The 55,805-nt window shown below is 69.5% G+C and carries 58 protein-coding genes (1 of these 58 running past the window's edge); 26 read left to right on the top strand and 32 right to left on the bottom strand.

What is annotated here, in order from left to right:
* Positions 1 to 343: 343 nt before the first annotated feature.
* Genes ACWF7A_RS32620 through ACWF7A_RS32630 form a run of 3 tightly spaced genes read right to left on the bottom strand, consistent with a single transcriptional unit; the run spans position 344 to position 2,639 of the window.
* A complete protein-coding gene (locus ACWF7A_RS32620; protein WP_452254350.1) occupies positions 344 to 1,471 on the bottom strand; it encodes a sensor histidine kinase in 1,128 nt (375 codons plus the stop codon).
* Between the two features lie 3 nt (positions 1,472 to 1,474).
* Positions 1,475 to 2,158, bottom strand: coding sequence for a response regulator transcription factor (locus ACWF7A_RS32625; RefSeq protein ID WP_319984458.1), 684 nt, complete (start codon positions 2,156 to 2,158; stop codon positions 1,475 to 1,477).
* 46 nt (positions 2,159 to 2,204) lie between these two features.
* Positions 2,205 to 2,639 (bottom strand): MarR family winged helix-turn-helix transcriptional regulator, encoded by a 435-nt coding sequence (locus ACWF7A_RS32630; RefSeq protein ID WP_452254351.1) that lies wholly within the window; start codon positions 2,637 to 2,639, stop codon positions 2,205 to 2,207.
* 67 nt (positions 2,640 to 2,706) lie between these two features.
* Here ACWF7A_RS32630 and ACWF7A_RS32635 point away from each other — a divergent pair, with 67 nt between their 5' ends.
* The gene (locus ACWF7A_RS32635) at positions 2,707 to 3,666 is read left to right on the top strand and encodes a cytochrome P450 (RefSeq protein WP_452254352.1); all 960 of its coding nucleotides are present in this window, start codon (positions 2,707 to 2,709) and stop codon (positions 3,664 to 3,666) included.
* Here the strand turns inward: ACWF7A_RS32635 and ACWF7A_RS32640 are convergent.
* From ACWF7A_RS32640 to ACWF7A_RS32655, 4 genes are all read right to left on the bottom strand, one after another.
* Positions 3,653 to 4,291, bottom strand: a complete 639-nt coding sequence (locus ACWF7A_RS32640) for a slipin family protein (protein WP_452254353.1) — start codon at positions 4,289 to 4,291, stop codon at positions 3,653 to 3,655. The genes ACWF7A_RS32635 and ACWF7A_RS32640 overlap by 14 nt on opposite strands.
* Before the next feature lie 226 nt (positions 4,292 to 4,517).
* Positions 4,518 to 6,422, bottom strand: coding sequence for a 1-deoxy-D-xylulose-5-phosphate synthase (dxs, locus tag ACWF7A_RS32645; RefSeq protein ID WP_452254354.1), 1,905 nt, complete (start codon positions 6,420 to 6,422; stop codon positions 4,518 to 4,520).
* A 62-nt stretch (positions 6,423 to 6,484) separates the two neighbouring features.
* On the bottom strand, positions 6,485 to 7,690 hold the full coding sequence (locus ACWF7A_RS32650) for a class I SAM-dependent RNA methyltransferase (RefSeq protein WP_452254355.1): 1,206 nt from the start codon (positions 7,688 to 7,690) through the stop codon (positions 6,485 to 6,487).
* Positions 7,687 to 9,672: an APC family permease gene (locus tag ACWF7A_RS32655; protein ID WP_452254356.1), complete on the bottom strand. Its 1,986-nt coding sequence runs from the start codon at positions 9,670 to 9,672 to the stop codon at positions 7,687 to 7,689. Before ACWF7A_RS32655 ends, ACWF7A_RS32650 begins: the two co-directional genes overlap by 4 nt.
* Positions 9,673 to 9,754: 82 nt before the next feature.
* Between ACWF7A_RS32655 and ACWF7A_RS32660 the strand changes: the two genes are divergently transcribed.
* The gene (locus tag ACWF7A_RS32660; protein WP_452254357.1) at positions 9,755 to 10,417 is read left to right on the top strand and encodes a potassium channel family protein; all 663 of its coding nucleotides are present in this window, start codon (positions 9,755 to 9,757) and stop codon (positions 10,415 to 10,417) included.
* Positions 10,417 to 11,073, top strand: coding sequence for a potassium channel family protein (locus ACWF7A_RS32665; RefSeq protein ID WP_452254358.1), 657 nt, complete (start codon positions 10,417 to 10,419; stop codon positions 11,071 to 11,073). The genes ACWF7A_RS32660 and ACWF7A_RS32665 overlap by 1 nt, the downstream gene beginning before the upstream one ends.
* On the opposite strand, the gene ACWF7A_RS32670 is transcribed toward ACWF7A_RS32665, so the two are convergent.
* The gene (locus ACWF7A_RS32670; protein WP_452254359.1) at positions 11,070 to 11,564 is read right to left on the bottom strand and encodes an RICIN domain-containing protein; all 495 of its coding nucleotides are present in this window, start codon (positions 11,562 to 11,564) and stop codon (positions 11,070 to 11,072) included. The genes ACWF7A_RS32665 and ACWF7A_RS32670 overlap by 4 nt on opposite strands.
* A 323-nt stretch (positions 11,565 to 11,887) precedes the next feature.
* Between ACWF7A_RS32670 and ACWF7A_RS32675 the strand changes: the two genes are divergently transcribed.
* The gene (locus ACWF7A_RS32675; RefSeq protein ID WP_452254360.1) at positions 11,888 to 12,082 is read left to right on the top strand and encodes a hypothetical protein; all 195 of its coding nucleotides are present in this window, start codon (positions 11,888 to 11,890) and stop codon (positions 12,080 to 12,082) included.
* A 99-nt stretch (positions 12,083 to 12,181) separates the two neighbouring features.
* On the top strand, positions 12,182 to 14,722 hold the full coding sequence (locus ACWF7A_RS32680) for a LuxR C-terminal-related transcriptional regulator (protein ID WP_452254361.1): 2,541 nt from the start codon (positions 12,182 to 12,184) through the stop codon (positions 14,720 to 14,722).
* 77 nt (positions 14,723 to 14,799) lie between these two features.
* On the opposite strand, the gene ACWF7A_RS32685 is transcribed toward ACWF7A_RS32680, so the two are convergent.
* A complete protein-coding gene (locus ACWF7A_RS32685) occupies positions 14,800 to 15,570 on the bottom strand; it encodes a DUF3159 domain-containing protein (protein WP_452254362.1) in 771 nt (256 codons plus the stop codon).
* Positions 15,567 to 15,947, bottom strand: coding sequence for an OB-fold nucleic acid binding domain-containing protein (locus tag ACWF7A_RS32690; protein ID WP_030464824.1), 381 nt, complete (start codon positions 15,945 to 15,947; stop codon positions 15,567 to 15,569). Before ACWF7A_RS32690 ends, ACWF7A_RS32685 begins: the two co-directional genes overlap by 4 nt.
* A 69-nt stretch (positions 15,948 to 16,016) precedes the next feature.
* Between ACWF7A_RS32690 and ACWF7A_RS32695 the strand changes: the two genes are divergently transcribed.
* Positions 16,017 to 16,673, top strand: a complete 657-nt coding sequence (locus ACWF7A_RS32695) for an alpha/beta fold hydrolase (protein ID WP_452254363.1) — start codon at positions 16,017 to 16,019, stop codon at positions 16,671 to 16,673.
* Here ACWF7A_RS32695 and ACWF7A_RS32700 read toward each other — a convergent pair.
* Positions 16,670 to 17,284, bottom strand: coding sequence for a DUF3710 domain-containing protein (locus ACWF7A_RS32700; protein WP_452254364.1), 615 nt, complete (start codon positions 17,282 to 17,284; stop codon positions 16,670 to 16,672). The two genes, ACWF7A_RS32695 and ACWF7A_RS32700, sit on opposite strands and share 4 nt — an antisense overlap.
* A 4-nt stretch (positions 17,285 to 17,288) precedes the next feature.
* Positions 17,289 to 17,762 carry a dUTP diphosphatase gene (gene dut, locus ACWF7A_RS32705; RefSeq protein WP_452254365.1) on the bottom strand — a complete coding sequence of 158 codons (474 nt, stop codon included), beginning with the start codon at positions 17,760 to 17,762 and terminating at the stop codon, positions 17,289 to 17,291.
* Between the two features lie 24 nt (positions 17,763 to 17,786).
* On the opposite strand from dut, the gene ACWF7A_RS32710 reads away from it, so the two are divergent.
* Positions 17,787 to 18,248 (top strand): DUF3093 domain-containing protein, encoded by a 462-nt coding sequence (locus ACWF7A_RS32710; protein WP_452254366.1) that lies wholly within the window; start codon positions 17,787 to 17,789, stop codon positions 18,246 to 18,248.
* 71 nt (positions 18,249 to 18,319) lie between these two features.
* Here the strand turns inward: ACWF7A_RS32710 and ACWF7A_RS32715 are convergent, their stop codons facing one another.
* Positions 18,320 to 18,619 (bottom strand): DUF4193 domain-containing protein, encoded by a 300-nt coding sequence (locus ACWF7A_RS32715; protein WP_030474775.1) that lies wholly within the window; start codon positions 18,617 to 18,619, stop codon positions 18,320 to 18,322.
* Positions 18,620 to 19,040: 421 nt separating this feature from the next.
* Here ACWF7A_RS32715 and cei point away from each other — a divergent pair, with 421 nt between their 5' ends.
* Positions 19,041 to 19,757, top strand: a complete 717-nt coding sequence (cei, locus tag ACWF7A_RS32720) for an envelope integrity protein Cei (RefSeq protein ID WP_452254367.1) — start codon at positions 19,041 to 19,043, stop codon at positions 19,755 to 19,757.
* Between the two features lie 25 nt (positions 19,758 to 19,782).
* Complete coding sequence (locus ACWF7A_RS32725; protein ID WP_452254368.1) at positions 19,783 to 20,316, top strand: hypothetical protein; 534 nt, start codon at positions 19,783 to 19,785, stop codon at positions 20,314 to 20,316.
* A gap of 119 nt (positions 20,317 to 20,435) precedes the next feature.
* Here ACWF7A_RS32725 and ACWF7A_RS32730 read toward each other — a convergent pair whose 3' ends face one another.
* A complete protein-coding gene (locus ACWF7A_RS32730; protein WP_452254369.1) occupies positions 20,436 to 21,242 on the bottom strand; it encodes an inositol monophosphatase family protein in 807 nt (268 codons plus the stop codon).
* Positions 21,243 to 21,357: 115 nt separating this feature from the next.
* Between ACWF7A_RS32730 and ppgK the strand changes: the two genes are divergently transcribed.
* The 4 genes from ppgK (at position 21,358) to ACWF7A_RS32750 (ending at position 24,897) form a co-directional block, all read left to right on the top strand.
* Entirely contained in the window at positions 21,358 to 22,119 is a 762-nt protein-coding gene (gene ppgK / locus ACWF7A_RS32735; RefSeq protein ID WP_452254370.1) for a polyphosphate--glucose phosphotransferase, read from the top strand.
* Between the two features lie 219 nt (positions 22,120 to 22,338).
* Positions 22,339 to 23,649, top strand: coding sequence for an RNA polymerase sigma factor (locus tag ACWF7A_RS32740; protein ID WP_452254371.1), 1,311 nt, complete (start codon positions 22,339 to 22,341; stop codon positions 23,647 to 23,649).
* 142 nt (positions 23,650 to 23,791) lie between these two features.
* Entirely contained in the window at positions 23,792 to 24,334 is a 543-nt protein-coding gene (locus ACWF7A_RS32745) for a helix-turn-helix domain-containing protein (protein WP_452254372.1), read from the top strand.
* Positions 24,335 to 24,717: 383 nt separating this feature from the next.
* The gene (locus ACWF7A_RS32750) at positions 24,718 to 24,897 is read left to right on the top strand and encodes a DUF7455 domain-containing protein (protein WP_231642793.1); all 180 of its coding nucleotides are present in this window, start codon (positions 24,718 to 24,720) and stop codon (positions 24,895 to 24,897) included.
* A 72-nt stretch (positions 24,898 to 24,969) separates the two neighbouring features.
* Here the strand turns inward: ACWF7A_RS32750 and ACWF7A_RS32755 are convergent, their stop codons facing one another.
* The 4 genes from ACWF7A_RS32755 to ACWF7A_RS32770 form a co-directional block, all read right to left on the bottom strand.
* Positions 24,970 to 26,124, bottom strand: a complete 1,155-nt coding sequence (locus tag ACWF7A_RS32755; protein WP_452254373.1) for an ROK family protein — start codon at positions 26,122 to 26,124, stop codon at positions 24,970 to 24,972.
* Positions 26,125 to 26,128: 4 nt separating this feature from the next.
* A complete protein-coding gene (locus ACWF7A_RS32760; protein WP_452254374.1) occupies positions 26,129 to 27,559 on the bottom strand; it encodes a sugar ABC transporter permease in 1,431 nt (476 codons plus the stop codon).
* Between the two features lie 20 nt (positions 27,560 to 27,579).
* A complete protein-coding gene (locus ACWF7A_RS32765; RefSeq protein WP_452254375.1) occupies positions 27,580 to 28,353 on the bottom strand; it encodes an ATP-binding cassette domain-containing protein in 774 nt (257 codons plus the stop codon).
* A 78-nt stretch (positions 28,354 to 28,431) separates the two neighbouring features.
* The gene (locus ACWF7A_RS32770) at positions 28,432 to 29,556 is read right to left on the bottom strand and encodes a substrate-binding domain-containing protein (protein WP_452254376.1); all 1,125 of its coding nucleotides are present in this window, start codon (positions 29,554 to 29,556) and stop codon (positions 28,432 to 28,434) included.
* Between the two features lie 246 nt (positions 29,557 to 29,802).
* On the opposite strand from ACWF7A_RS32770, the gene ACWF7A_RS32775 reads away from it, so the two are divergent.
* Positions 29,803 to 30,591 carry a class I SAM-dependent methyltransferase gene (locus tag ACWF7A_RS32775; RefSeq protein ID WP_452254377.1) on the top strand — a complete coding sequence of 263 codons (789 nt, stop codon included), beginning with the start codon at positions 29,803 to 29,805 and terminating at the stop codon, positions 30,589 to 30,591.
* Positions 30,592 to 30,599: 8 nt separating this feature from the next.
* Here the strand turns inward: ACWF7A_RS32775 and ACWF7A_RS32780 are convergent, their stop codons facing one another.
* A complete protein-coding gene (locus ACWF7A_RS32780) occupies positions 30,600 to 32,285 on the bottom strand; it encodes a DEAD/DEAH box helicase (RefSeq protein ID WP_452254378.1) in 1,686 nt (561 codons plus the stop codon).
* 153 nt (positions 32,286 to 32,438) lie between these two features.
* Here ACWF7A_RS32780 and ACWF7A_RS32785 point away from each other — a divergent pair, with 153 nt between their 5' ends.
* Positions 32,439 to 33,545 (top strand): YihY/virulence factor BrkB family protein, encoded by a 1,107-nt coding sequence (locus ACWF7A_RS32785; RefSeq protein ID WP_452254379.1) that lies wholly within the window; start codon positions 32,439 to 32,441, stop codon positions 33,543 to 33,545.
* 72 nt (positions 33,546 to 33,617) lie between these two features.
* Here ACWF7A_RS32785 and ACWF7A_RS32790 read toward each other — a convergent pair whose 3' ends face one another.
* On the bottom strand, positions 33,618 to 33,866 hold the full coding sequence (locus ACWF7A_RS32790) for a DUF3039 domain-containing protein (RefSeq protein ID WP_189159462.1): 249 nt from the start codon (positions 33,864 to 33,866) through the stop codon (positions 33,618 to 33,620).
* 31 nt (positions 33,867 to 33,897) lie between these two features.
* Between ACWF7A_RS32790 and ACWF7A_RS32795 the strand changes: the two genes are divergently transcribed.
* Both ACWF7A_RS32795 and ACWF7A_RS32800 read left to right on the top strand, forming a co-directional pair.
* Positions 33,898 to 34,800: a pseudouridine-5'-phosphate glycosidase gene (locus ACWF7A_RS32795; RefSeq protein WP_452254380.1), complete on the top strand. Its 903-nt coding sequence runs from the start codon at positions 33,898 to 33,900 to the stop codon at positions 34,798 to 34,800.
* Complete coding sequence (locus ACWF7A_RS32800) at positions 34,797 to 35,675, top strand: carbohydrate kinase family protein (RefSeq protein WP_452254381.1); 879 nt, start codon at positions 34,797 to 34,799, stop codon at positions 35,673 to 35,675. The genes ACWF7A_RS32795 and ACWF7A_RS32800 overlap by 4 nt, the downstream gene beginning before the upstream one ends.
* 267 nt (positions 35,676 to 35,942) lie before the next feature.
* Here the strand turns inward: ACWF7A_RS32800 and ACWF7A_RS32805 are convergent, their stop codons facing one another.
* Positions 35,943 to 36,257, bottom strand: coding sequence for a DUF3099 domain-containing protein (locus tag ACWF7A_RS32805; protein ID WP_452254382.1), 315 nt, complete (start codon positions 36,255 to 36,257; stop codon positions 35,943 to 35,945).
* A 77-nt stretch (positions 36,258 to 36,334) separates the two neighbouring features.
* Between ACWF7A_RS32805 and ACWF7A_RS32810 the strand changes: the two genes are divergently transcribed.
* The 5 genes from ACWF7A_RS32810 (at position 36,335) to ACWF7A_RS32830 (ending at position 42,897) form a co-directional block, all read left to right on the top strand.
* Entirely contained in the window at positions 36,335 to 37,819 is a 1,485-nt protein-coding gene (locus ACWF7A_RS32810; RefSeq protein WP_452254383.1) for a PucR family transcriptional regulator, read from the top strand.
* Between the two features lie 28 nt (positions 37,820 to 37,847).
* Positions 37,848 to 39,317, top strand: a complete 1,470-nt coding sequence (locus ACWF7A_RS32815; protein ID WP_452254384.1) for a DUF7782 domain-containing protein — start codon at positions 37,848 to 37,850, stop codon at positions 39,315 to 39,317.
* Positions 39,314 to 39,739, top strand: a complete 426-nt coding sequence (gene dtd / locus ACWF7A_RS32820; protein WP_452254385.1) for a D-aminoacyl-tRNA deacylase — start codon at positions 39,314 to 39,316, stop codon at positions 39,737 to 39,739. The genes ACWF7A_RS32815 and dtd overlap by 4 nt, the downstream gene beginning before the upstream one ends.
* Positions 39,740 to 39,989: 250 nt before the next feature.
* Complete coding sequence (locus ACWF7A_RS32825) at positions 39,990 to 40,979, top strand: sigma-70 family RNA polymerase sigma factor (protein ID WP_452254386.1); 990 nt, start codon at positions 39,990 to 39,992, stop codon at positions 40,977 to 40,979.
* A 253-nt stretch (positions 40,980 to 41,232) separates the two neighbouring features.
* The gene (locus ACWF7A_RS32830; protein WP_452254387.1) at positions 41,233 to 42,897 is read left to right on the top strand and encodes a fumarate hydratase; all 1,665 of its coding nucleotides are present in this window, start codon (positions 41,233 to 41,235) and stop codon (positions 42,895 to 42,897) included.
* A gap of 21 nt (positions 42,898 to 42,918) precedes the next feature.
* Here the strand turns inward: ACWF7A_RS32830 and ACWF7A_RS32835 are convergent, their stop codons facing one another.
* The 9 genes from ACWF7A_RS32835 to ACWF7A_RS32875 form a co-directional block, all read right to left on the bottom strand.
* Positions 42,919 to 43,350, bottom strand: a complete 432-nt coding sequence (locus tag ACWF7A_RS32835; RefSeq protein ID WP_452254388.1) for a hypothetical protein — start codon at positions 43,348 to 43,350, stop codon at positions 42,919 to 42,921.
* Between the two features lie 182 nt (positions 43,351 to 43,532).
* Positions 43,533 to 44,063 carry a hypothetical protein gene (locus ACWF7A_RS32840; protein ID WP_452254389.1) on the bottom strand — a complete coding sequence of 177 codons (531 nt, stop codon included), beginning with the start codon at positions 44,061 to 44,063 and terminating at the stop codon, positions 43,533 to 43,535.
* A gap of 148 nt (positions 44,064 to 44,211) precedes the next feature.
* Positions 44,212 to 44,694, bottom strand: a complete 483-nt coding sequence (locus ACWF7A_RS32845; RefSeq protein ID WP_452254390.1) for a hypothetical protein — start codon at positions 44,692 to 44,694, stop codon at positions 44,212 to 44,214.
* Between the two features lie 63 nt (positions 44,695 to 44,757).
* Positions 44,758 to 45,885, bottom strand: coding sequence for a hypothetical protein (locus ACWF7A_RS32850; protein ID WP_452254391.1), 1,128 nt, complete (start codon positions 45,883 to 45,885; stop codon positions 44,758 to 44,760).
* The gene (locus ACWF7A_RS32855; RefSeq protein ID WP_452254392.1) at positions 45,882 to 47,141 is read right to left on the bottom strand and encodes a glucarate dehydratase family protein; all 1,260 of its coding nucleotides are present in this window, start codon (positions 47,139 to 47,141) and stop codon (positions 45,882 to 45,884) included. Before ACWF7A_RS32855 ends, ACWF7A_RS32850 begins: the two co-directional genes overlap by 4 nt.
* 13 nt (positions 47,142 to 47,154) lie before the next feature.
* Positions 47,155 to 48,057: a 5-dehydro-4-deoxyglucarate dehydratase gene (locus ACWF7A_RS32860; protein ID WP_452254393.1), complete on the bottom strand. Its 903-nt coding sequence runs from the start codon at positions 48,055 to 48,057 to the stop codon at positions 47,155 to 47,157.
* Positions 48,058 to 48,065: 8 nt separating this feature from the next.
* The gene (locus ACWF7A_RS32865) at positions 48,066 to 48,947 is read right to left on the bottom strand and encodes a carbohydrate ABC transporter permease (protein WP_452254394.1); all 882 of its coding nucleotides are present in this window, start codon (positions 48,945 to 48,947) and stop codon (positions 48,066 to 48,068) included.
* On the bottom strand, positions 48,944 to 49,834 hold the full coding sequence (locus tag ACWF7A_RS32870; protein WP_452254395.1) for a carbohydrate ABC transporter permease: 891 nt from the start codon (positions 49,832 to 49,834) through the stop codon (positions 48,944 to 48,946). The genes ACWF7A_RS32865 and ACWF7A_RS32870 overlap by 4 nt, the downstream gene beginning before the upstream one ends.
* A gap of 77 nt (positions 49,835 to 49,911) precedes the next feature.
* A complete protein-coding gene (locus ACWF7A_RS32875) occupies positions 49,912 to 51,231 on the bottom strand; it encodes a sugar ABC transporter substrate-binding protein (protein ID WP_452254396.1) in 1,320 nt (439 codons plus the stop codon).
* Positions 51,232 to 51,355: 124 nt separating this feature from the next.
* Between ACWF7A_RS32875 and ACWF7A_RS32880 the strand changes: the two genes are divergently transcribed.
* The 4 genes from ACWF7A_RS32880 (at position 51,356) to ACWF7A_RS32895 (ending at position 55,175) form a co-directional block, all read left to right on the top strand.
* A complete protein-coding gene (locus ACWF7A_RS32880; RefSeq protein ID WP_452254397.1) occupies positions 51,356 to 52,144 on the top strand; it encodes an IclR family transcriptional regulator in 789 nt (262 codons plus the stop codon).
* A 41-nt stretch (positions 52,145 to 52,185) separates the two neighbouring features.
* On the top strand, positions 52,186 to 53,010 hold the full coding sequence (locus ACWF7A_RS32885; RefSeq protein ID WP_452254398.1) for an NAD-dependent epimerase/dehydratase family protein: 825 nt from the start codon (positions 52,186 to 52,188) through the stop codon (positions 53,008 to 53,010).
* Entirely contained in the window at positions 53,007 to 54,509 is a 1,503-nt protein-coding gene (locus ACWF7A_RS32890; RefSeq protein WP_452254399.1) for an aldehyde dehydrogenase (NADP(+)), read from the top strand. Before ACWF7A_RS32885 ends, ACWF7A_RS32890 begins: the two co-directional genes overlap by 4 nt.
* 69 nt (positions 54,510 to 54,578) lie before the next feature.
* Positions 54,579 to 55,175 carry a class I SAM-dependent methyltransferase gene (locus ACWF7A_RS32895; protein WP_452254400.1) on the top strand — a complete coding sequence of 199 codons (597 nt, stop codon included), beginning with the start codon at positions 54,579 to 54,581 and terminating at the stop codon, positions 55,173 to 55,175.
* Here the strand turns inward: ACWF7A_RS32895 and cpt are convergent.
* Together cpt and ACWF7A_RS32905 are read right to left on the bottom strand one after the other, a co-directional pair.
* Entirely contained in the window at positions 55,172 to 55,720 is a 549-nt protein-coding gene (cpt, locus tag ACWF7A_RS32900) for a chloramphenicol phosphotransferase CPT (protein ID WP_452254401.1), read from the bottom strand. The two genes, ACWF7A_RS32895 and cpt, sit on opposite strands and share 4 nt — an antisense overlap.
* Positions 55,710 to 55,805: the 3' portion of an NAD(P)-binding domain-containing protein gene (locus tag ACWF7A_RS32905; protein WP_452254402.1), read on the bottom strand. Its footprint extends 1,233 nt past the window's final position; the window shows 96 of its 1,329 coding nt (coding positions 1,234–1,329); the start codon falls outside the window, past its right edge; its stop codon occupies positions 55,710 to 55,712. Before ACWF7A_RS32905 ends, cpt begins: the two co-directional genes overlap by 11 nt.

A 55,805-nucleotide genomic window follows, 5' to 3' on the forward strand; every position in this document is an offset into this window, starting at 1 on the left:
CTCAAAGGAACTACCTCGACGAGGAGGTAATTCATATATTACTGGCTGTGTTTCGGCACGCTGTTGAGTTCTCAAAGAACACGCGCACACCGCAGCTACCCTCCGAGGAGGTTCACTTCCGGGGCTGTGTCAGGCTTAGAAGTCTTGTGTCGCACTCCGTTCCGGCTGTGTTTCCCGGCCCGTTCCGTGCTGACATGGAGAAATTTACACGGGCCCTGTACGAGATCCAAATCGGGGGTCACTAACGGCTAAACCCCAGGTCAGACGCCGCGTCGACGGCCCAAACATGCCAAGATCGACGAAGAGTGTGACCGGGGCCACGCCGACAATCTTGTATCCAGCGTCAGCGCGGTGCGCTGGGCAGGTGCACGGCCACCGACAGACCCCCTGTCGGCACGGCCACTGCCTGCGCAAACCCGCCGTGGGCGGCGACCGCGGCCCGCACGATGGAGAGCCCCAGGCCCGTGCCGGACTGGCTGGTCCGGTCCTTCCCGCCACGGCGGAACGGCTCGAACAGCTCCTCGACGCGGTCCGGCGGGATCAGCTGACCGGACGACGACACCCGCAGAACGGACCACTGCGGCCCCGGCTCGACCACGGTCTCGATCCACCCGCCGACGTGGTTGTGGCGGATGGCGTTCTCCAGCAGGTTGCCGGCGATGCGCTCCAGCAGCGCGGGATCCCCGACCGCGAACGCCGGCGCGCACCGGAACACCGTGCGCAGGTCGCGCGCCTCGGCCTCGGCACGCGTGGCCTTCCACGCGGACTCGACCACCGCGGACAGGTCGACCGGCTCACGCACGGCGAGCCCGATCCCGTCCGTGCGCGCGAGCAGCAGCAGCGCGGACACCAACTGTTCGGCGCGCTCCCCTGCGGAACGCACGACACCGGCCATGCGCCGCAGCTCTTCGACGTCGGCGTCCGGATCGGAGAGAGTCACGTCCAGTTCCGTGCGCACCACCGAGAGAGGAGTGCGCAGTTCGTGCGATGCGTTCGCCACGAACCGGCGTTGCGAGTCGAAGGCGGCTTCCAGCCGGTCGAGCATCGAGTCGAACGTGTCCGCGAGCTCGGCGACCTCGTCACGCGGACCCTCCAGCCGCAGCCGCGACCCCAGCGACTCCGCCGACAACCGGCGAGCGGCCCCCGTCACGTCGTGCAGCGGCTTCAGGACTCGACCGGTGAAAGTCCACGTGAGCACGGCGGCGGCCACGATCATGCACGCGAACGCGATCAGGCCGGCGCGCAGCAGGTCATCGCGTGCGGCGGCGGTCAGCGCGTCGGTCAGCACCTTCACGGTGACGGTGACGCCGTCCACGGTGACCTGGCTGTCGGAGGGGAACGACGGCGACGAGTCGAACACCCGCCCGACGAGCGTCCACCCGAGGAACAGCAGGACAGCGCTCACCACCGCGACGAGCGCGGTGGTGAGGAGCGTGATCCGAAGGCGAAGCCCTGGTCCGCGCCTTCGCATAGGTCAGTCCTCAGCAGATCCGTTCGAAGCACTCGGCACCCGGTACCCGGAGCCCACGACGGTGTCGATGATGCCCGGTTCGCCCAGCTTCTTGCGCAACGTCATCACGGTCACCCGCACGGTCGTGGTGAACGGGTCGGCGTTCTCGTCCCACACGCGCTCGAGCAGTTCCTCGCTGCTGACGACCGATCCCTTGGCCGCGAGCAGCACTTCGAGGACGCCGAACTCCTTGCGCGTCAGCTCGATGGGCTGCCCACCGCGCGAGACGGTGCGTCGCGCGGGATCCAGCTCCACGTCCTGAGCGGCGAGCAGGGGCGGTGTCGCCGGAGTCGCGCGCCGGGCCAACGCCCGCACGCGCGCGACCAGTTCGGGGAACGCGAACGGCTTCGCGAGGTAGTCGTCCGCGCCGAGCGACAGGCCGGACACCCGGTCCTCGATGGACCCGCTGGCCGTCAGCATCATGACCCTGGTGAGCGCGCCGGAGCTGAGGATCTCCTTGCACAGCTCGTCACCGGACATCCCCGGTAGGTCGCGGTCGAGCACAACCACGTCGTACCGCGTGACGGTCGACTTCTCGTGCCCGGTCTCGCCGTCGTAGGCGACGTCCACGGCCATACCTTCGCGCCTCAGGCCGCGAGCGATCGCATCGGCCAGTGGCGCCTCGTCCTCGACTACCAGAATCCGCACGCCTCAAAGGTGCCACACACACCTGAGAAAGCACTTAACGACACCTTCACGTGCGCTGTCGGATCTCTTCTTCGGTCCGATCCGCGGCGGCATTCAGAAAACGCAGGATCACGGCCTGTTCGGCCTCGTCGAAGTCGGCCAGGTCGGTGCGGTGGCGTTCGTTCAGGGAGTCGTAGAGGCCACCCACATGGCGCACCGCGTCCTGGTCCGGCTCGATGACGACCTTGCGGCGGTCGTGGGGGTCGGGCACACGGCGCACGAACCCGGCCCGTACGAGGCGTTCGATCATCCGGGAGGCCGAGCCGCTGGTCAGGTTGACGCGGCGCGCCAGTTCGCCGGGCGACGCGGGCCCGGAGTTCGCGAGCACGTACAGCGCCTGCAGATCGGTCCACGTCATCCCGAGCTGTTCGGCGAGCATGCCGTTGAACTGGATGACCGGGATCTGCCACCGGGCGATGGCTCGCAGGACCTCGTCCGTCATGGCACGGCAGCCTACTTGCACCACACAGTCGCTGCGTCACGCAGTAATCTTATGCTAGATTCACTGCGTGATGCAGCAAACTTCGATGTACGACCACCCTGTCTGGGTGGTCACGGACGCCGATCTGGCCCGCTCCGTCCTGTCGGACGGCCGTTTCGCCAAAGACCCGGCTCTCGCTCCGGCGCACTGGGACGCCCACACCGCGGGTCTCGAACCCACCGCGGCCGAGCAGATGTCGGTCACCACGCTCGACGGCGACCCGCACGCGCGGCTGCGCAAGGCCTTCGCGCCGCTCTTCAGCGCGGCTCGCGTGCGCGCCTACTTCCCGCGCATGCGGGTCATCGCCGAGGAGCTGCTCAGGGCGCTGCCGGACGAGGTCGACCTGGTCGAGGACTTCACGACCCGCTATCCGCTGGCCGTCCTCTGCGAGCTGCTCGGCATCCCGGCGAACGAGGTCGATCTCGCGATGGACGCGTGCCGCCTGATGCACGTCGACTACCCGGCCCACGTCCCCGCGGCCATGGGGAGCTTCGCCCGGCTGGCCTCGCAGGCGACCGCCGAGCTGCGCATGCCGGACGGCAGCACGGAGCAGGACCTGCACTACCAGATCTTCACGATCCTTTTCGCGGGCCAGCTCACCACCGACCTGGCCGCGGGCTTCCTGCTCGCGCGGCTGATCGGCAGCGACGGCACACCGGCCAACCTGGTGCGCGAGACGTTGCGCGAGCATCCCCCGGCGCCGTTCACGTTGTGGCGCTTCACGACCACCGCGGTGGAGCTCGCGGGCTCCGAACTGCCCGCGGGCTCTCCCGTGCTCGTCGACCTGACCCGCGTGCCGGACCTCGTGTTCGGCCACGGCCCGCACTTCTGCATCGGTGCGCAGCTCGCCCGGCTCGAACTCGAAGCCCTGGCCGAGGCGTTCCAGGCGGTGTGGCCCCGCGCCCGCGTCACCGCGCCGCTGACCCACAGCTCACCGGGCGGGATCATGGGCAGCAGGTTGGACGCGCTGCCGGTCAGACTCGCTTAGGCCGTTCCACCACGACGGTCGAGGCCGTCTGCAGTGCCCGGAGCTCCAGCAACGCGGGGTGCTCCTCCGCCAGCCGGGCCGCGTTGAGCAACGACCGCAGCGCCGCCGTCTCCCCACGCGCACGCTCCAGCGCCGCACGTCCCTCGGACGCCGCGACCAGCTCGGCCAGCGCGGCCCGGCGCAGCTCACCGGGCATCACGACGTCGCGCACGGCCACCTCGGTGACGGACACCCCCAGCTCGGCGGCCCGAGAAGCCACACCGGCCAGGACCTCGGCGGCGATGGCGTCACGCTCGGCGTCGACGGCGGAGTGTGCGCGCGTGAGAACCGCACCGCGCAACGCCAGTTGCACAGCCGTGTAGAGCTCAGCCTCGGGACCGGCGGACGCCACCACGAACGTCGTCGCCGAGGACACGGCCCAACGCACGACAACGGTCACACGCACCAGCACGCCATCGGACGTGGGCACGTCCTGCGCGGCCGGAGTGAGCGAACGGGGGCGCACGTCGACACGGTGCAGCACGACGTGACGCGGGAACTTGTGCTGGCCGGGCTCCACCTCGCCCACGAGCACGCCACGGTCGAACCGAACGCCCCGCTCCCACGGGAACAACGTGTGCTTCATCGTCTCCACCTCCGTCCAGACAGACCGAGACCCCGGCCGGCGGGGCCGCGAACGGGAGTCCACAAGGGACTCGCAAAGCTCGCAGCCCCCGTGTGCGACCGGGGTCTCGGCGTTCAGGATTAGAACCTGGTGCCTTTACAGCGACCATGCGCCGCCCCGATCGCGGAACCCGGCTAGGAAGACCTGCCGGGCCGCAGAAGGCGGCGCGAGGTGGAGGTTAGCGGACCTACTTCTCCACGTGCTCGTCGATTTCGACGGGCAGGCACTCCAGGCGAGCGGCCCACTCCGTCACGCGCCGTGCGACGTCCTGCGCCGTGATGCCGCACAACGCCAGCACCTCGCCACGCTCACCGTGGTCGTGGAACTGCTGCGGGATCGCGATGTCCCGCAACGGCACGTCGACGTCGGCGTCACGCAGGGCGGCCGCGAGAGAGGAACCGAAGCCACCGTGGCGGCCACCGTCCTCGACCGTCACCACGAGCTTGTGCGACGCCGCCATCTCCACGAGGTCGGACGACATCGGGTAGATCCACCGCGGGTCGACGACCGTCACGCCGATGCCCTGGTCCTCCAGCCGTTGCGCGGCTTCGAGACCGAGTTCGCCCAACGCACCGACCGTCACCAGCAGCACGTCGTTGCCCGACCGCCGAAGCACGTCCACGGACCCCACGCGTTCCAACGCGGGCAGGTCCGGGCCGACCGAGGCCTTCGGGTAGCGGATCACCGACGGCGCGTCCGAGATCGCCACAGCTTCGCGCAGCTCCTCGACGAGCGTCCCGGCGTCACGGGGCGCCGCCACGTGCACGCCGGGGATGACGCCGAGGATCGACATGTCCCACATGCCGTGGTGCGACGCGCCGTCCGGGCCAGTGACGCCAGCGCGGTCCAGCACGACCGTGACGCCCTGCTTGTGCAGTGCCACGTCCATCAGCAGCTGGTCGAACGCCCTGTTGAGGAACGTCGCGTAGACGGCCACGACGGGGTGCAGGCCACCGATGGCGAGACCGGCCGCGGAGGTCAGGGCGTGCTGCTCGGCGATGCCGACGTCGAAGAACCGCTCCGGGAACGCCTTGGCGAACGCGTTGAGGCCGGTCGGGCCCTGCATCGCGGCGGTGATCGCCACGACGTCGGACCGTTCGCGGCCGACGTCCACCAGCGCGTCGGAGAACACGTGCGTCCAGGTGCGCTTGGACGGCTTGACGTCCTCGCCGGTGATCGGGTCGATGATCCCGGTGGCGTGCATCTGGTCGGCCTCGTGGTTCTCGGCCGGCGCGAACCCCATGCCCTTGCGGGTGACGGCGTGCACGATGACCGGGCCGCCGAACGACTTCGCGCGCTGCAGTGCGGACTCCAGCGTCGCCAGGTCGTGGCCGTCGACCGGGCCGATGTACTTGAGGCCCAGGTCCTCGAACATCGCCTGCGGCGCGAGCGCGTCCTTGATGCCGCGCTTGGCGGCGTGCAGGGCGGCGTAGAGGGGCTTGCCGAAGAACGGCGTCTGCTCGAGGACGCTCTTGCCCTTCTCCAGCACGCGCTCGTAGCCGGGGCGCAGCCGCAGCGACGACAGGTGGTCCGCGAGACCACCGATCGTCGGCGAGTAGGAACGGCCGTTGTCGTTGACGACGATCACGACCGGACGCGTCTGGTCCGCCGCGATGTTGTTCAACGCCTCCCAGCACATGCCGCCGGTGAGCGCGCCGTCGCCGACGACCGCGACCACGTGGCCGTGGGCGCCGTTGATCTGCTTCGCCTTCGCCAGTCCGTCCGCGTAGGACAGCGCCGTCGAGGCGTGCGAGCTCTCCTGCACGTCGTGCTCGGACTCCGACCGCGACGGGTAGCCCGACATGCCGCCGCGCTGGCGCAGCCGGTCGAAGCCGTCACGGCGGCCCGTGACGATCTTGTGAACGTACGACTGGTGACCGGTGTCGAACACGATCGGGTCCTGCGGCGAGTCGAAGACCCGGTGCAGTGCCACGGTCAGCTCGACGACACCCAGGTTCGGGCCCAGGTGCCCGCCCGTCTTGGACACCTTGTCGACCAGGAAACGCCGGATCTCCTCACACAGCTGCGACAGCTGCGCCTCGTCCATCCGTTTCAGATCAGCTGGTCCGTGCACGGACTCCAGCAGGGTCACCACGCCCACCTCACTCCTGAAGACTTCGGCTCAGTCTACGGAGACGCGACTGAGACGCAGCCTCAGCTCGTCTCAGGCACGAGCAGGGCGATGCACTCCATGTGGTGCGTCATCGGGAACGCGTCGAACGCCCGCAGCTCGGCGAGCCGGTACCCCTGAACTGTGAATTCGGCCAGGTCGCGGGCCAGTGCGGCGGGGTCGCAGGCGACGTAGACGACCCGCTGCGGACGGCGTCGTGCGACTTCAGCCACAACGACCTTGCCCGCCCCCTTGCGAGGGGGGTCCAGCACCACGACGTGAGGGTCCTCGACGGGGAGCTTGCGCGTCACGGCGCGTTCGACCTTGTCCGCGACCCACTCGACCTGGGTCATGCGGCGCAGGTTGCGGCGGCCGTCCTCCACGGCACCGGGGAAAGACTCCACGACCAGCACGGATCCGCTTTCGCCGACCTGCCGGCCGAGCACGGACGCGAAGAGCCCCGCACCGCCGTAGAGGTCCCACGCGCGCTGCCCCGGCTCGGCCGCGGCCCACTCCCCCACGACGGTCGCGAACGTGTCCGCGGCGGCCGGGTGGACCTGCCAGAAGCCGTCCGCGGAAATTCGCCACTTCCGGCTGGCGGCGGTCTCGACGGCCGTACCGGTACCGGCGCGGCGCGCGGTGTGTCGGCCGCGGACCTCACCCACATGACGGTTGCCGTCACCGTCCTGGACGATCGTGAGCTCCTGGGCCCGCCACTTTCGGTCGGCCACCGCCTCGACCATGCCCGGCCGGCTGATCACACAGTGGTCGACCGGGATCACATCGTGGGAACGCAGGCCGCGGAAACCGGGTGTCCCGTCGCGGTCGACGGCCATCCGGATGCGGGTCCGCCACTCCAGCGGGCCGCCCGGCAGCGCCTCGACGACGACGTCGCGTTCGATCTTGCCGAGGCGGCTGAGCTGCTCCCGGACGACCTGGGCCTTCAGCTCCCGTTGCGCGTCCCACGAGACGTGCTGGAAGTCGCAGCCACCGCACATCCCCGGCCCGCTGAACGGGCACGGCGCCTCGACTCGGTCCGGTGACGCCTCCAGGATCTCTACGGCGTCCGCACGGCAGAACGAGCCGCCGTTGTCCTCGTACACAGACACCACGACGCGTTCGCCGGGCAGCGCGTGACGCACGAACAGGACGCGCCCCTCGTGCCGCGCGACGAAATGCCCGCCGTGCGCGACGGGTCCTACCTCGACCTCGAACTTGCGTCCGGTCCAGTCTTCCTTGGTCGTGTTCATCGGTCGTCAAGTCCCCTTCGGACAGCGCCGGGCGCGATGACGTCCTTGTCCTTGACCTTCACCGACGATTCCAGCTGCCAGGGAACGCTGGTCACCATCACACCCGGCTGGAAAAGCAGCCTTCCCTTGAGCCGCAACGCGCTCTGGTTGTGGAGGAGCTGCTCCCACCAGTGGCCGACGACGTACTCGGGGATGAACACCGTAACAACGTCGCGCGGGTTGTCCGACTTGACTCTCTTGACGTAGTCGAGGACGGGCTTGGTGATCTCCCGGTAGGGCGACTCGATGACCTTGAGCGGGATCTTGAAGTTCTCCTTCTCCCACTCCTGCACGAGCCTGCGGGTGTCGCCGTCGTCGACGTTGACCGTGACGGCCTCCAGCACGTCCGGACGCACGGCCTTGGCGTAGGACAACGCCCTGATAGTCGGCATGTGCAGTTTGGACACCAGCACCATCGCGTGGTTGCGCGCCGGCATCGTGCGCACGCGCTCCTGCTTGCGCAGTTCCTCGGCGACGGTGTCGTAGTGCTTGCGGATGGCCGTCATCAACGCGTAGATGGCGGCCATCGCGGCGATGGCGATCCACGCGCCCTTGGTGAACTTGGTGATCAGCACGATGATCAGCACGGTCGCGGTGAGCGCGAGGCCGAACGTGTTGATCGCCTGCGAGCGCCGCATCCGCCGGCGGGCCTGCTCGTCGGTCTCGGTCTTGAGCAGCCGCTGCCAGTGCTTGATCATGCCGAGCTGGCTCAGCGTGAACGAGACGAACACGCCGACGATGTAGAGCTGGATCAGCCGGGTGACCTCGGCGTCGAACGCGATCACCAGCACGACCGCGAACCCGGCCAGGAACAGGATGCCGTTGGAGAACGCGAGCCGGTCGCCGCGGGTGTGCAGCTGACGCGGCAGGTAGCGGTCCTGGGCGAGGATCGAGCCGAGCACCGGGAAGCCGTTGAACGCGGTGTTCGCGGCGAGCACGAGGATCAGCGCGGTGACGCCGGCGATGAAGTAGAAGCCGGGCGGGAAGTTGTCGAACACGGCGTGCGCGATCTGCGCGACCATCGTCTTCTGCTCGTAGCCCTCGGGCGCGTTGGTGATCTGCTGCGCGGGGAACTCGGCCATCCGCACGTCGGTGAGCTGGGCGAGGATGATCAGGCCCATCAGCATGACGACCGAGATGGTGCCCATCAGCAGCAGCGTCGTCGCGGCGTTGCGGGACTTGGGCTTGCGGAACGCGGGCACGCCGTTGCTGATCGCCTCGACACCGGTCAGAGCGGCGCACCCGGACGAGAACGCCCGCAGCACCAGGAACACGAACGCGAGCCCCATCAGGTGGTCGGACTCGGCGTGGATCTCGAGGCCCGAGCTCTCGGCGCGCATGTCGTCACCCATGACGAAGCCGCGGAACAGGCCGTAGCCGATCAGGCCGAAGACGCCGATCATGAACGCGTAGACGGGGACGGCGAACGCGCTGCCGGACTCGCGGATGCCGCGCAGGTTCACCGCCGTCAGCAGCACGATGGCCGCGACCGCGAACTCCGCCTTGTGGGTCGCGACGAACGGGATCGCGGAACCGATGTTCGCCGCCGCCGCCGAGATCGACACCGCGACCGTGAGGATGTAGTCGACGAGCAGGGCGCTCGCCACGGTGAGCCCCGCTCTGCGCCCCAGGTTGACCGTCGCGACCTCGTAGTCACCGCCGCCGGACGGGTAGGCGTGCACGTTCTGCCGGTAGCTGGCGACCACGGTGAGCATGACCACGACGACCGCGACCCCCACCCACGGCGCCATGGCGTAGGCGCTCAGGCCCGCCACCGACAGCATCAGGAAGATCTCCTCCGGCGCGTACGCGACCGACGACATGGCGTCGGAGGCGAACACCGGCAAGGCGATGCGTTTGGGCAGGAGGGTGTGCGCGAGGCGATCACTGCGGAACGGCCGTCCTACCAGGAGGCGTTTGGCAGCGGTGGCGAGCTTGGACACGGCCAGAGCGTAAGGGGTCCGCTCACCGGGACGGGCTAATGCTGGGTAGGTTCTGCGGAGAGTTCGCCTGAGGAGGCATGTCGTGCACGTGGTGATCATGGGGTGTGGCCGGGTGGGGGCGTCCCTGGCCAGGGCTCTGGAGCGACTCGACCACCAGGTCGCCGTGATCGACAAGGACCCGCAGTCGTTCCGCAGGCTGGGCAGCGACTTCCACGGACAGCAGGTCATCGGCAACGGTTTCGACCGCAATGTCCTGATCGAGGCCGGCGTCGAGCGCGCGGGCGCGTTCGCGGCGGTCTCGAGCGGGGACAACTCGAACATCATCTCGGCGCGGGTCGCGCGCGAGACGTTCGGCGTCGAGCACGTCGTCGCCCGCATCTACGACCACAAGCGCGCGGCGGTGTACGAGCGCTTGGGCATCCCGACCGTGGCGACGGTGCCGTGGTCGACGGACCGGTTCCTGCGGATGCTGTTGCCCGAAGGGGCGGCGACCGCGTGGCGCGACCCGTCCGGCACCGTGGCGGTGCTGCCGATCGAGGTCGACGAGGCGTGGGTCGGGCGGCCGGTGCGCGAGCTCGAGGAGGCGATCGGCGCGCGCGTGGCGTTCGTGATGCGCTTCGGCACGGGCGTGCTGCCGGAGCGTTCGACCGTCGTGCAGGCCGACGACACCATCTACGTGGCGGCGCTGTCCGGCACGATCACCGACGTCGCGGCGGCGGCGCTGCAGGCACCGGAGGAGAGCTGATGCGGGTCGCGATCGCGGGCGCGGGAGCGGTGGGGCGGTCCATCGCGCAGGAGCTCGTCTCGGACGGGCACCAGGTGATGCTGATCGAGCGGGACCGGGCGCACTTCGACCCGAACTCCGTCGAGCAGGCCGAGTGGGTGCAGGCCGACGCGTGCGAGTTGTCCTCTTTGGAGGACGCGGGCATGCAGCTGTGCGACGTGGTGATCGCCGCGACCGGGGACGACAAGGTCAACCTCGTGGTGTCTCTGCTCGCCAAGACGGAGTTCGCGGTCCGTCGCGTCATCGCGCGTGTGAACGACCCGACGAACGAATGGCTCTTCACCGAGTCGTGGGGTGTCGACGTGGCCGTGTCGACGCCACGGCTCCTCGCCGCGATGGTCGAGGAGTCCGTGACGATCGGCGACGTCGTGCGGCTGATGACGTTGCGGCAGGGGCAGGCGAACCTCGTGGAGATCACGCTCGACGAGTCGACGCCGTTCGCCGGCCGTGCGGTCTCGGAGCTGCAGCTGCCCCGGGACGCAGCCCTGGTGACGATCCTGCGCGGCGGGCGGGTCATCGTGCCGCAGCCGGACGACACCCTGGAGGGCGGCGACGAGCTGTTGTTCGTCACGACCGCCGCCGTCGAGCAAGACATCAAGACGGCTCTGGGCTACTAGGCCCACCAGTACTGGTTGCCGCCTCCGTGGCAGTCCCACAGCTGCACGGAGGCGCCCTGCCACCAGTTGGCGCCCGCGATCTCGACACACCGGTTGCCTCCGAGGAACGACCGGATCCTGCCGACCTCCTCCGGCCGGGCGGCGGGCCGGTAGAACGTCTGGAACGCGTTGCTGCCCGGCTGGCAGTCGAAGATCTGCAGGTGCGCGCCGACGTCTCCGTTGCCCCAGGCGGCGGTGAGGCACCGGCCGCCGTCCGCGTTGCGCAGCGTCAGCCCGTCCCAGTACCAGCGCTGGGTGAGGGCGTTCTGGCAGTCGACCATGAGCACCCCGGCACCGTTCTGCCCGGTCGCGGCGGTCATGCACCGGCCGTTGAACTTCGACTGGACGTGGATGGTGTTCTGCGCCTGCGCCGCTGAGGACGTGACGAGGACGCCACCGGCGACGAGAGCCAACGCCGCCATGATCGCTGTCTTGCGCTTGGAAAGTTTCATGGTCTTCCGACGCCTGGCGCCCACCGCTTGATACCGCGCACGCTCGGTTCGTCCGGTATCTGCGCAACGGAAGCGGGCGCTTGTGAGCGATCAGCTACCCCTGGTCGCTTTCGAGCCTCACGCCGCCGTGCCGCATCCGGTGGTGCGTTGTTATGCCACGGTCGCCACGTCCCGTATTCCACTCTCTCGTGGTGGACGGCGGGTGTGCTGGCGGCTCTGGGTGGGCCGGCCGACGCCTCGACGCGGCATCTGGTGTGGGCGAACAGCCAGGGAATCCGTTGTACCTCAGGAAACTCGTGGCGGCGGGCCGGCACCGCGGCCCGGTGACCGAGACCGTCGGCGGGTGGAACTGGAGCGGACCGCTGGAGCTGTCCGGGCGGCTGGCCGAACTCGTGGACATGGGGTTCGTGCGTATCGATGAAGACGGACGCGCGCGTCGCTCATCCGCTCTACTGCGCGCGCTTACGAGCGACATGCCCGGCGTTGCGCGCACGGGCACACCGCCGTGCCTTGGCTGATCGACTGGAAGCGGAAGGCGCTCTCGATCGGACCGGTGTCGCGCCACGGCGCGTAAATCGACGTGCGCGGTGGGCCGGGCGTTGGGCACACTGCGAGACGTGTGGCCGTTCGTGGGCAGGGTGCGCGAGCTCGAGGATGTGCTGTCCACGCTCACCTCGGGCAATGGCACCGCGCTCGTCGGACCGGCCGGTGTGGGCAAGACACGTCTCACGGACGAGGTCGTCGCACGGCTGGAGCGGACCGGTCTCGCCGTGCAGCGCTGTTACGCGACGGTGGCGACGTCCACGATCCCGTTCGGGGCCATGGCCGCGTTGCTGCCCGCTGACATGCGCACGGCGAATCCGCTCGGTCGCGCCGTGGAGCACCTTCTAACCGGACCACAGCCGTTGGCGATCGTGGTGGATGACGCGCATCTGCTCGATGACGCCTCCCTCGCGTTGCTGCACCACGTGATCCGGCATGGGCACGCACGGGTGCTGGTGACCTCACGACCAGGTGAGCGCACGGACCTGTGGCAGGAGGGGTTGCTGCGCCACTACCCGCTCGGCGACCTGTCGCGGGCCGAGTCCGGGCTGCTGCTCGAACGCGCGCTGGACGGGCCGGTCGACACCCGGTCGGCGTCGCTGCTGTGGTCGGCCAGCGCGGGAACCCCGTTGTACCTCAGGGAACTCGTGGTGTCGGGGTGTGCGGCCGGGGCGTTGCGGGCGGACGACGGCATCTGGTCGTGGCACGGGGCGATCGAGCTCGGCAGCCGGCTCGGCGAGCTCGTGCAGTCCAACCTCGGCCGGCTGGAACCGTCGCACCGGCACGCGCTGGAGCTGCTCGCCTACTCCGAACCGGTGGAGTTGGACCTGCTGGCGTCGCTGGTGTCGGAAGAGGCAGTAGACGACCTGGAGACGCGCGGGTTGGTTCGTGTCGTGTCATCGGGTCGTCGCACGGTCGTGCGGCTCGGGCATCCGTTGTACGGCAGCCAGCTTCGCGCGACATGCCCGACGTTGCGCGCGCGGTCACACCACCGCGCGTTGGCCACCGCTCTCGAGGCAACGGGCGCACGCCGCCGTGAAGACCTCATGCGCATCGCCACGTGGCGGCTCGACGGCGGTTCGCCCATCTCGGTGGACCTGCTGGCCGCGGCCGCCGAACAGGCGTGGGCCGCGCACGACGTGACGCTCGCCGAACGACTGTGTCGTGCCGCTGTCGAGGCGGGCGGCCTGAACCGGATCGGGCACGTGTTCGGCCAGGTGCTGATGCACGGCCGCGCACCGTGGCAGGCCGAAGAGACGCTCGCCGACGTGATGGCCGGCCCGCTGTCGGCGGAGGACCTGAGCGGCCTCGCCGCCACCCGTTCGATGAACCTGCACTTCGGCCTGGGCGACGCGGACGCCGCCGCGGCGATGCTCGACGCCGTTGACACGCCTGGCCTCCCCGCGCACGTGCGGGAGTGGCTGGAGGTGGTCCGGGTCATCCTGGACGCCCAGCAAGGCCACGTGGCATCGGTGCTCGAACGCACCTATCGCCCCGTGGCGCCACATCTTTCCGTCCACTTGCAACGGACCCGAGCGTTGTGCCTCCTGCACGCGGGCCGCTACAGCGAGGTCTCCCAGGAGATCGACGCCTACGAAGCCCTGGAAGAACCCGGCGAACCCGACGACGGCGCCCTACGGATGCGGTGCTTCGCGTTGGCGTTCGCGGGCCGTCTGGCCGAGGCGGAAGCCCTCGCACTCACGATGTACGACCGGACGTTCGACGAGCTGGCGTTCACGGGCGCGACGGCGCTCTACAGCGTGTTGTCGTTCTGCGCGCGCATGCGAGGCAACGCTACCCAAGCCCTGCGCCTGGCCCGCGAAGGCAGCCCGAAGTCCCCCGCGAACCCTCTGGTCTTCGACGCCATCGCCCTGGCGAACCTGGCCGCCTCCGGAGCGCTCACCGGCGACACCCTCTTGGCCCAGGAAGCACTGGCCCGTGCCGAGAAGGCCCGCCGCCCGGCCTGGCGCCTGACCGGCACCACGGTCTCGGTGACCCGCTCCAGGGTGCTCGCGAGCACCGGCGACCTCCGAGCCGCCGCCGGCGCGGCCATGGCGGCCGCCGACGAGTGCGCCGAACTGGGCGTGCACAGCAACGAGGCCATGGCACTGCACGACGCGGCCCGCTTCGGCGTGGACACCTCCCAACGCCTGACAGCCCTCACGGCCACCATGGACGACCCGATGACAACGGCCTACGCGGCACACGCGACCGCCCTCGTGCACGCCGCACCGGCCGCCCTGGAGGCCACGGCAACGGCTTTCCACCGCCTCGGCGCCACCCTGTACGCCGCCGAGTCCCTGGCCGCCGCCACCCGCCTGCACCGAGCCCGGGGCAACCCCCGCGCCGCCTCCCAGGCCTCCGCCCGCCAGGCCCTGCTGATGCGCGACTTCGACGGCGTCCACACCCCGGCCCTGCACACCGGCGACCTCCCCCACCTCACCCGGCGCCAGACCGAGGTCGCCCGCCTCGCGACGTCCGGGCTCACCAACCAGCAGATCGCCACGCGGCTGCACACGTCCAAGCGCACGGTCGACAACCACCTGTACGCGGTCTACGGGATTCTCGGCGTGACGGGACGCGACGAGCTGCGCACGGTGCTCGGCCCGTCCTGACCGACGCCTCCGTCGGTGAAACGCCTCGCGGCCGGCACCTCAACGAAGAGGCGCCGGCCGCGAGGGTGTGGAGCGGGTCAGTCTCTGGACTTGTCGCGGGACTCGGCGTCGACGACGCGCTTGAGCTCGTCCATGTCCGGGGTGAGCAGGTCGTCCGCGGTGCGGGCGAGCACGGCGTCGGTCTCCGCCTCGACGGCCGCCGCGGCCTTGGCCTCAGCCGCCTCCTCCGCCGCCTTGAGGCGCTTGTCCGCGCGGCGGACCGCCCAGACGGTGGCGAGCAGCGCGACGGCCATCAGCGGGTAGCCCATGCCGAGGCGGGCGACGGCGAGCCAGCCGACCTGGTCCTCGTCGTAGAGCCAGCGCTGGACGGCGAAGCGGGCGAAGAAGACGAGGGCCCACACGAAGGTCGCGATGTCGTAGTCGCGGACCGAGGCCTTGTCGTCGCGCCAGGAGCGGTCTCTGCCGTTGAGGAACGTCCAGAGCACGCCGGCGAGCGGCCAGCGCACGATGATCGACAGCAGGAACGCGCTGCCGTACACGACGCTCTGCCAGATGCCGAAGAGGAAGAAACCCTTGGCCTCGCCGGTCTTGTAGGCGATGAACGCCGCGACGCCCACGCCGAGGACGGCGGAGATCGCGGGTTGGATAGTGCCCTTGCGCAGGGCGAGGACGACGCCGATGACGACGGCGGCGGCGAGCGAGCTGATGATCGCGGCCATCAGGTTCTTGGTCGCGAAGTTGACGATCACGAAGACGAGGACGGGCAGCGACGAGTAGAGCATTCCGCTCACGCCGCCCATCTGTTCGAGGACGGTGGGCTGCTTTTCTTCGGTCTTGACTGATGTCATGAAGCGTTCTGCAACTCGTAGTAGGGGTTGTAGAGCACCTTGCGCCCGTCGCGCACGGCGATGCGGCCTCGTGCCTTGATCGTCCGACCAGGCTCGATTCCCGCGATGCGACGGCGGCCGAGCCAGACGAGGGTGACGCCCTCGGTGCCGTCGTAGAGCTCGGCTTCCAGGGTGGCGGCCGCGTCCCGGGGGCAGAGCTCCACGCTGCGGAGCCTTCCGAGGACGGTGACCTCCTCACCGGACTTGCAGTCGCAGGCCTTCACCGCGCCGACGGCCTCCGCTTTTCGCGAGAGGTCGTCCGCGTCGAGCTCGGCGACGTCGCTGGTCAAGCGACGCACCAAGCGGCGCCAATAGCCGCTCATCCCCGACTCCTGCATTGCTCAGGTGGCCCCGTGGTGTGGACCGTCTGACAGTGAGGGTACGCACGGGCGACGACAATCCCGGGTGTGCCTGCCGAGACCGTGCTCCTGCTGCCCGGAACCGCCTCTGACGAGGTGTTCGTCCGATCCGTGTTCACCGAGCCGTTGTCGCAGGTCGGTGCCGTTCTCGCCGCACCACGTGTCCGCACACTCAGTGAACGGTTGACGGCTCTCGACAATGCCCGCGCAGGCCACCCGATCGTGGTGGGTGGTGTCTCGCTGGGCGCGCACGTCGCCGCGCGGTGGGCGGTGGCCAACCCGGACCGGTGCGCGGGCCTGGTTCTCGCACTGCCCGCGTGGACCGGTTCTCCGGACGACGCACCGGCGGCGCTCGCGGCCAGGGCGAGCGCGGAGACCGTCCGGTCCCAAGGGCTCACGGCGGCGCTGGCCGGCACGACCGGCTGGCTGCACGACGAGCTGACGAGGGCCTGGCGCGGCTACGGCGACGAGCTCGTGCCGCACCTCGAGGAAGCCGCCGAGTCGCTCGCGCCGACGCTCGACGAGCTGAAGACGCTGGACGTGCCGACGGGGATCGTCGGGTGCACCGACGACCCGGTGCACCCGATCGAGGTCGCGCGGGCGTGGGCGGAAGCCCTGCCCCGCGCCGTGCTCGTCACGACGACGCTGGACGCCTACCCGCACGCTCTGGGGCGTGCGGTGCAGGCGTGGCAGCAGGCGCGTTAGCCCTGCTGCTGGATGTGCCGGGCGATCGCCTCCGGCAGCTCGACCGGTAGCGGGGTGCGGGGCGGCATGGGCTGCTCGCCGCGCACGACCACGGTGCCGCGCAGCATCTCGCGCAACGCCTGCGAGTTCTGCTCGAAGTGCTCCTCGGGGCCCGCCGCGACACCGCGCAGCATCCAGCGCGGACCGTCGACGCCGACGAACAGGATCTGCACGCCCTGGTTGCGCGCGGTGATCTCCTCGCCCCACTCGCCGTTCTCGCGGTTGATGCGGGCGCCGTCCTCCTTGAGGCCGTCGATCAGCTCGGCACCGACCTCGCGCCACAGGCCGCCCGACTTCGGCGCGGCGAACGCGCTGACCGTGAGCTGGCCGACGGACGTGAGGACGTGCACGGCGCGCACGGAACCGTTCTGCTGGTCCATCTCGACCTGGAGCTGGGCCTCGGCCGGCATCGGCAGCTGCACCGAGCCCAGGTCGAGCCGTTCCACGTCGTCGTGGGGCGCGACCGTCGAGTCCCACGGGCCGTCGACGTCGTCGAAGACCTCGTCGTGCTCGGAACCGGTCTCGACCGCCCCCGAGGAGTGACGACCGCGCTTGCGGCGCCTTCCGAACATGCCCCTACCCCTCCGCCTTCATCCGGGCGAGCACCACGTGCCCTCCGGTCGAGCCATAGCCTCCCGCACCGCGTTCCGTCTCCGGCAACTCGGTGACCTCGCGGAACACCGCGTGCTCGACGCGTTGCACGACGAGCTGGGCGATCCGGTCCCCGCGCGACAGCGCGATCGGCTCCCGGAGATCATGGTTCACGAGGCAAACGCGGATCTCACCGCGGTAGCCCGAGTCGATCGTGCCGGGTGTGTTCACGACGCTCAGCCCGACCCGCGCGGCCAGTCCCGACCTGGGGTGGACGAAGCCCGCGTACCCGTCCGGCAGCGCGATGGCGACACCGGTGCCGACGACGGCGCGCTCTCCTGGTGGAATGACCACGTCCGACGTGGTGACCAGATCCGCCCCCGCGTCGCCGTAGCGGGCGTAGGCGGGCGCGGGAACCCCCGGATCGAGCCGGGTCAGCAACACCTCGACGCTGGACACGGCGGCCGAGATTACCCTGACGACGTGAGTGAGACTGCCGTGACCGCCACTACGACCTTCCGCGAACGCCTGTACGTGACGTGGTGGATCTGGCCGCTGCCGCTGCTCGCGGCCGCGCTGCTGGCCGCCGAGGTGCACATGGGCTTCCCCGGCGTCCGCTCGTGGCTGCCGTACGTGATCCTGCTGCCGCTGACGGTCGCGCTGATCGTGAAGATGAGCTCGACGAAGGTGGAGGTCGCCGACGGCGAGCTGCGCGCCGGTGACGCGCACATCCCGCTGGAGCTGCTCGGCGCCGTCGAGGTCATCGCCCCCGAGGACCGCCGCCGGGTCATGGGCCGCGACCTCGACCCCGCCGCGTTCGTCGTGCACCGGGGCTGGGTCAAGCCGCTCGTGCGGGTGCACGTGACAGACCCGGAGGACCCGACGCCCTACTGGGTGATCAGCACCCGGCACCCCGAGGCGCTCGCCGCCGCGATCAAATCCTGAGAAACACAACTGGGCGCCACCCGTGAGGGTGAGCGCCCAGTTTTTCTTCGGCGGACTGGTGCTGATGCGGATCAGGCGCAGTCGCGGCAGATGTACGTGCCGCCGTTGTCCTCGGCGAGCCTGCTGCGGTGGTGCACCAGGAAGCACTTCGAGCACGTGAACTCGTCGGCCTGCTTGGGCAGGACCTTGAAGGTCAGCTCCTCACCGGACAGGTCGGCGCCCGGAAGCTCGAAGTTCTCCGCGCTCGCGTCCTCGTCGACGTCGACGACGCCGGACTGCGTCTCGTTCCGCCGGGCTTTCAACTCCTCGAGGGAGTCCTCAGCGAGTTCGTCCGCCTCGCTGCGACGCGGCGCGTCGTAGTCGGTCGCCATCTTCTTCACCCCTGCGGTCTACGGAGACTGTTCGTGTCGCTGGTTAACGCTCCAGCGACCTCTTTTGTGCCCCACGTCAAGGTGACGTAGGTCTCCCACACCCGGCGGGCAAGCCAACCCCCTTGACGTGACCGTCGGCTTGATCGAAATGTGTGCGGAGCGCGCAGAGGGTAGCTCATTGCCCGAGTGCCTCCACATCGGGTTACCCCTTACCGACCGGACGGGTGACACAACCTTTCTACGCTGGACCGATACCCTGTGCGAGAGCACGCGTGCTCCGGCGTGCAACCTGACGCCGGGCCGGTACCGTCCTGACTGTGAGCGATCAGGCCGGTGCAGTGGGTCACGCCCGTCAGGGCGCGCATCAGCCGGGTTGGGCCTAGGCTGATTCAGGGGACGGATCACGGGGAGGGCTTCGAACGTGGGATCCGCATCGGGAAGCTTGACGCCTTACAAGAGGCGTCGGCCCGTGCCCGCGCTCGTCCTGTTCGCGGTGCTGTTGGTCAGTTCCGTGTTCGTGTGGGTGAAGGTGCTCGGCAACGCGAGCGACGTGGACGCGGCGATCAGGTGCAACGCGCCCGGCAACGTGGCGGCGTCGGCATCGGCTCCGGCCGATCCCGCGGCGCCCTCGACCCCGCCGCCGCCCGCGCTGGGCACGGTGCTGGAGCACGACGCACTGGACCGCACGAACCCGGTGCCGGTCGGCGACGTGAACTTCAAGGCGATGAACGCCTCGACGCAGCGCAACCACGCCAAGGCCGTGGCGACGATGTTCACCGAGCTCGGCCTCAAGCAGGCGGCCGATCCCGGCAACGACCCGATCTACCCGGCGGGCGACATGAACTGCCGCGGTCAGCTGCGCTTCGGCGCGCCGGGCGCGGGCGCCGCGAGGACGTTGTCGCTGCTGGAGCCGTGCCTGGAACTCGTGCGCGACGACCGCCAGGACGCGACCGTCGACGTCGCGATCGGCAAGAAGTTCGACGAGGTCAAGCCGAACAGCGGCGCCCGCAAGGTGCTCGACCAGCTCAGCGAGTGGGCGGCGCAGCAGCCGGCGCAGCAGGGGGGCCAGGTCGCCGCGGCCACCCCGCCGACGCTGAACGCCGACAACCTGGCCGCCGCCCGCGACGTGACCTGCTGACCCTCCGTTCCGATACCTTGCGGGCATGGGGGTAGATCTTCTTCCGGACGAGCACGTCCTCTGGCGGGGAAGACCGGTCAGACGCGCGGTGTTCACGCGTCCGGACCTGCGCTGGATCCGGTTCAGCCTGAAGTTCCACGCCGTCCTGATCCTGCTCACCCTCGCGGTGGCCGGCGCGGCGCACGAGTGGGCCGGGTACCTCGACAGCTGGTCCGACGTGCTCGGCGTGTGCGCGGGGTTCGCGACGCTCGGCCTGCTCGGTCTCGCCGAGCCGTTCCTCTGGCGCCGGTTCACGTTGCACCGCACGACCTACTACGTCACCGACCAACGCGTCCTGTCCGTCCCTGGCCGGCGAGCGCGGTCCGTGCGACTCACCGAGATCGACCGGCTCTCGTTCGACGAGGAACCCGACGGCTCCGGCCACGTCCGGCTCGACGGACGGGTCGCGCCGGACGGTTTCGGCAACGGGACGGTGGCCGAACTGCTCCACGTCCCGGACGTCGGCGAGGTCGTCGCACTGCTCTCGAGGCTGACCGGACAGCCCGCGATCCGACGTTGATTCGTCAACACCCGACGTTGACTGGTCGACCTCGAATCAGACCCTTATGCAAAAGACGTTTGCGGACGACCGCAAACGTCTTTTGCACAACCGATATATTAGCGCTCTGACCTGGGGTTTCAGACCTTGCCGTAGCCCGACTCGACGAGCGCGCCGTACAGGGCGTCGGCGATGCCGGGGGTCGCAGCGAACGTCGCGTCCTCCCCCAGTTCGGGCGACGAACCGGGCAGCCGCACGACCGCGCCGGCCTCCGCGGCGATCAGCCCGCCGGCCGCCCAGTCCCACCGCCCGAGGCCGTGCTCGGTGTAGGCGTCGAGCCGTCCGGCCGCCACCGAGCAGAGGTCCAGCGACGCCGCGCCGGCCCGGCGCAGGTCGCGCACCCGAGCCGACATCCGCGCCCACGCGTCGGCCTGGCGCTGACGCCGCTCGGGCCGGTAGGCGAACCCGTACCCGAGCAGCGAGAGGGACAGGTCGGAGGTCGAGGACACGCGCAACGGCGTGCCGTCCAGGAACGAGCCGTACCCGCGCGCGGCGGTCCACATGCGGCCGGTCGCGGGCTCGAACACCGCGCCCGCCACGGACTCGCCGTCGAGCTGTGCCGCGATCGACACCGAGTACCAGGGGATCCCGTACAGGTAGTTCACGGTGCCGTCGATGGGGTCAACGACCCAGGTGAGCCCTTCGGCGCCGGCGCGGCCGTCAGGGGCGCCCTCCTCCTCGCCGAGCACCGGTTCACCGGGGCGCAACTCGGACAGACGCGTCCGGACGAGTTGTTCTGAGGCGCGGTCCGCGGCGGTCACCACGTCCGTCGAGGTGCTCTTGGTGTCGAACGAGACGACGGCGGAAGCGCGCATGCGCTGAACAAGTGCGCCTGCTTCCCGTCCGACGGCTGTGGCTATGTCGACGAGCGGCCGGGGATCGAACACGACCGGTTCCCTCCTGCGTCACTAGCACGGGACTATCGGACAACGTCAGGCTAATGTCTGCGCACCACGTGTACTGAATCGAAGCAAGCAGGATCGAGTAGGAAGGACCACGGGGATGGGCATCACCCGCGGGTTCGGTGTGGACATCGGCGGCTCCGGCGTGAAGGGCGGCCTGGTCGACCTCGAAGCAGGGGCACTGGACGGCGAACGCATGCGGATCCCCACGCCCCAGCCTTCGACACCGGAGGCGGTGGCGGACGTCGTCGCGGAGATCGTCGAGAAGTTCCAGTGGGACGGTCCGGTGGGCATCACGCTGCCGTGCGTGGTCAAGCACGGTGTCGCGCTCAGCGCCGCGAACGTGGACAAGGGCTGGATCAACTGCGACGCCCAGACGCTCTTCGCCGAGCGTCTCAAGCGCAAGCCCGAGGACATCGTCGTGATGAACGACGCGGACGCGGCCGGCATCGCGGAGATGTCGTTCGGCGCCGGCGTGGGCAAGAACGGCACCGTGGTCCTGCTGACGTTCGGCACGGGCATCGGCAGCGCCGTGTTCCTCGACGGCAAGCTGGTCCCGAACACCGAGTTCGGCCACCTCCAGGTCGACGGGCACGACGCCGAGTCGCGCGCGGCCGCCTCCGTGAAGGAGGAGAAGGACCTGTCCTGGGAGGAGTGGACGCCCAGGGTCACGCGGTACATCAACGTGCTCGAGGACCTCATCTGGCCGGACCTCGTCATCGCCGGTGGCGGCGTGAGCAAGAAGGCACACAAGTGGTTGCCGTTGCTCAAGGTGCGCACTGAAGTAGTCGCCGCCGCACTGAAGAACGACGCGGGCATCGTCGGCGCCGCATGGGCCGCCGCGCACGGCGTCAGGCCCTGATGAGCGTTCGACACCGAAACGTGTCCGACTCGATCTAGCTGCGAGAACGCAGGTGAGAGCGCCCCGAAGCACCTCGGGGCGCAACACCGCGTCACGGACGTCGTTACAATGGAACGCACACCCGCCAAGCAAGATCGGCGGGGAGATCCCCTGAACTCTGGCGACCGAGGTTTCGCGCCCTCTGGTCCGCCTTTGAACGACCGTCGCGAAAGGGCGTACGTGGCAGCCGCAGAAACCGCAACCCGACGCTCCAGCTCCGCCGCGAGCGCCGCCAAGACGACCAAGGCGACGGCGGCCGGCGAGGCCGAGGAGAAGCCGAAGCGCAAGACGACCGCTGCGGCAGCGAAGAAGCCCGCCGCCGCCAAGGCCCCGCGCAAGACGGCCGGCAAGGCCGATCCTGCCGCGAAGGGCACCGCCAAGAACGGCGAAGACCCCGAGGACATGGAAGGCGCTCCGGGCGCCGAGGACCTGGAAGACGTCGAGATCGTCGACGAGCCGGTCGTCGACGAGCCCGAGCAGGCGGAGGACCCCAAGCAGGACGGGGACTTCGTCTGGGACGAGGAGGAGTCCGAGGCCCTGCGCCAGGCGCGCAAGGACGCGGAGCTCACCGCCTCCGCCGACTCGGTCCGCGCCTACCTCAAGCAGATCGGCAAGGTCGCCCTCCTCAACGCCGAGGAGGAGGTCGAGCTCGCCAAGCGCATCGAGGCGGGTCTCTACGCCGCCGAGCGCGTGCGCCGTTCCGAGGAGGAAGCGGAGAAGCTCACGCCGCAGCTGCGCCGCGACCTGCGCTGGATCGTCCGTGACGGCGAGCGCGCCAAGAACCACCTGCTCGAGGCGAACCTCCGTCTCGTCGTGTCGCTGGCCAAGCGCTACACCGGCCGTGGCATGGCGTTCCTGGACCTGATCCAGGAGGGCAACCTGGGTCTGATCCGCGCCGTCGAGAAGTTCGACTACACCAAGGGCTACAAGTTCTCCACGTACGCCACCTGGTGGATCCGTCAGGCGATCACCCGCGCGATGGCCGACCAGGCCCGCACCATCCGCATCCCGGTGCACATGGTCGAGGTCATCAACAAGCTCGGTCGCATCCAGCGCGAACTGCTCCAGGACCTGGGCCGCGAGCCCACCCCGGAGGAGCTCGCCAAGGAAATGGACATCACGCCCGAGAAGGTGCTGGAGATCCAGCAGTACGCGCGTGAGCCCATCTCGCTGGACCAGACGATCGGTGACGAGGGCGACAGCCAGCTCGGCGACTTCATCGAGGACTCCGAAGCCGTCGTCGCCGTCGACGCCGTCTCGTTCACGCTCCTGCAGGACCAGCTGCAGTCCGTGCTCGCGACGCTGTCCGAGCGCGAGGCGGGCGTCGTCCGGCTGCGCTTCGGCCTCACCGACGGCCAGCCGCGCACCCTGGACGAGATCGGCCAGGTCTACGGCGTCACGCGTGAGCGCATCCGCCAGATCGAGTCGAAGACCATGTCGAAGCTCCGCCACCCGTCGCGCTCGCAGGTCCTGCGCGACTACCTCGACTAGGTCTTACCGAGTCATACGCACAAAGCCCCGCACCGGTTCGGTGCGGGGCTTTCGTGTTTCCGGAACTGAGTACCCCTGTACTCATGTGCCGCCGGGCCGTCCCCGCCAGCATCTGTTCCGTACACCGGAACGAGGGGGAGACATGGGCAGGTCCGTGCTCGAAGGCGCTTTCTCACTGCTGGACAGGCTGACGGACGAGGGCGAGCTGGGGCTCTCGCAGCTGGCCGAGCGCTGCGAGATGCCGAAGACGACGGTGCACCGCCTGCTGGAGCAGCTGGAGGCCCTCGGCGCGGTGGAGAACGTGCGTGGCCGCTACCGCGTCGGCGTGCAGGTGTTCCGGTTCGGGCAGGCCTGGGAACCCGCCCCCGGCGTGCTGCGGGTGGCACGGCAGCCGTTGCGGGCGCTGTCGGCGACGACCCGGACGTCGACGATCCTCACGGTGCCGCGGCGGGACCGGGTGCTGGTCGCCGCGGCGAGCATCGTGCGGGCCGAGGACGTGGTCCGGCTGAGGCCGGGCTCGACGGTGCCGGCGAGCATGGAGTTCGTGAGCTCTCCGGTGCGCGTGCCGTCCAGCGGCGTCATCGGTACCGTCTCCGCGGTGCTCGGCAACGGTCGCAGCGCCACGGCCCTGAAAGAGGCCGTGGGACACGCCGCACGAGCCATCAGCGCGGCCCTCGCGAGCTGAATGATCACGGTTCCGCGTCCGAATCGTGGGACGTTCGTGACCTGTTCGCTGCGGGCGGACAAGGGCAACCGATATCACACTCCCGGTCGCACGCAACCGACCGGATGGCCCGAACCTGCTGCTCCACCAGCGGGTTTCCGGTTGCTCAGCGTGCGTGTCAAGACTGTGAACCGGTGGCGAACACATGTGTAGTTCTGCTGCAGGCGGGTAAATCGCATAGTGACGCGAGTCGCCACGCACACGGGAACACTGACTATCGCCAAAACGTCTGTCAGAGTGGAGCCAGCGAGCACCGCGCACCTGCCAGGGGCGCTGTGGTCGCAGCTTGGTAAGAGGGCACCGGAACACTTCAGTTCCGTTGCCGGGACGGAGGGAGATTCATCATGACTGCAGCACTCACCCGCCCCGAGTTGACCGCTGCCGACCGCTGCGACCGCTGCGGGGCTGCTGCCCAGGTTCGCGCTTTGCTCCCGTCCGGGGGCGAGCTGCTGTTCTGCGGGCACCACGCCCGGGCGCACAGTGAGAAATTGCGCGAACTCGCTGCTGAGATTCAGCAGGGCTGACTTCCACCCCACCTAGCCGCTCGGGGCGGAGATCCGCGAGGATCTCCGCCCCCTTCGCTTTTCCGGGGTGTTCTAGATGGCGTCGAGGACCGGTTCGAAGGCCAGTTCCGCGGCGCCGACGAGCTTCGCGTCGCGCCCCAGGGGTGAGGTCACCACTCGGGTCCCGCCGACCGCGCGGGAGACCATGCTCCGCCGTTGCACGGCCTCGCTGACCGAGTCGACGACGGACTGCGGCAGCGCCGTGTAGAGGTCGCCGAGCACGACCAGCTCGGGGCCGAGGACGTTGACGATGTTCGCGAGCCCCAGTGCGAGCCAGCCGGCGAACTCGTCGAGCACCGACGGGTCGTCGAGTGCCCTCAACGCCGCGACGACAGCACCGCGCGGAGCGTCGTCGGGCAGGCCCAGAGCCCGGCACAGCGCCGGTTCGCCGACCTCGGTCTCCCAGCAGCCGTCGCAGCCGCAGTAGCACCTCAGGCCGCGCGGGTTGACCACCATGTGCCCGAGCTCGCCGACGTAGCCGGCGGACCCGCGCAACGGTTGCCCGGACAGGATCACTCCCCCGCCGACGCCGACGTCCGCGGAGATGTAGACCATGTCCGAGGACTCCCGTGCGGCGCCGCGCACGTGCTCGGCCAAGGCCCCCAGTTCCGCGTCGTTGCCGACCTGGACCGGCAGCTTCAGCACCGCCTCCAGGCGCTTGCCGAGCGCGACACCGGTCCAGTGCAGGTTGGGCGCCTCGTGGACGTGCCCGTCGGCGCGTCGCACGACGCCGGGCACCGAGACACCCACCCCGACCGCGGTGGCGTCGAGGTCGTCGGCCATGAGGCGCGCCGACTCGACGATGTGCGTGATGACCTCCCCCGGATCACGCGTCCGGTGCAGGTTCCAGCTGTCCCGCCCGAGGATCTCCCCTCCGAGGCCGACGAACCCCATCGCCACGTGCTCGACGCGGACGTCGATCGCGATGACGACGGCGGCGTGCGGCTGGGGCAGTACCAGCAGGGACGGACGGCCCGCTCCGCTGCGCAGAGCGGGCACGCGTTCAGCGACCACACCGGCTTCGGCGAGGCCGTCCACCAGGGCCTTGATCGTGCTGCGGTTGAGTCCGAGCTCAGCCGCGAGCGACGCCCTGGTGGACGGTCCGTCGACGTGCAGGCGGCGCAGCAGCGCCGTCCTGTTGTGCCTGCGGATCTCGTCGGGACGGGTGCCGGACGTGGGTCCCGTCACCGCGTCATCGAGCCGCGGTGGCCGCCCGGCGGCGGGACAACGCGTCGACGCTCGCGGCGAGCAGCAGGACCAGGCCGGTCACGATGAACACGACGGCGGCGGGCTGCTTGAGCAGGCCCATGCCGTTCTGGATGATCGCGAGCACCGCGCCACCGATGACGGCGTCACGCAGCCGGCCCTTGCCGCCGAACAGCGACGTGCCACCGATGACGGCCGCACCGACCGACAGCAGCAGCGTGTTGCCGGCGCCGGCGTTCGGGTCCACGGAACCGACCTTGGACGAGTACACGATCGCGCCGATCGCGGCCGCCGAGGAGGCGATCACGAAGACGCTCATCCGGATGCGCTCGACGTTGATACCGGCGCGGCGAGCGGCCTCCTTGTTGCCACCGACCGCGTAGAGGTGCCGGCCGTAGCTGGTGCGGTCGAGCACGAAGGTGCCGATCACCAGCAGCACGAGCACGAGCGGCACCACGTACGGCACGCCCTCGATGATGACCAGCGTGCTCGGGGCCCGGTTCAGCGAGAGCGCGTAGGTGATGACCGCGGCCAGCAGCGCGAGGGCACCGATCTTGGCCAGCACCAGCGAGGTGGGCTGGGCCACGAGTCCCTTGCGCAGGCGGGAGAAGTGCCGCGCGAGCACGACGGCCGCGTAACCGCCGACGGCGACGATGAACAGCACCCACGAGGCGATGGGGTTCAGGTTGCCGTTGGCGACGTTGAAGATCGTGTCGTCACGCAGGCCGAGCGTGCCGCCCTGGCCGATGAGCTGCAGCACGACACCGCCCCAGACGAGGAACAGCGCCAGGGTCACGACGAACGAGGGGATGCCGACCTTCGCGACCAGGAAGCCGGTGATGCAGCCGATGGCCGCGCCGACGCAGACCGCGAGCAGCATCTCGAGCCAGGCGTTGGCGGGGATGCCGACCGCGGCGATCACCAGCGCCACGCCCGAGAGCGCCACACCGGCCCAGATCTTCATCACGGCGGCGAGCACGATCGCCAGCACCAGCAGGCCGCAGAACACGTAGAACACCGTGTCGCCCATGCCGCCGAGCAGGTTGCCGTTGTGGATGAGGTGCAGTGCCATCACCGCTGCCGTCACACCGGACGCGGTACCGGCGGACAGGTCGATCTCGCCGAGCAGCAGCACGAACACCAGGCCCATCGCGATGATGGTGATGCTGGCGCCCTGCTGGAGCAGGTTCGCGAGGTTGCCGAGGGTGAAGAACGTGTCGGACAACGAGCTGAACACGACGAGCAGGACGACGAGGCCGAGCAGCGCGGGCAGCGAGCCGAGCTCGCCTCCGCGGACCCTGGCCCAGTAGTCGCGCACCGCTTCGCCCGTGGACTGGGACGTCGTGTCGATGCCGAAGTCGGAGATCGCACCCTGCGGGGTGGCCTCCGCGTCGTGCGTTTCGGTGGTGTCGGTCATGCTCGCCTCTTCGGAACTCATCAGATCGTCGCCGCCTCGGGGCGGGCGATGCCCAGGTCACCGGAACGCCCGGCGGTGATCAGCTCGACCACCTGGCCGTGCGTGACGTCCTTGGACCCCACGACCGCGGCCATGCGTCCGAGGTAGAGGCACGCGATCTTGTCGGCGACCTCGAAGACGTCGTTCATGTTGTGGCTGATCAGGACGACCCCCAGCCCCTGCTCCGCGAGACGGCGGACCAGGTCGAGCACCTGCCGCGTCTGCGCGACGCCGAGTGCCGCGGTGGGCTCGTCGAGCAGCACGACCTTGCTGTTCCACAGCACGGCCTTGGCGATCGCGACGGTCTGGCGCTGGCCGCCGGACAGCGACGAGACCTGCGTGCGCACCGACTTGACCGTCCGCACGGACAGCGAGGCCAGCGTCTTGCGCGCCGCCTGCTCCATGTCCGTCTCGTCGAGCAGACCACCCTTGGTGCGCTCACGGCCGAGGAACATGTTCTGGACGATGTCGAGGTTGTCGGCCAGCGCGAGGTCCTGGTAGACGACCTCGATCCCGAGCTCCGCGGCGTCGCGCGGACCCTTGATGTGCACCGGTTCGCCGGCGAACCGGACCTCGCCCGAGTCGGTCGGGTGGATGCCCGCAATGCACTTGACCAGCGTGGACTTGCCTGCGCCGTTGTCGCCGACGAGGGCAGTGACCTCACCGGGGTTGACGTCGAGGTCGATGTCGTGCAGGACGTGCACGGGACCGAAGCTCTTGTTGATGCCGCGCAGCTCGAGAATCGGCTCGCTCACTGGGGTTTCCTCCGTGGTTACCACGCGGCGAGAGCGGGGTGCGGCTTCACGCGCACCCCGCCCTCGTCGCGAGCGGTGTTACTTGATGCCGAGCTCGGTGCAGGCGGCCTGGGTGTCGGCCACGCAGATCTCAGCTGCCTTGACGAAGGCGGCGTCGACGACGGTCTTGACCTTGTCCTTGGTGATCAGCTGGGACGTGAGCAGCACGGACTTGACGTCGCGGTTGCCCTTGGTGTCCTTCGTGACGCCCGAGGCCAGCTTGTCGGCACCGGCGGTGTCGCCCTTGGCCAGCAGACCGGCGAGCTTCGCGGCGGCCTCGGCCTCTTCCTTGATCGGCTTGAAGACCGTCATGTACTGGTCGCCGCGGAGCACGGCCTGCAGGCCGTCCGGGGTGGCGTCCTGACCGGTGACGGGGACCTTGCCGTTGAGGCCGACCTTCTTGAGGACCGTGATCACAGCGCCGGCGAGGCCGTCGTTGGCGGCGACGACGCCGTCCACCTTGCCGCCGTTGCTGGTCAGGATCTGCTCGAAGACCTGGCCACCCTTCTGGTTGTCCCAGTTGTCGATCGGCTGGGACTGGACCAGCTTGAGCTTGCCCGAGTCGTAGAGCGGCTTGAGGATCTTCTTCTGGCCGTCCGCGAAGAGCGTGGCGTTGTTGTCCGTCGGCGCGCCCTCGATCTCGATGACGTTCGCGCCCTGCGGCTTGTCCTTGAGCGCGTCGGCCAGGCCCTGGCCCTGCAGCTCGCCGACCTTCACGTTGTCGAAGGACACGTAGTACGACGAGGAGCCACCGGTGTTCAGGCGGTCGTAGTCGATGACCTGGATGCCCTGGGCCTGCGCCTTCTTGGCGACAGACGCACCGACCTCGCTGTTGGGCGTGGCGATGATCAGGACCTTGACGCCGGCGTTGATCATGCCGTCGGCCAGGGTGCTGAACTTCTGGACGTCGCCCTGGGCGTTCTGAATGTCGGGGACGAGGCCCTCGGCCTTCAGAGCGGCCTCGAGGAGGGGCTTGTCGAAGCCCTCCCAGCGAGCGGAGGAGGCGGTCTCAGGAAGGATCACGCCGACCTTCGCGCCATTGCCGCTGCCAGAGTTCGTTTCGGTGCTGCCTCCGGTGCCGGAGGACGTGTTGGCGCCGCACGCCGAGACTGCCAGGGCGAGGCCCGCGGTCACGGCGATGGAAGCGAGAGTCTTGCTGCGCATCCGCCATCCCTTTCACTGCGCTGTGTCACAGAGAATGTTGTGGCGCACAACGTATGCCTGACATATGCGTGACCGGAACCACACTGGATCGATTAAGTCGCAACGATGCGGTAACCCTGGCGAAATTTAGTCACTGAGAGTCGTGAGAGCGTTACCACCGCGCTACCGATTCCCACGGCGATATATCGGATATCGCCTGCGGCGAACACTCGACGGCTACCTGCTGGACACCCCTAGGTTGGGTGCATGACCGTCGACAAGGAAGCCGCCGAAAGGCTGGCGGGCTCGTTCGGCGCCGAGGCGGCGCGCTACGACCGCACCCGTCCGGCGTACCCGGAGGAGCTGGTCGGCAAGATCGTCGCCGCGAGTCCCGGGCCGCGGATCGTCGAGGTCGGCTGCGGCACCGGCGTGCTGTCGCGACAGCTCCAGGCGGCCGGCCTGGACGTGCTGGGCGTGGAGCACGACGAGCGGATGGCCGAGTTCGCCCGCGGCTCGGGTGTGCCGGTCGAGGTGTCCAAGTTCGAGACCTGGGACCCGGCGGGCAGGGTGTTCGACGCCGTCGTCGCCGGGCAGTCGTGGCACTGGGTCGACGCCGAGGCGGGTCCACCGCAGGCCGCGCGCGTGCTGCGGCCCGGCGGGGTGTTCGTGGGGTTGTGGCACGTGTTCGGGACGCCGGAGCCGATCGCCGACGCGTTCGTCGCGGCGTACGAGAAGGTGGCGCCGCAGATCCCGTACCGCGTCGGGCACTCCTACGAAGAGGCGTTCGAGGCGTACCGGGCGGGCTGCGTGAAGACCGGCGAGGCGTTCGTCGGCACGGGCGCGTTCTCCGGCGCCGAACAGTGGTCGGCGACCTGGGAGCAGAGCTACACGACCGCCGAGTACACCGACCTCATGCTCACGATGAGCCCGATGGCCGTGCTCGCCCCCGAGCAGGTCACCGAGCTCCTCACCGACGTCGGCGGCGCCATCGACGCGATCGGCGGGCGGTTCACGCAGCGCTACGCGACGTTGGCCGTCGCCGTCACCCGCGTCTGACACATCGGTCACCAGGAGCGCAGGGTCGCGATCCGTTCCTCGAGCTGTTCGATGGTGGCCATCGCGGTCGGCGGCCCACCGCAGTACTCGCGCAACGAGTTGTGGATCTTGCCGTGCGGCTTCTTCGTGCGGTGGTGGTGCATCGCGACGAGGGTGTTGAGCTCCTTGCGCAGTGACGTGAGGCGTTCCTGCACGCCCACGGGCCGTGCCTCGCGCACCGGGGCCTCGGGCTTGGGGCGTTTGGCGGCGATCGCCATCTGCTCCTCCTGCCGCTGCAGCAGCAGGGTCCGCACCTGGTCGGGCTCCAGCAGGCCGGGCAGGCCGAGGTACTCCTGCTCCTCCTCGGAACCCGCGTGGGTCGGGGCGCCGAACGACGACCCGTCGAAGATCACCTGGTCGAGCTCGGCGGTCGTGCCCAGGGCCGTGAACGCGCGCTCGTCCTCACCGGGCTCGTCCTTGGCCTGGTTGGCCGCGGCCATGAGCTCGTCGTCCCAGCCGTCCTTCTCGCGGTGCGGCTTGCCGAGGACGTGGTCGCGTTCCGCTTCCAGCTCCGACGCGAGCTGGAGCAGCACCGGCACGGACGGCAGGAACACCGTGGCGGTCTCGCCGGGCTTCCGGTTGCGCACGAAGCGCCCGACGGCCTGGGCGAAGAACAGCGGGGTCGACGACGACGTCGCGTACACGCCGACGGCGAGCCGCGGCACGTCGACACCCTCGGACACCATCCGGACGGCGATCATCCAGCGCTCGTTCGTGGAGGCGAACTCGGCGATCTTGCCGGACGCCTTCGGGTCGTCCGAGAGCACGAGCGTGGGGATCTGGCCCGTGACGCGTTCGAGCACCTGCGCGTAGGCCTTCGCGACGGTCTGGTCGGTCGCGATCACCAGGCCGCCGGCGTCGGGCAGGCCGTTCTGGCGCTTCTGCGTGAGCCGCTGGTCTGCGGCGCGCAGGACCGACGCCATCCAGTCGCCTGCCGGGTCCAGTGCCGTGCGCCAGGCCCGCGAGGTCTGCTCCTGGGTCAGCGGTTCACCCAGTCGTGCGGTGTACTCCTCGCCCGCGCTGGTCCGCCACGACGCCTCACCCGTGTACGCCAGGAACAACACGGGCCGGACCACGCCGTCGCGCAGCGCGTCGGAGTAGCCGTAGGTGTGGTCCGCCTTGGACGTCTTGAAGCCGCCGTTGCTCTCCTCGTACTGCACGAACGGGATCGGCGAGTCGTCGGACCGGAACGGCGTGCCCGTGAGGCACAGACGGCGCACCGCGGGCGTGAACGCCTCACGGATCGCGTCACCCCACGACTTCGCGTCGCCTCCGTGGTGCACCTCGTCGAGCAGCACGAGCGTCTTGCGGTTCTCGGTGCGCACGCGGTGCAACGTCGGATGGGCGGCCACCTGCGCGTACGTGACGGCCACGCCGTGGTAGTCGCGGGAGGTCATCGCGTTGGTGTTGCGGAAGTTCGAGTCGATGTGGATGCCCTGCTCGGCTGCGGCCTTCGCCCACTGGTGCTTGAGGTGCTCGGTGGGCGTGACGATCGTGACGGCCTCGATCGTCCGGTCGGCCAGCAGCTCGGCGGCGACGCGGAGCCCGAAGGTCGTCTTGCCCGCGCCGGGGGTCGCGACGGCGAGGAAGTCCTTCGGCTTGGCGGCGAGGTACTTGGTCAGCGCGCGCCGCTGCCAGGCTCGCAGCGGTCGCATTGCTGCCGGCGTTGCTGCTGGCGCTGTCACAGACGTGTTTCTCCTCATTTGTGCAGGTCAGACATAGCAATACCCTCAGGCGGACCGTGGCCGAGGGCACTGCGACTCTACCTGTTCCGAGCGTCGATGCCGCGAAACGTGGCGGTATGCACCATGCTTGTCACTGCGATGGGTTCGCCTTCCGACAACGACGCACCACGCAGGTCCGGCCGCAAGGGGCCGCTGCGTCTACTCGCGCGCACGCTGTCGAAGGCGTGGCAGGGCAACATCTTCTCAGAAGCCGCCGAAGCCGCGTTCTGGCAGACGCTCTCGTTCCCTCCGCTGCTGCTCGGAGTGCTCGGCTCGATGGGCTGGATCGGCACCTGGTTCGGTCCCGAGATCGTCCTGTCGGTGCAGGAGAAGATCATCGGGTTCACCCGGACGATCTTCAGCGCGGACGTCGTCAACGGCGTGATCCAGCCGACGGTCGCGGAGATCCTCTCGACAGGCAAGGGCGAGATCGTCTCCATCGGCTTCCTGATCTCGCTGTGGGCGGGCTCGTCGGCCATGTCGTCGTTCGTCGACGCGATCACGGTCGCGCACGACCAGTACGGCGTGCGCAACGAGCTGTGGCAACGCATCTTCGCCCTGCTGCTCTACATGGTGTCGCTGGTCGCGCTGGTGGTCGGCCTGCCCGTGCTGGCGCTGGGCCCGGACGTCCTGCCGCAGTTCTTCCCCACGTCGTGGCAGCCCTACATCGAGACGTGGGTCGGACGCTTCTACTACCCCGGCGTCGCGCTGCTGCTGGTGCTCTCGCTGTCGCTGCTCTACAAGGTCGCGCTCCCGCGAAGGCTGCCGTACCACCGCGTGCTGCCCGGCGCGATCCTGGCGATGGCGGTGTTCATCCTGTCGTCCATCGGCCTGCGCCTGTACATCCAGTGGATCACCACCACCGGCTACACCTACGGCGCGCTGGCGACGCCGATCGCGTTCCTGCTGTTCGTGTTCTTCATCGGCCTGGCGATCACGATCGGCGCGTACTTCAACAGCGCCATCCAGGAAATGTGGCCCGCGCGCATGACCCGCCGTCAGCGCCGCCGGTGGCGCCGACTGGAGATGGAACGCGCGGCGTCCCGCATCCGGTCCGAGGCGGCCGCGCCCAAGCAGGAGAGCGGCGGTAACGGCTACTCGGCGCCTTCTCCGGCGGACACACAGCTCACGTCGCCACTGCCGATCCAGAAGCCCTCACCCGAGACCGAGGAAGAGAAGCAGCGCGGTTAGCGCTCGGATTCGAGACAGCAACGCCCGCCGCCTCGGACCAGGCCGAGGCGGCGGGCGGCGGAAACCGCGCTTCTACTCGTCGCCGCCGGGAGGCAGGCCCTCGTAGATCTTCTTGCAGTCAGGGCACACCGGCGAACCGGGCTTCGGCGACCGCGTGACCGGGAAGACCTCGCCGCACAGCGCGACCACGTGGGTGCCCATCACGGCGCTCTCGGCGATCTTCGCCTTGCGCACGTAGTGGAACATCTTCGGCGTGTCGTCCGAGGACTGGTCCGTCTCGTCCGGCCGTACGTCGACCTCGGGGAGAGTCTGGGTGCTCACGCGCCCAGGGTACCTGGGATGATGTGCGCTCGTGACCACGCTGCACATCGCTGATGAAGTTGCCGCCGCCCTGGCCGAGAACCGGCCGGTCGTCGCGCTCGAGAGCACCATCCTGTCCCACGGCCTGCCCGCGCCGCGCAACCTGGCGGTCGCCGCACGCCTGGAGAAGGTGGTGCGGGAGGCCGGCGCGGTGCCCGCGACGATCGCCGTGCTCGACGGTGTGCCGCACATCGGTCTGTCCACCGCCGAGCTCGACCGCGTGTGCAACGCGGGCGACCTCGTGAAGCTCTCGCTGCGCGACCTCGGCCCCGCCTACGCGCTCGGCCGCAGCGGCGCGACGACCGTGGCCTCGACCACGGCCCTCGCGCACCAGGCGGGCATCCGCGTCTTCGCGACCGGCGGTCTCGGCGGCGTGCACCGCGGCGCCCGCGAGACGTGGGACGTGTCGGCCGACCTCGACGTGGTGGCGACGACGCCCGTGCTGATCGTGTGCTCGGGCGTGAAGTCGATCCTGGACATGGGCGCGACCCTGGAGGTCCTCGAGACCAGGTCGGTCCCGGTCGTCGGCTACCAGACATCCCGTTTCCCGGCCTTCTACCGCCGCGAGTCGGAGTTCGACGTCCCGTGGCGCGTCGAGACGGCCGCCGAAGCCGCCGCGGTCTTCGCCGCCGGTGACCGCGGCATGCTGCTCGCGAACCCGATCCCCGCCGCGTACGAGATGGACACGGACCTGCACGACCGCCTGCTCGCCGAGGGCCTGCAGAAGCTCGTCGACTCCGACGTGCGCGGCAAGGACGTCACCCCCGTCCTGCTGGAGCACTTCCACACCGCGAGCGACGGCGTGAGTCTCGACGCGAACGAGGAACTGGTCGTCAACAACGCCTCCGTCGCCGCCGCCGTCGCCGTCGCGCTCTTCGGCGAGCTGTTCCGATGAGGCCTGTGGTCGTGGTCGGCGACGCGGGCCTCGACGTGGTGGCCCGCCACGCCGGCCCCATCGCCCACGGCGGCGACGTCCGCGCCAAGGTGACCATCGAGCCGGGCGGCGCCGGCGCCAACACGGCCGTCTGGCTCGCCGCGTGCGGCGCCTCCCCGGTCCTGGTGGCCCGCGTGGGCGCCGACTCGGCGGGCCGCCAGGTCCACGCCGAACTGACCTCGGCGGGCGTCCAATGCGCCTTCGCGGTGGACCCGGACCTGGCGACCTGCTGCGTGGTCGTCCTGGTCGACGAACAGGGCCAGCGCTCGATGCTCCCCGACCGAGGCGCGAACGCCCGCTTCTCCCCCGCCGACCTCGACCCGGGCCTGCTCGCCGCGCCCGCCGGCCACCTGCACCTGTCCGGCTACGTGCTGCTCGACGCGACCTCGCGTCCCGCCGGGCTGGCCGTGCTCGAGGCCGCCCGTGCCGCGGGCTGGACGACGTCGGTCGACCCGCAGGCCGCCGCCCTGATCCACTCGGCGGAGGCGTTCCTGGACGACGTGCGCGGTGTCGACTTCCTGCTCCCCAACGCCGACGAGCTCTTCGCCCTGACCGGCTCGTCGGAGCCGTCCGCGGCCAAGTCGCTGCTCTCCCACGTCGGGGCTGTGGTGATGACCTCTGGGCCCGACGGGGCGACGTGGATCGACGCGAACGAGCTGGTCTCGGTCCCCGCTGAAGCCACTGAGTGTGTCGACTCGACGGGCGCGGGCGACGCGTTCGACGCCGGTTTTCTCGCGGCCTGGTTGTCCGGCGGGTCGAAGCACGACGCCCTGCTCGGCGGCGTCCGGGCTGGCTCTCGGGCGGTCAGCGTGGTGGGTGCTCAGCCGCCTCGCTAGTTCTCGACGCGAACCGATATATCAGCCGAAGTGATATATCGGTTCCGCTCGTCGCGCTCCCGCTTTCCGCACCGCCGCAGGTCACATGGTTCTGCCCGGCGAGCCGGATGCAAAAGACGTTTGCGGACGAAGTCAAAAGACTCATTGCAAAGGCCAGGAGGATGCCGGGCGGCCCTTGCAACGGGTCTTTTGCGGACGAAGTCAAAAGAGTCGTTGCAAGGGTGCGGGCGGCGTTGTACGCCGGGGCGATTCGGGCGGGTTCGGCTGTCAGCCGTCGATGACGGTGGTGCTCTTCTGCGCGATGGCGCGGCGCTCGACCTCGTACCGGCTGGCCTTCTCGGATTTGCGGGGCGGCCTGTCGTTCGCGATCAGCACGGCCATCCACGGCAACGGCACGGACAGCACGATGAAGAACAGGGCGAGCCACCAGGTGTGCGCGAACAGAGCCGCGAGGATGAGGCACGGGAAGCGCAGGCTCATCATGATCGCGTACTTCTTGCGCCGGGCGGCGTGCTGTTCTTCGTAGGACGGGGCCGCCTCGGTGATCAACACCGGGGTGTCGTTCCGGTCGGGACTGCTCACGACACCACCTCCACGTGTCCCATGCTCCCACGTCCGAGTGACGCCCGGGACGGCCGGTCGGCGGTTAACATCCGCGGGTGGTCGCCCTTGATCGCCTCGTGGACGTGCTCGGCAGTCTGGGCACGCATCTGGCCTGCGCCCCGAGGGGACGCGACGCCGAGCTCCGCGGGGTCGCCCTGAACGATCCGGCGGAAACCCCGCCGGCCGTCGCGGGGGACGTGTTGCTCGGGCTCGGGACGCCGTCGGTCGCCGCGGCGGTGCGGCTGGTGTCCTCCACGGTGGCGTCCGCGGTGGTGTTGCACGGTCGGCCGCCGCTCGACGAGCGGGTGATCGCCGCGGCGAAGAAGTCCGGTGCCGCCGTGTTGCTCGTGGATCCGTCGGTGCCGTGGAGTCAGCTGGCGAACGTCACGCAGACGCTGGTCAACGGCGGTACGCGGACCGGGGACCTGTTCGGGCTGGCCGACGTGATCGCCGGTGTGGTGGGCGGGCCGGTGACGATCGAGGACCAGCAGTCCCGCGTGCTCGCGTACTCCTACCGGCAGGAGGACGTCGACCCCGTGCGGGTGCAGACCATCCTCGGGCGGCGGGTGCCGGAGGAGGCTCGGCGGGCGCTGGACGAGTTCGGGGTGTTCACGCACCTCGCGTCGTCGGACGAGCCGATCTTCGTGCCGAAGCTGACCCCGCAGCTCGGCAACCGGCTCGTCGCCGCGGTGCGGGCCGGGCGCGAGCTGCTCGGGTCGGTCTGGGTCGAGGTGACCGGGCCCGTGGACGCGGCTCGGAGTGCGGCGTTGGTCGACGGCGCGCGCACGGCGGCGTTGCACCTGTTGCGGTCGCGGGCGTCGACCGACCTCGAACGCCAGGCCGAGGCCGATCTGGTCATCAGGCTGCTCGACCAGCCCGAGTCCGCCGATGTCGCACGCCTCGGACTGCCGTCCGCCGACCTGCGGGTGATCGCGGTGCAGGCGCACGCGGGTGAGGGTGAGCACGGTGCGGCGGTGCTCGCGTTCCAGCGGGCCACCGCCGGGTTCGGCTGGTCGCGGCCTGGGCGCAGCGCGTTGTTCGGCAACGTCCTCTACACCGTCATCCCGGCCGCCGACGACGCCGTCGCGTGGGTGCGTTCACTGGTGCGAGAGCTTCCAGCGGAAGCGACGGTGCTGGCGGGCGTCGGCGGCCCGGCCGAGGCGACGCAGCTGCCCTCGTCGCGGCAGGAAGCCGACGAATGCCTCGCGCTCTCCACCGGTACACCGGTTGTGTACGACGACGCCTGGGCTCAGGTCCTGCTGCATAGACTCGCCGCCGTCGCCGAGGCCGGACGACTGCCGACACGTGGACCGATATCCAATATATTGCGTCACGACGCCGAGCAAGGCACGCAGTACGCGGCGACGCTCCGGGCGTGGCTCGCGGCCCAGGGGGACGTGCGGGTGGCGGCGAAGGAGCTCAACGTGCACCCGAACACGTTGCGGTACCGGATGCAGAAGATGTCCGAGGTGACACCACTCCCCCTCGACGACCCGGACCAGCGGCTCGCGATGGCCATCGCCCTCCGGATCACGCGCTGAGACCGGGGGCGTGAAAGCATCTCCTCCCGTGCACCCCGATCTTTCTGCCGATCTCTGCGCTCGTCTGCGAGAGGCCTTCCTGAACTCCGGCTACACCGCGGACGGCGTCGTCGACGCGCTCGGCCCGCAGGCCCACGCCGCACTCGGCCGCGGCGAGCCGGAGCCCGCCCGCCGCGCGAGCAAGGACGCCGGGTCGCTCGGCACGCTGATCCGCCTGTTCCTGCTCGGCGACGAGGAGCCCGACAAGGACGTCCGCCGGGCGCTCGGCGGTGTCGACATCGACGACGCCGTGAAGAACGAGGTCCTGGCCGTCGACAAGACCGCGGGGGACTTCAGGGCCGGACTGGACGTGCGGCCGTACGAGGACAACTGGTGGGTCATCGCCGACCTCGACTCCGACCTGCGCGGCGCGGCGGTCCCCGAGGACCACGTGCTCGGCGTCGGTCACGCGTCCATCAGCCTCGCCCGCGCGACCAAGCGCACCCCGGTCGGCACGCTGCTCGACCTCGGCACCGGATGCGGCGTCCAGGCCCTGCACGCCAGCACCCACGCCCAGAAGATCACCGCGACCGACCTGTCCGAGCGCGCGCTGAGGCTCGCGCAGGGCACGTTCCGCATGAACGAGCTCGACGTCGAGACGCTGCAGGGCGAGTGGTTCGGGCCGGTCGCCAAGCGCAAGTTCGACCACGTCGTGTGCAACCCACCGTTCGTCGTCGGCCCGCCGCGCGTGGACTTCGTCTACCGCGACTCCGGCCTCGGCGGCGACGACGCGTCGGCGCTGGTCATCCGGCAGCTGCCCGCGTTCCTCAACGAGGGCGGCGTCGGCCAGCTCCTCGCGTCGTGGGTGCACCGCAGGGGTGAGGACTGGGAGGAGCGCGTCTCCGGCTGGCTGCCGCGGGGCGGCATCGACGCGTGGTTCGTGCAGCGCGACATCGCCGAGCCCGCCCTCTACGTCGGCACGTGGCTCAAGGACGCGGGCGTCGACCCGCGCAGCCCCGAGGGCCGGCGGAAGGCCGCGGCGTGGCTCGACTGGTTCGAGGAGAACGACGTCCAGGGCGTCGGTTTCGGCTACGTGACGCTGCGGCGCACCGACGAGATGCACTCGCAGGTCATCTGCGAGGACCTGCGCCACGCCTACGACGACCCGCTGGGCCCGGAGGCGGCGCGCTGGCTCGACAACGTCGCGTGGCTCCGCGCGAACCCCGACCTGCTGGGGCAGCGGTTCCGGGTCGCCGACACCGTGCTGCTCGAAGAGGTGTCCGAGCCGGGCGACGAGGGCTGGCGCAAGGTCGTCGCGCGTCTGCACCGCACCGACGGGCCCGGCTGGCAGCACGAGGTCGACGAGGCGACGGCGAAGCTCGTCGCCGGGTGCAACGGCGCCCTGCCGCTGGAGGACCTGCTCGCGCTGCTCGAGTTCGCTTACGGAGAAATCGACGCGGAAGCGGCCTTGCCGATCGTTCGTGATCTCATCCGGCACGGAATGTTGATTCCCGCGTGAAAGCAGTTGTGGCGCGCGTCACAGAGGCGAGTGTCGAAGTCGAAGGGGAGATCGTCGGCGCGATCGACGAGCCCGGATTGCTGGTGCTCCTGGGCGTCCATCACGACGACACACCCGAGCAGGCGGCCAGAATGGCGCAGAAGCTGCACGGGCTCCGCATCCTCGACGGTGAGCTGTCGTGCGAGTCGACCGGTGCTCCGCTGCTGGTCGTCAGCCAGTTCACCCTCTACGGGGACACCCGCAAGGGCCGCCGTCCGTCCTGGACGGCGGCCGCCCGGCCCGAGCACGCGGAACCGTTGGTGAACGCCGTCGTGCAGGAACTACGCCAAAAGGGCGCGCACGTCGAAACGGGACGATTCAGGGCGGAGATGAAGGTACGGAGCGTGAACGACGGTCCGTTCACGGTGATCGTCGAGGTCTGACTAAACGGTTCTCAGCCAATCCTCAGATTAGTCGCGCAACCGCTGTGACAGCGGCGACGTCTTCAGGTCATGGAAGTCGGGAACGAATTCGGAATCGTCTTCGTTACCCAGGTATCAGCCAGCTAGCGATGGGATCCCGAGCGGGCCCGCCGCAACCGGCAACCAGGGCGCAGCGCCGCGCCGCCTTGACCGCCACGCGCGACTGTCCTGACCGACAGCAGCGTCGCCCGCACCAGGGGGAGGGAGATCCATGACCGTCACGAGGATCTCCGACCGTGAAGTCGGAGAGAACACGCCCGCCGTCGTCGAGCACGAACTCGACGCGCAAGGACCAGCAGCCGACCTCGTTCGAGTCTACCTGAACGGAATCGGCAAGACCGCGCTCCTCACCGCCGAAGAGGAGGTGGAGCTCGCCAAGCGCATCGAGGCCGGTGTGTTCGCGCAGCACGTCATGGAGACGGCCAAGCGCCTCACCCCCACCCGTCGCGCAGAGCTGGGGGAGCTCGTCCGCGACGGCCGCCGTGCCAAGGACCACCTGCTCAAGGCCAACCTGCGTCTCGTCGTGTCGCTGGCCAAGCGCTACACGGGCCGCGGCATGCCGCTGCTGGACCTGATCCAGGAAGGCAACCTGGGCCTGATCCGCGCGGTCGAGAAGTTCGACTACACCAAGGGCTTCAAGTTCTCGACGTACGCGACGTGGTGGATCCGCCAGGCGATCACCCGCGGCATGGCCGACCAGGGCCGCACCATCCGCCTCCCCGTCCACCTCGTCGAGCAGGTGAACAAGCTCGCGCGGATCAAGCGCGACCTGCACCAGACGCTCGGCCGCGAGGCGACGAACGAGGAGCTCGCGAAGGAAGCCGGCCTCAACGTCGACAAGGTCGCCGACCTGCTCGACCACGCCCGTGACCCGGTATCGCTCGACATGCCGGTCGGCACGGAGGAGGACGCTCCCCTCGGTGACTTCATCGAGGACTCGGACGCGACCGACGCCGAGAGCGCCGTCATCTCCGGGCTGCTGCAGGACGACCTGCGCCGCGTCCTCGCGACGCTGGAGCCGCGCGAGCAGGCCGTGATCCGGCTGCGCTACGGCCTCGAGGACGGCCAGCCGCGCACGCTCGACCAGATCGGCAAGCGGTTCGGCCTGTCGCGCGAGCGGGTGCGTCAGATCGAGCGCGAGGTCATGTCGAAGCTCCGCCAGGGCGAACGCGCCGCGAAGCTGCGCGCCTACGCCTCGTAACCCCAGCTGGAGTCACGGTCGGGTCTCACCCGGTCGGCAGTATTGACTTGTGACTCAACTCACGGCACGGTCGGGCGTTACCAGAGCCACGCGACGCCCGTCGTGAGTCGGGTTAGCACGCGAAGGAAGGTCGGGACGGCCGGGGGCCGCCCCGGCCTTCCGCGTATGTGGGGCACGGAACAACGCCGTGGCAGCGATACGTCCCTTTGATGGCGGTACGGTTTTCTGATCCGAACTGCACACCGTTGGAGTTGTGTACCCCGTGCCCACCACATTCGAGTACACCGACGTCCTCCCCCTCGCGAAGGACACCGAGACCGAGTACCGCCTCGTCACCTCCGACGGGGTCAAGCTCATCGAGGCCGGTGACCGCAAGTTCCTCGAGATCGCGCCCGAGACGCTGACGCTGCTCGCGAAGGAAGCGATCCGGGACATCCAGCACCTGCTGCGCCCGTCGCACCTCGCCCAGCTGCGCAAGATCATCGACGACCCCGAGGCCTCCGGCAACGACCGCTTCGTCGCCATGGACCTGCTGCGCAACGCCGCCATCTCCTCCGGTGGCGTGCTGCCGATGTGCCAGGACACCGGCACGGCGATCATCATGGGCAAGCGCTCGGAGACCGTCCTGACCGGCGGCGACGACGAGCAGGCGCTGGCCCGCGGCGTCTACGAGGCCTACCAGGAGCTCAACCTGCGCTACTCGCAGATGGCTCCGGTGACGTTCTGGGACGAGAAGAACACCGGCACGAACCTGCCCGCGCAGATCGAGGTGTTCCACAAGCCCGGCCAGGAGCCCGTCTACGAGTTCCTGTTCATGGCCAAGGGCGGCGGTAGCGCGAACAAGACGTTCCTCTACCAGGAGACGAAGGCGGTGCTGAACCCGAAGCGCCTCGCGACGTTCCTGGACGAGAAGCTGCGTTCGCTCGGCACCGCGGCGTGCCCGCCGTACCACCTCGCGGTCGTCGTCGGCGGCCTGTCCGCCGAGCAGAACCTCAAGGTCGCGAAGCTCGCCTCGGCCCGCTACCTCGACACCCTGCCGTCGGAGGGCTCGGCGCTGGGCCACGCGTTCCGCGACACGGACCTCGAGCAGCAGGTCCTGGAGCTGACGCGGAACTTCGGCATCGGCGCGCAGTTCGGCGGCAAGTACTTCTGCCACGACGTGCGCGTCATCCGTCTCCCCCGCCACGGCGCCTCGCTGCCGGTCGGCATCGCGGTGTCGTGCTCGGCCGACCGCCAGGCCAAGGCCCGCATCACGGCCGAGGGCGTGTTCCTGGAGCAGATGGAGCGCGACCCGGCGCAGTTCCTGCCCGAGATCGAGGGCGAGGACCTCTCCGACGAGGTCGTGAACATCGACCTGACGCGTCCGATGTCGGAGATCCGCGAGATCCTCACGAAGCTCCCGGTGAAGACGCGCGTATCGCTCACGGGGCCGTTGGTCGTGGCGCGCGACATCGCGCACGCCAAGATCAAGGAACGCCTCGACGCCGGCGAGGACATGCCGCAGTACTTGAAGGACCACCCGGTCTACTACGCCGGTCCGGCCAAGACGCCCGAGGGCTACGCCTCCGGTTCGTTCGGCCCGACGACCGCCGGTCGCATGGACTCCTACGTGGAGCAGTTCCAGGCCGCGGGCGGCTCGCTCGTCATGCTCGCCAAGGGCAACCGCTCCAAGCAGGTGACCAACGCCTGCTCATCGCACGGCGGCTTCTACCTGGGCTCGATCGGTGGCCCGGCGGCGCGGCTCGCGCAGGACTGCATCCGCAAGGTCGAGGTGCTCGAGTACCCCGAGCTGGGCATGGAGGCGGTCTGGAAGATCGAGGTCGAGGACTTCCCGGCGTTCGTCGTGGTCGACGACAAGGGCAACGACTTCTTCGCGGAGACGTCCACCCCGACCCTGCAGATCAGCTTCCGCAAGTAGGTCACGGCGGCGGGGACGTCCCTAGCCCGGGGACGTCCCCGCCGTCGTCTTGGCCGGATCGGGCCGGGCCGAGCCGAGCACCACGTGCCAGCGGTCGTCCTTGACGGTCAGGGTCAGCCGCTCCTCGTACGCGCCGCCCACCGTTCGTCCCCGCAGCTGGGCGCTCGCCACGTCCGGGGCGACGTCGGACGAGATGTTCTTCTCCTCCAGCCTGATGTCCTTGCCCCCGTGGGCGTCCATCCGCTGCTTGATGTCGGCTGCCGCGTCGTTGCCGGGCGTCGCCAGTTTCTCCAGCGCGGCGGTGTCCTTCGCGTTGAGAGCGATCACGTAGGCGTCGACCGCGGCGCCGGGCGACTCCGCTCCCGTCTTCTGTCCGCCGCATCCGGCGAGCAGGCCGAGGCCCGCGAGGGCGACGATCACCCCTCGCAGGCTCCGGCCGGCGCGTGCGCGCATGGTCCTCGATTCAGGTCCGGTGGGAAACGACCGGTCGAGAGCGGTCCAGAACTTCGCAGTCAATGGGGAACAGGGCGGTCAGCCGACCCAGGAGCCTGGCGGCGCACGCGAGGGCGTGCGGTGCGCCGCCAAGCCCTGTCGCAGGACGTCCAACGCGTGCCCGCGCACCCGCAGGCGACAGGTCAGCCGGTTTCCTCGCGCGCTTCGAGCACGAGGCGGCGGGTGCCGAGGGGTGCGTCGAGCCGGACGGTCAGCGGCACCTGGCGGACCTCCTGGGTGCAGATGGTGCCGGGCGGCTGCTTGGTGATCGTGACGAGCGTGATCTGGACGACGTCGGCGGACTGGCCGGCGATCTCGGCGCGCGCCTCCTTGCAGCCGCCGCCGACGCCGAAGACCTCGACGTCGCGGCCGTCGCCGAAGACGTAGGCCTCGTCGCGATAGGTGTCTGACAACGATGTCGTGTCGACCTTCTCCTTCGCCACGGGCGTGACGTTGGGCGGGACGACCGGCTTCTCCTCCGAGATGGAGACCGGGGGCTGCACGGGCGCGGTGGGGGTGGCGCCGGACGAGCCCGGGGTGCCGCTCGAGCCCGGCGCGCTGGTGCCCGTGGGCGTGCTGCCCGGTGAGCTGGAGCCCGGCGCGCTCGACTGCGTGCCGGACGAGCAGCCGACGAGCACGGCGGCGAGAGCAACGGCAGCGACGGCGTTTCTCATGCGCTCCATCCTCGCAAACCGGGACAAGAAGTCCCTGTTAAATGTCCTGTGGCTTGTCCGGTCGAATGTTCTGGCCCCTCGGACACCGAAGTGGTGATGCCCGGCCGGCGGGGCAGGTGCCGGCCGGGCACCGTGGGGGGAGGAAGGTCTACTTCTGTTCCGTCCGCGACGTCAGGACGACCGTGCGCTCGGCGAGCGGCTCGGACAGCTGCACCGTCAGCGGGGGGAAGCGGATGTCCATGGTGCACATCTGCTTGGTCAGCGGCAGGGTCTCGAGCAGCTCGATCTTCACCGTGGAAGCGTTCTGCTCCAGCACGGACGCGCTCGCCTTGCCGCAGCCGCCCTCCTGGGCGATCACTCCGACGGTCTTGCCGTCACCGACCGTCCACACCGTGCGCGGCTGGTCCGGCGGCAGGGCGTTGGCGTCGAGCTTCGTCACGGGTTTGCCGTCCGGCGGCATCTCTCCGGGTGCGGAGTTCGGGGGCATCCCGGGAGAACTCTCGGAGGACGAGGTGGCGGTCGGCAGCTCCTGACCGCCACCTGCTCCGGTGCCCACGTTCTGCGCACTGCCACAGGCCGAGATGACGAGCAGCAGGACGCCAGTGCCAACTACGGTTCCTATGTGCCTCATGTGAAGAGGACGGAACCACGGTCACAACGGGTTGCAGTGACTCTTCGGGACTTCTCTTCACAGTTACCGGCTGACGGCGGTTACAGCCTCTCGCAGAGCTTCCAGCCTTGCCGCGGACGCGAGACCCCCGTGGTAGAGGTGGAACTCCTCCACACCGGCGTCGAGGTACGCGAGCCACTCCTTCGACAACGCCGCGCCGTCGGCCGGCTTCGGCGGCAGCCCCAGCACGTACGCGGCGATCCGCGTGTCCGGGGCAGCGGCGCGAAGAGCCTCGATGCCGGGCACCGCGACGTCCGGGCCTGGCCAGCACATCGTCGTCAGCACGTCGACGTCCGCGCCGACACCACCGGCCACGGTCGCGAACGGCCCGGTGCCCCAGGGGTCCGCCGTCACGTGCATGCCGACGCGGACCGAGGGTGCGGCGGCTCGGATCTCGCCGACCAGCCGCTGCCGCAACGACCGCACCACGCCGGTGCGCACGGCCCGAACGTCGTCCGCGAGCGCACCCAGCGCTTCCTCGACGGTGGGTGCCCCGCGATCGACCCCGGCCCGGACCGCGTCACGCAGGGCATCCGGGTCGGCGTACAGGGCTGTGCAGGCAGAGCAGAAGCACAGCGACAACAGCTTCTGCTGCACCGCGTTCCAGTCCGTGCCGTCGGTCTTCTCGTGGTGCCCGCCGTGGAAGAACCCCAGCGGCCCGGCGGCCTCCAGGATGATCCCGTCCGGCGCGCCGAGCTCCAGCACCTCGGACACCAGCACCGACGTGTACTCGACGACGTCGGGCTGCGCGGTGCACAACGCGTACGGGTAACGGTCCCCGAACGCGTTCACCACCGTCACGTCCGGATGCAAGTCTCCCAGCCGCGAGTTGTGCGTCAGCACGGTCCACGCGTACACCGGCAGTCCGGCGGCACGAACCAGTGCCGCCGCCTCGCCGAACGAGTCCGGACCGTCCATCCAGGACGGTTCGGCGGGCACCAGCCGGCCGTACTTCTCCGGCCGCACCGGCAGGTAGAACGCCGCGTGCCGCGCGTCGACGAGCCGATGCGACGGATGGAGCGGCGTCGCGGCCCGCACGGTGTGGTACGACGCGGCCAGCGCGATCGCGTCGACACCGAGGCCCTGGTATCGCGTGACGGCCTCAGGGTCTCCGATCAGGTCCCACGGGTAGGCGTGGACAACCGACTTCACCACCGGGGACGCTTCCTCTCGTAGCTCGGGTCGAACTTCTGCATGTAGCCCGTGTCGTCACGAGCCGTGATGCCGCAACGGACGTAGTTCTCCGCCAGGCGTGCCAGCGCGTCACGGTCCAGCGACACACCGAGGCCGGGAGTCAAAGGCACCGGTACAGCACCATCCACAAAGGACAGCACGCCGGGCTCCACGACCTCGTCGGCCGCGTTCCACGGGTAGTGCGTGTCGCAGGCGTAGTTCAGGTTCGGCGTCGCCGCGGCCAGGTGCGTCATCGCGGCCAGCGAGATGCCGAGGTGCGAGTTCGAGTGCATCGACAGCCCGATGCCGAACGTCTGGCAGATCATCCCTAGCTGACGCGACCGCTGCAGGCCGCCCCAGTAGTGGTGGTCGGACAGCAGCACCTGCACCGCGTCCTGCTCCACCGACGGCTTGAGGTGCTCGAACGCGACCACGCACATGTTGGTGGCCAACGGCATCGGTGCCTTCGCGGCCACCTCCGCCATCCCGGAGATCTCCGGCGTCGGGTCCTCGAGGTACTCCAGCACGCCGTCGAGCTCGGCGGCGACCCGCAGGGACGTCTCGACCGACCACGCCGCGTTCGGGTCGAGTCGCAGCGGGTGGTCCGGGAACGCCTCGCGCAGCGCCCGGATCGCCTCGATCTCCTGCTCCGGCGGGAAGACGCCGCCCTTGAGCTTGATCGACCCGAACCCGTACCGCGAGATCATCTTCGACGCCTGCGCGACGATGCCGGCGGGGTCGATCGCCTCACCCCACTCGTCGGGCTCGGCGCCGGGGTGCCCGTCCCACTTGTAGAACAGGTAGGCGGAGTAGGACACCGAGTCCCGGACCTTGCCGCCCAGCAGGTCGTGCACCGGACGGCCGAGGGCCTTGCCCTGGATGTCCAGGCACGCGACCTCGAACGGCGAGTACACGCGGTCGACGGTGCTCTCCGCGGTGATCTTCCCGGTCAGCCCGTGCTTGTCCGGTCCAGCTTTGCCCCCGAGCTGAGCGGCGACGCGCGCGTGCATCTCGTTCAACGCGAACACGTCGAGCCCGATCAGGGAGTCCACAACGGACCGCGAGCGCTCCAGGTGCCCGAGGTCGCCGTAGGTCTCCCCCAGCCCGGAGATTCCCTCGTCGGTGTGGACCTCGACGATCGTGCGCAGCGCCCACGGCTCGTGCACGCCGGCCGAGTTGAGCAGCGGCGGGTCCCGGAACGCGATCGGTGTCAGGACGATCTCAGTGATCTTCATTCCGAACGCCCTCTCAGCTCAGCAGTGCCTTGCCCGCGGCGATGATCTTGTCCAGCGAGGCCAGGTGCTCCTCGGCCGGGTCGACCAGCGGCGGGCGCACGCCGCCGACCTCGAGGCCGTTCGCGCGCACCGCGGCCTTCACCAGCGCGACCGCGTAGCCGGGGACCTTGTCCCGCAGCTCGACCAGGGGCTTGTAGAACTCGTACAGGAACCGGTTCACGAGCTTCGTGTCACCGGACTGCACGGCGTTGTAGAAACCGAGCGAGATCTCCGGCGCGAAGCAGAACACCGCCGACGAGTAGAGCTCGACGCCGATGGCCCGGTACGCGAGCTGCGTCATCTCCGCGGTCGGCAGGCCGTTGAAGAACTGGAACGGCTTGTCAACGTTGGCACGGACCGACAGCACGACGCGCTGCATCTGGTCGAGGTCGCCGAGGCCGTCCTTCAGACCCACGACGTTCGGGATCCGCGCCACCTCGACCGCGGTCTCCGGCGTGAACCGCGCGTTGTTGCGCTGGTACACGATGATCGGCAGTTCGGTGATGCCGGCGACCTCGGCCACGTACCGCACCAGACCGGCGGCCGGGTTGGTCACCAGGTAGGGCGGCAGCAGCAGGATGCCGTTGGCGCCGGCGCGCTCCGCGGCCTGCACGAACTGCTTGGTCTGCGCGACCGAGCCGCCCGCCCCGGCGAAGACCGGCACCTTGCCCGCGGTCGCCTCGACCGCGACCGCGACCGCCCTCTCGAACTCGCCCAGCTCCAGCGCGTGGAACTCGCCGGTGCCGCAGGCCGCGAACACCGCGCCCGGCCCGGCGGAGACACCGTGCTTGACGTGCTCGGCGAGCACGTCGTACGCGATGTTCCCCTCGCTGTCGAACGGGGTCACCGGAAAGAACAGCACACCATCGAGTTGCATAACCAGACTCATCCCTTGATCGCTCCGGTGGTGATCCCACGCAGGAAGGACTTCTGCAGCGACAGGTACACGACCAGGCTCGGTACCAGCGCCAGCAACGCACCGGCCAGCACGATGCCCGTTCCGACCATGTCGTCGGACCGGAGCGCGAGAAGTGCGACCGTGAGCGTGTAATCGGAGGGGTCAGCGGCGACGATCAGGGGGAGCAGGTACTGCTCCCAAATCATGTTGAAGCCGAACACGGCGATGACGCCGAGCGCGGGCTTGCACAGCGGGAGGATGATCTGCGCGAAGAGGCGCAGCTCCCCGGCACCGTCCACTTTGGCCGCCTCCTCCAGTTCGCCGGGGATCTCCTTCATGAACTCCGTCATGACGAAGATGGAGAAACCCCAAGCCCCCAGCGGGAGGATGACGCCGAGCAGGGTGCCCTTCAGACTCACGTGCACCAGCGGTAGGTCTCCGATCACCAGCGACAGCGGGATCGCGATGACCTCCTCCGGCAACATCATCGTGGCGAGAATGACCAACAGTGCGATGGCCTGACCGCGGAACTTCTTGCGCGCCAACGCGTATGCGGCGAAAACGCTCACCGCCAGCTGCAACAGCAGCGCACCACCCGCGATGACCAACGAGTTCATCAGGTAGTGCCAGATCTTGTTCTCCGCCGCGACCTGGAAGTTGATCAGCGACGGGTTGTCCGGGATCACCGACAGCTTGGTCGGGTCCGGGTTGTGGTCGAACGCGCCGGAGAAGATGACCAGCAGCGGGCCGCAGAAAAGGATTACAGCGAGGGCGCTGAAAAGAAACCGGATGCCCTTGCTCACCCACGCGTCCGGACGGGCGGACCAGCCGATGGCGCTGTCGAAGCGGCTTGAGTTCACGGTGCTCATCGCGCTTCCCTCCTGCGGCGGTACCACTGCACGCTGACCGTCAGAATCAAGGTAACCAGGAACAACAGCACAGAACCAGCCGAGGCGAGTCCGGCTTCGGACTGTTCGAACGCCGTGGTGTAGACGCGGGTCATCCAGACGTCGGTCGATCCGGCCGGGCCACCGCCGGTGAGCACGTACACCTCGGTGAAGACGCGCAGGCCGCGGATCGCCGCCAGGGTCAGCAGGATCGTGATGACCGGGCGCAACGCGGGGAGCGTGACGTTCCAGATCCGTTGCGGCGTCGAGGCGCCGTCGATCGCGGCGGCCTCGTACTGCTGGCGGTCGATGCCGGCGAGCCCGGCGAGGATGAGCACCATGTCGTACGGCGCGTGCTTCCAGATGCCGACGAACATGACCGACACCAGCGAGGTGTCGGTGCTGTGGATGTACTCCCAGGGCCCGAGGCCGACCCACGAGATGAGCTCGTTGAGGAAGCCTTCGGGCGCCGGGTAGAAGAACAGCCGCCAGATCTCACCGATGACCGCGGTGGCCGCCACGACGGGCAGGAACACCGCGGACCGGACGAACCACAGCGACTTGGTGTGGCCTTCGAGCAGCAACGCGAGGAAGAAGCCGATCACCATCGCACCGACCGTCTGACCGCCCGCCAGCACGAGGGTGTGCCAGCTGGCGGTCAGGAACTTCTCGTCCCGCAGGATCGTCGCGTAGTTCTCGAAACCGACGAAGATGTCCCCGAGGAACGGCCGGACCTCGAACAGCGAGAGCCGGATGCCCTCGGCCATCGGGATGAACTTGAAGACCAGGAAGATCAGCGCGGCGGGGAACAGGAAGAGCCACGGGACGTAGGTGGCTCCCGTGAGGCGGCGCCGGCGGCGCCGCCTCACGGGGTGGGTTTCGACGGCACCGCCGCCACTAGCCGTCGAGCCCACGTCTCGGGTGTCGCCGAGTGATCGAACAGCCGTCACTTCGACGCCTTCTGGTTCTCGAGTTCCTTCTTGAGCGACTCCGCCAGCGCCTTCAGCTCGACTGAGGAGTCAGCGGGGCACTTCGCGAAGATGGAGTTGAGGGTCTCCGAGGTCTTCTGCCGGAACGGCGCGAAGTTCGGGACGCTGGGGAACGGCCGCGCCTCGCTGGAGTACACGCCCGCCACCGTCGCCCAGCGCGGGTCCTTGTACGTCGCGTTGACGTCGACGGTCTTGTTGACGGGCAGGCGCACGACCGGCTGCGGGTCGCCCTTCATGCCGGCCTGCTGCGCCTCGGGCGTGATCAGGTACTCGGCGAGCTGCTTCTGGTCGGCGGTCTTCGCGGAGCCGGCCATCTGGTAGATGTTCTCGCCCTCGCCGAGCACCGTGGCACCGGCCGGGCCCTTCGGCGACGCGATGACCTCGTACTTGTCCTTGCCGACCGACTTGTCGAAGCGGCCGATCATGTACGGGCCGGTGAGGTAGATGCCGCTCTTGCCGGACTCGAACAGCGGGTGCGCGTCGTTCGTGCCGAGGGTCAGCGAGCCGGGCTGCATGACCTTGTCCTCGCAGAAGAGCTTGCGCAGCCGGTCGACGGCCCTGGTCGACTCCGGCGAGTCGATGCCGACGCGGAACTTGCCGTCGCCCTCGTCCTCGAGGATGTCGCCGCCGCCCTGCCAGATGTAGCTCGACGCCCACCACGCGAGGTAGCCGCGGTCGGTCGTTCCCGGCACGAGCATGCCGTAGGTGTCGTTCTGCCCGTTGCCGTCGGGGTCGTTGAAGGTGAACGCCTTCGCGAGGTCGTCGAGCTCCTCCCACGTGGTGGGGATCGGCTTGCCGAGCTTCTCGCGCCAGTCCTTGCGGATCAGCGTGACCATCGCCTGGGTGGAGTAGGGGATGGCGTAGAACTTGCCGTCCGCGCCCTTCCCGTTGTTCCACGCGCGGTCGACGACGTCGGCGCTGCCCGCGACGGCGTCGCGGTCGACCTCGGTCGTCCAGCCCTGCTTGACGAAGTTGCCGAGCGAGCCGGTGTCGGTGATGACGACGTCGGGGAGGTCCTTCGACGCGGCGCGCTGCTGCACCTGCTTGTCGAAGTCGTTGAAGATCGGCTTGTAGTCGACCTGCACGCCCGTCTTCTCGGTGAACGACTTGAAGATCTTCTCGTAGACCTTCGCGGTGGCCTCGGTGGAGCGGGTCCACACCTCCAGAGGCTTGTTCGGGTCCTTGCTCGACGCCGTCGTGCTGCCACCGCTGCCGCATCCCGCGAGCAGCGCGGCCACGCCGAGCGTGGCGAGTGTTGTGGCAGTTCTACGGCGCATCGTCGAAGCCCTTCGCGTTCAGATATGTGAACCTGGGTCGTACTTGTGAACCTGCTGCAGGACTGTAAGAATCAGCACAGCAACGTGTCAAGGGCAAGTTGCTTAACTGTTTCGAGGAGGTCAGGTGGCGTCGCCGATCGACAAGGGCACAGCCCGCCCGGGCGCGGTGAAGTCCGCCGACCGCACGGTGGAGCTGCTCGAAGTGCTGTCCGCGTCAGACCGCAGACTGACGCTGACCGAGCTGCACCGCGAGCTCAGCTACCCCAAGTCCAGCCTCTACATGCTGTTGCAGACCCTCGTGGCGCGCGGCTGGGTGGAGGTCGACTCGGACCGGGGCACCTACGGCATCGGCGTGCGCGCACTGCTCGTCGGTACGTCCTATTTGGACCACGACCCCGTTGTGCGGGCGGCGATCCGCGTGATGGAGCAGGTCCGCCAGGACATCAACGAGACCGTGCACCTTGCCCGTTTGGACGGTGGGGACGTCGTCTACCTGGCGAGCCGCGAGTCCGAGCACCACCTGCGCGTCGTCTCGCGCGTCGGCCGCCGGCTGCCCGCGCACTCCACGTCGCTCGGCAAGGCCGTGCTCTCGACGCGCACCCCGGAGGAGGTCGACCTGATCCTCCCCGACGTGCTGGCGCCGCTGACCCCCAACACCGTGATCGAACGGGCAGCGCTGCACGAGCAGCTCGCCGGGTTCCGCAACGTCGGGTACGCCCACGAACGCGAGGAGAACACCCCCGGCCTGGGCTGCTTCGCCGTGGCACTGCCCTACCGCAACCCCGTCCTGGACGCGATGAGCTGCTCGGTCCCGCTGGGCAGGCTGACCCCGGAGCACGAGCGGCAGGTCATCTCCGCCCTGCTCGACGCCGCCAGGACGATCACCGAACTCCTCCGCCAGTTCGGCCGCTGATCTCCACCGACAAACCTGATCAAGACGGAGGGTTCCCACCCGTGACCGCACGCATCCTGATCACCGGCGCCGGTGGCGGGGTGGGAACGCTGATGCGTTCCCGTCTCGCCGCGGAAGGCCGTCTCCTGCGGCTGCTGGACATCGCGGAGCTTCCCGCGGCCGCCGACGGCGAGAACGTCGAGCTCGTCGAGGCCTCGGTGACCGACATGGCCGCGATGGAGGCGGCGTCGAAGGACGTCGACGCGGTGATCCACCTCGGTGGCCACAGCCTCGAGGAGTCGTGGGACAAGATCCTGCGCGTCAACATCGACGGCACGCACACGGTGCTGGAGGCCGCACGGCGTGCCGGCGTCCGCCGCGTGATCCTGGCCAGCTCGAACCACGCCGTCGGGTACCTCGAACGGGCCGACGGCGAGGCCGGTGATTACGCGTTCCCCCGCCCGGATACCTACTACGGTGTGTCCAAGGTGGCGTTGGAAGCGCTCGGCTCGCTGTACGCCGACCGCTACGGCATGGACGTGATCGCGATCCGCATCGGTTCGTGCTTCGAGAAGCCGAAGGACGTGCGGATGCTGTCGACGTGGATGTCACCGGACGACGGCGCACGCCTGTTCGAGGCGTGTCTTTCCACCCCGTCACCGGGTTTCCGCGTGGTGTGGGGTGTCTCGGACAACAAGCGCGGCTGGTTCTCGCTCGACGAGGCCCGCGCTCTCGGTTACGAGCCGCGGGACGACTCCGAGGTGTACGCGGCCGCGGTGCTGGAGCAGCACGGTGAGCTCGACCCCTCGTCGCCCGCGGCGAGGTACGTGGGCGGGGTCTGGTGCGGCCCCGATTTCGACACGGCAGTCAAGGAGGCAGGGCGTTGAGCCACGGCGTGCAGGGCTACAACCCGCGGACCGGTGAGCCGTACGGCGAACCGGTCGCGAAGACCCCCGACAGCGAGGTGGACCGCATCGCGACCGCCGCGGCCACCGCGTTCTCGGCGTGGTCGGTCGTTCCGGCGGCGGATCGTGCCGTGGTGCTGGAGAAGGTCGCGGACGCGCTGGACGCCGAGTCGGCGCTGCTCGTCGAGACGGCGGACAGCGAGACGGCGCTGGGCGTGCCGCGGCTGACGACCGAGCTCAAGCGCACGACGAACCAGCTGCGGCTGTTCGGCGAGGTGCTGCGCGAGGGCAGCTACGTCGAGGCCACCCTGGACACGGCGAACCCGGACATCATCCCGCCGCGGCCGGTGCTGCGGCGCGTGCTCCGTCCTCTGGGGACGGTCGCGGTGTTCTCCGCGTCGAACTTCCCGTTCGCGTTCTCGGTCGCCGGTGGTGACACGGCGTCGGCGCTGGCGTCCGGCTGTTCCGTTGTGGTGAAGGCACATTCGGCCCACCCGTCGACGTCGCGGGAGACCGCGCGCGTGGTGATCGACGCGCTGCGCGAGGCCGGTGCGCCCGAGGGCGTGTTCGGGATCGTGTACGGCACCGAGTCCGGTGTCGCGCTGGTGAAGCACTCCGCGGTGCGCGCGGTCGGGTTCACCGGCTCGACCGGTGGCGGCCGGGCGTTGTTCGACCTGGCGCAGGGCCGTCCGGACCCGATCCCGTTCTACGGCGAGCTCGGCAGCGTGAACCCGACGGTGATCCTGCCCGGCGCGGCGACCCCGGAGATCGCCGCGGGCTTCGCGCAGTCGCTGGTGATGGGCGTCGGGCAGTTCTGCACGAACCCCGGACTGGTGTTCGCGCCGGAGTCGATCGTGCCCGCGCTGGGCGAGGCGGTCGCCGCGTCGTCCGGTGGCGCGATGCTGAACGAGCGGATGTGCGACTCCTACAAGGCGGGCACGGACGCGCTGGCGGCGTCGGACCTCGTCTCCGTGGTGTCCACGGGTACCCGCCCGGACGAGGCGTGGGCCGTGGCACCGCTGCTGTTCAGCACGTCGGTGAAGGTGTTCGAGGAGAACCTCGAGAAGCTGACCGAGGAGCACTTCGGCCCGGCCGCGCTCGTCGTGACGTACTCGTCGCCGGCGGAGCTGCACTCGGTGCTCGCGAAGCTGCCCGGCACGCTGACCGGCACGGTGCACGCCGCCGAGTCGGACCACGCGGAGGCCGGTGACGTCGCCGAGATCCTGCGGCGCGTGGCGGGCCGGATCATCTTCAACGCCTGGCCGACCGGTGTCGCCGTGGCGTGGGGCCAGCACCACGGTGGCCCGTGGCCGTCGACGACGAACCCGCTGCACACGTCAGTGGGTGCCACGTCGATCCGCCGCTGGATCGCGCCGGTGACGTACCAGTCCTGGCCGGACGCGTTGCTGCCCGCGGAGCTGCAGGACGCGAACCCGCTCGGCATCCCGCGCCGGATCGACGGAGTGCTGGGCGTCCACTAGGAGTCTCCCGGACGAACGGGGCCGCTGACATCATGTCGGTGGCCCCGTTTTTCGTTGGGAGGACGTGGAATGGTCGGTCGCCGCGCATACGACTTCATGTACCGGACGTGGGCGCCCTGGGAGGGCGGGGCGCGGTCCGAGCTCGTCGAGCTGGTGACCTCCGGACGGATCCCGCCGGGTCGCGCGATCGACCTCGGCTGCGGCAGCGGGGCGAACTCGATCTTCTTGGCAGAGCGCGGTTTCGCCGTGACGGGCGTGGACCACTCCCCCGTCGGCCTGGAGAAGGCCCGGCGCGCGACACCGCCGTCGTTGTCGGTCGAGTGGCTGCCCGGTGACCTGACGGCCCCCTCGATCCCCGGCGTCTCCGGGACGTTCGACCTGCTCGTCGACTACAGCGTGCTGGACGATCTGCGCGGACCGGCGGTGGACGCCATGGCGGCGACGGTGCACCGGCTGTCGCACCCCGGCTCGGTGTTCCTGATGTGGTGCTTCTACGACGAGATCCCGTGGTGGAAGCGTCGTGGTGGCCGGTTCCCCGGTCTCGGCGCGGGCGAGGAGCACCGGTTGTTCGGCGAGGCGTTCGAGATCGAACGGCTCGCGAAACCCACGCACGGCAGCGGGTTCGGCTGCTTCCTGATGACCCGCTGTCAGGCGGCGGGGCGTTAGGCGACCTGGGCGGCGATCACCCGTGCACACTCGACCGCCTCGGCCTTCGCGGTGTCGACCTCGACGTCGTAGCTCATGCCGCGGTGCACCAGCTCGGCCTGCGCCTCGGCCATCCCGGCGACCCGGTCGCCACGGGCGAGCTCCCGTCCCGCGGCGACGGCGGCGTCGCACCGCACCCCGACCCACAGCACGTCGAACCCGGCCAGCGCGGTCTCCCACCGCCGCCGCGACTCGGCCCCGCCGAGGCACACGTCGTCCACGATCACCCGTGCCCCGGCGCGGACCATCGCGGCGACGCCGGCCATCCACGCGTCCTCGAGCAGCCGGAACTCGGCCCCGACGCTGACGTCGCCGCCGAGGTCTCCTTCTGGGAACCCGATCCCCTCCGACCCGAGCCGCAACCGCGCGGGCATCACGTCGATCAGCGTGTCGACGCCGATCGCCAGCCAGGCCTGCGGCAACACGGCCTGCAGGCACCGCGCGATGCCCGACTTGCCGGAGCTGGACCCACCGTTGAGGACGATCACCTGAGCGCTAGACGACACGCTCCGACCGTACCCACGCGCGGCGTTCCTGAAGCAGCTCGCGCTGGTAGCCGAGGAAGTCGACCTCCAGGGTGTGCCGCTTCGA

This window comes from Lentzea sp. NPDC055074, from assembly GCF_053608005.1.

What these genes read in the sequence shown, in the direction of transcription:
- ACWF7A_RS32860 (WP_452254393.1), bottom strand. Translation starts at nt 48,057, where the DNA reads ATGCAACTCGATGGTGTGCTGTTCTTTCCGGTGACCCCGTTCGACAGC.
- ACWF7A_RS32620 (WP_452254350.1), bottom strand. Translation starts at nt 1,471, where the DNA reads ATGCGAAGGCGCGGACCAGGGCTTCGCCTTCGGATCACGCTCCTCACC.
- ACWF7A_RS32685 (WP_452254362.1), bottom strand. Translation starts at nt 15,570, where the DNA reads ATGACATCAGTCAAGACCGAAGAAAAGCAGCCCACCGTCCTCGAACAG.
- ACWF7A_RS32785 (WP_452254379.1), top strand. Translation starts at nt 32,439, where the DNA reads ATGCTTGTCACTGCGATGGGTTCGCCTTCCGACAACGACGCACCACGC.
- ACWF7A_RS32750 (WP_231642793.1), top strand. Translation starts at nt 24,718, where the DNA reads ATGACTGCAGCACTCACCCGCCCCGAGTTGACCGCTGCCGACCGCTGC.
- ACWF7A_RS32670 (WP_452254359.1), bottom strand. Translation starts at nt 11,564, where the DNA reads ATGAAACTTTCCAAGCGCAAGACAGCGATCATGGCGGCGTTGGCTCTC.
- ACWF7A_RS32840 (WP_452254389.1), bottom strand. Translation starts at nt 44,063, where the DNA reads ATGAGAAACGCCGTCGCTGCCGTTGCTCTCGCCGCCGTGCTCGTCGGC.
- ACWF7A_RS32665 (WP_452254358.1), top strand. Translation starts at nt 10,417, where the DNA reads ATGCGGGTCGCGATCGCGGGCGCGGGAGCGGTGGGGCGGTCCATCGCG.
- ACWF7A_RS32895 (WP_452254400.1), top strand. Translation starts at nt 54,579, where the DNA reads ATGGTCGGTCGCCGCGCATACGACTTCATGTACCGGACGTGGGCGCCC.
- ACWF7A_RS32745 (WP_452254372.1), top strand. Translation starts at nt 23,792, where the DNA reads ATGGGCAGGTCCGTGCTCGAAGGCGCTTTCTCACTGCTGGACAGGCTG.
- ACWF7A_RS32725 (WP_452254368.1), top strand. Translation starts at nt 19,783, where the DNA reads ATGGGGGTAGATCTTCTTCCGGACGAGCACGTCCTCTGGCGGGGAAGA.
- ppgK (WP_452254370.1), top strand. Translation starts at nt 21,358, where the DNA reads ATGGGCATCACCCGCGGGTTCGGTGTGGACATCGGCGGCTCCGGCGTG.
- ACWF7A_RS32715 (WP_030474775.1), bottom strand. Translation starts at nt 18,619, where the DNA reads ATGGCGACCGACTACGACGCGCCGCGTCGCAGCGAGGCGGACGAACTC.
- ACWF7A_RS32640 (WP_452254353.1), bottom strand. Translation starts at nt 4,291, where the DNA reads ATGAAGCACACGTTGTTCCCGTGGGAGCGGGGCGTTCGGTTCGACCGT.
- ACWF7A_RS32630 (WP_452254351.1), bottom strand. Translation starts at nt 2,639, where the DNA reads ATGACGGACGAGGTCCTGCGAGCCATCGCCCGGTGGCAGATCCCGGTC.
- ACWF7A_RS32865 (WP_452254394.1), bottom strand. Translation starts at nt 48,947, where the DNA reads ATGAGCACCGTGAACTCAAGCCGCTTCGACAGCGCCATCGGCTGGTCC.
- ACWF7A_RS32775 (WP_452254377.1), top strand. Translation starts at nt 29,803, where the DNA reads ATGACCGTCGACAAGGAAGCCGCCGAAAGGCTGGCGGGCTCGTTCGGC.
- ACWF7A_RS32845 (WP_452254390.1), bottom strand. Translation starts at nt 44,694, where the DNA reads ATGAGGCACATAGGAACCGTAGTTGGCACTGGCGTCCTGCTGCTCGTC.
- ACWF7A_RS32690 (WP_030464824.1), bottom strand. Translation starts at nt 15,947, where the DNA reads ATGCAGGAGTCGGGGATGAGCGGCTATTGGCGCCGCTTGGTGCGTCGC.
- ACWF7A_RS32855 (WP_452254392.1), bottom strand. Translation starts at nt 47,141, where the DNA reads ATGAAGATCACTGAGATCGTCCTGACACCGATCGCGTTCCGGGACCCG.
- ACWF7A_RS32835 (WP_452254388.1), bottom strand. Translation starts at nt 43,350, where the DNA reads ATGCGCGCACGCGCCGGCCGGAGCCTGCGAGGGGTGATCGTCGCCCTC.
- ACWF7A_RS32650 (WP_452254355.1), bottom strand. Translation starts at nt 7,690, where the DNA reads ATGAACACGACCAAGGAAGACTGGACCGGACGCAAGTTCGAGGTCGAG.
- ACWF7A_RS32800 (WP_452254381.1), top strand. Translation starts at nt 34,797, where the DNA reads ATGAGGCCTGTGGTCGTGGTCGGCGACGCGGGCCTCGACGTGGTGGCC.
- ACWF7A_RS32700 (WP_452254364.1), bottom strand. Translation starts at nt 17,284, where the DNA reads ATGTTCGGAAGGCGCCGCAAGCGCGGTCGTCACTCCTCGGGGGCGGTC.
- ACWF7A_RS32760 (WP_452254374.1), bottom strand. Translation starts at nt 27,559, where the DNA reads ATGACCGACACCACCGAAACGCACGACGCGGAGGCCACCCCGCAGGGT.
- ACWF7A_RS32875 (WP_452254396.1), bottom strand. Translation starts at nt 51,231, where the DNA reads ATGCGCCGTAGAACTGCCACAACACTCGCCACGCTCGGCGTGGCCGCG.
- ACWF7A_RS32770 (WP_452254376.1), bottom strand. Translation starts at nt 29,556, where the DNA reads ATGCGCAGCAAGACTCTCGCTTCCATCGCCGTGACCGCGGGCCTCGCC.
- ACWF7A_RS32780 (WP_452254378.1), bottom strand. Translation starts at nt 32,285, where the DNA reads ATGCGACCGCTGCGAGCCTGGCAGCGGCGCGCGCTGACCAAGTACCTC.
- ACWF7A_RS32825 (WP_452254386.1), top strand. Translation starts at nt 39,990, where the DNA reads ATGACCGTCACGAGGATCTCCGACCGTGAAGTCGGAGAGAACACGCCC.